The following is a 48,336-nucleotide window of genomic DNA, read 5'->3' on the forward strand; positions in this document are numbered from 1 at the left end:
CAGCTCCCGATCGGTGCGAACCGCTGCATCGCAGTGCCCGCTCCGCCACGGCCGTCGGCAATGCGGTACGTGCCGGCAGCATGCCACGCCATTCGGATCATCTGTGGGCCGTAGTTGCCGTAGTCCGCCGGCCACCAGTCGACCGATGTGGTGAGCAGACGCTTGATGTCCGCCTTGAGCGCCTCGAGGTCGATCGTGGCGAAGGCAGCCGCATAGTCAAAGTCCGCGCCGAGCGGGTCTGCGTCGACGCCGTTCCGATGGAGGAGTTCGACCCGCAGCCGCTGCGGGTACCAACTGTCAAGGCTCGGCGACTGACCGAAGGCACCGCCGAGGTGGTCACCACCGGCCGGCAGCGCGCCAGCCATGTGGAAGCTGCATGTGTTGGTCTGGTCGTCCGTGCTCATTGATGCTCCTTGCGTGCTCGAGTTAGGTGGAAAGCGACGTTGTCGGGATCAATATCTGAAGATTCGGAGTGTGGTTCGTCTGGCCACTTCGCGATCGTAAATTATGGATCCGTGTTGATTACTGTGAGGCCATGTCCTCGGACCAAACAGCTGTCGAACCGGTGTGGCCGATGAGTACTGCTTGAACGGTTGTTCCCCCTGCGATGATAACTGCGAGAACCAGCAGTGTGACGGGGATCCATTTCCGGGCGCGCTTGACCTCTGGTGTCGTCGCGGCATCGGTGGTCACGGAGGCTCGGGTGCGTCGTTCTCGCAGGTTGAACCAGAGGAGCGCAGCTGCGACAACGACGAGGCCGATGACCCAGGGCAGAAACCCGTCGGCGAGTTCGGAGTGCGCCTCGATGAGGTCGTTCGACCCGACACGGGCTTCCAGCTTCTCACCCGATTCCTTCGAAATCGGCACCAGAACGAGCGCCACCAGAGAGGTGGCGAGCGTGAGGTAGCCGGACCACCTGCGAGACCGCGGCCAGGCGGCCGTCAGGATGACAAGCACAGCAGCCAGAGGCACGATGACCTCGGTTGCATGAACGATGAACGGGTGAAGTGGGAGACCGAAAAACGTGTCGAACACTGTGCTCCTTGTACTGAAGAGGAATTTGGGCGGGTGCGTAGTGTTCTTTTAACGCGAATGCCGCACCGAGTTTCCGGTGTCAACGTTATGCCGGGTTTAGGGTCACCGCCACGGAGGATAGCCTGTGCTTGCCTACACCCAGGCACCCAGGCAGGCACAGGCGTGGCGAGGTGAATGGGTTCCTGATTGCCGCGCCGACTCCGCGGAATGCACCCGCAGCGTACTCGGGGAGATTCCGGCTATCCCGGTAGACGTCCCGCCTAGGGTCTCTGGCGTGCCGAGACCTGACCTTGGCTGACAGGGTCCACCACGCAGGGTTAGTGCTTGAGAATCAAGTCGACGATCGCCTGTGCATCGGTATCAGGTGAGACGGCGATCCTAGTCTCTCGGCCTTCGATCGGGGCGAGGACAACAGGCGCAGCAATAACTTCACCGCTGGCCCTGATGATGAGTCGCGCCGTTTTTCCGGCCTGAACGGCTTGCTGGGTCACAGACTTCATCACCGTCGATCCGTCATCTGTGAAAGTGACATGCACAGTGCTTTGTCCGTTGCTAGCAACGACTGCTGCGTCTTGAACAGCCACTTCTTCGAGGGCCGAAGGCAGCTTTACGCTCTCGCCGTTGACCAGAACGCACTATGAGCTCGAACCGGCGACGCACGTCTCCGACACTGCCACCTCGACCGACGGCCCACCGGTGGATTTCCCATCGGTAGAACCCCCGCCGGAGCACGCAGCCAGCATGAATACGGCAAGAACGACTACCGGCAAACCGGCTACACGAATGTTCCCAATTACCCCCACGACGATCAACCTCTGCGTCAACCAGCTGGACCCCGGTCTACTCCCTGGATTAGTTTCGGTCAAACAATGAACAAAATCCGGGTAACAGAAAGGTGGCTCTGCCCGGCTGATCAAGACACCGAACACCGACACGTAGCTGCACCGCCCCAAGCCCTGCCGGCGGGACTGTGCTGAATTTGGTGTTTCTGGCCTAACGCGCCGGGTGTGAGCCTAGCGGGAAGGGTGCCGTGATGACGACACTTGATGTTGTGAAGAGAAATAAGCCGGAGCCCTCTGCGGAGGAGACTGCTGCGAAGGAGCTGGTCCGGATGGCGGCCGAGCAGGGCTTGTCCCTGACGGGCCCGGATGGGCTGTTGAAACAGTTCACGAAAACGGTCCTGGAGACCGCGTTGAACGAGGAAATGACCGAACACCTCGGTCATGAGAAGCACCGCGCCGCTCCTCACAGGGATGCCTCGAACGTGCGCAACGGGTCCCGGCCGAAAACGGTGTTGACCGAAGCGACCGGGCATGTACAGATCGAGGTTCCCAGGGACCGGGACGGCACGTTCGAACCACAGATCGTGAAGAAGCATCAACGCCGCCTGGGCGGGGTTGATGAGATGGTCCTGTCGTTATATGCCCACGGTTTGACGACGGGTGAGATCAGTGCGCACTTCGCCCAGATCTATGGGGCGCAGGTGTCCAAGGAAACCATCTCCAGGATCACTGAGAAGGTGTCCGAGGAGATGGCGTCGTGGTCCAGCCGGCCCTTGGACGCGGTATACGCGGCGATCTTCATCGACGCGATCGTCGTGAAGATCCGTGACGGCCAGGTCGCGAACCGTCCGATTTATGCGGCGATCGGGGTGACGTTAGAGGGAGAGAAAGACGTCCTGGGCCTGTGGGCTGGGACCGGTGGCGAGGGGGCGAAGTTCTGGATGAGTGTCCTCACCGACATCAAGAACCGTGGCGTCACCGATACGTTCTTCCTCGTCTGCGACGGGCTGAAGGGCCTGCCAGAGGTCGTGGGCAACGTGTGGCCATTGGCGACGGTTCAGTCCTGCATCATTCACCTGATCAGGAATACGTTCAAGCTCGCGTCGAAGAAGGACTGGGATGCGCTGAAGAAAGATGTCCGCCCGATCTATACCGCCTCGAGCCCAGCCGCAGCTCGTGCCGCGTTAGAGGAACTGACCGAGAAATGGGGCAAGAAATATGGTGCGATTATCCGGTTATGGGAGTCCGCGTGGGAAGAATTCGCACCATTCCTCGATTACGACGTCGAGGTCAGAACCGTGATCTGTTCAACGAACGCGATCGAATCGCTGAACGCCCGCTACCGCAGGGCCGTCCGGGCTCGAGGTCATTTCCCGACCGAGGCCGCGGCGCTGAAATGCCTGTATCTCGTGACCCGGTTGCTTGACCCGACCGGGGTTGGCAGGACACGCTGGACAGTGCGATGGAAACCCGCACTCAACGCGTTCGCGATCACCTTCGCCGACCGCTGGCCAGCAGCAGAAAACTACTAACCAAAAATGCTGGAAACACCGAAAACGTTACAGACCCGTTCGGCGAACGCTGGAGCGGCGAGGTTCTCTTTGCCGTGCATCGTTGCGAACACGATTGTGTTCCCGGTATAAGGGGAGGGTGTTTTTGTCATTGGAAGTATTCGGGTCTGCTCACATAGGTCTCGGCGACGAACATCACCCCGCTCGAGGCGTTGAGCAGTTCGCGCACGGCGTCGATGAGGTCACCCGCTTTGCCGTCGGGCATCACGGTGATGAGCATCGTCAGCGTGTCGTACTCGTTGAAGAGCAGCGACCCAGAGTGTTGTCCGTGGTGGCCGATTCCGGACACGCCGGTGACTGAGGTGTATCCGGTGGCTCCGGCGGAGCTGATGAGTTCGCGTATCGCCGGGGCATCCCGGGCGGGCACGATGATTTCGAGTCGGGTCATGCGGGTGAGGTTGTTCATGCCGGGGTCTCCTGGTTCTGGCGGGCGGTGGGGGTGATCGTGGGCGACCAGCCGTAACTGGTATAGCGGTGCCATGGGTGGTGGATGTTGTCGCGAGCGGTGAGGGTGATCCATTCGTTGTCGAGGAGGTTGCGCAACACCTGGTTGGCGGAGATTATGTGGCCGATCCGATCGAGGGCGGCTTCGATCACCACGGTGAGACGCATCGGTTCGTGGAGCAGTTCATTGCCGAAACCGACCGACTGCCACGGGAGTCCGCGTCGGAGGTCGCCGCGGTGTCCGGCCAGTACCCCGAGGGTGCCGACCGCGTTGTGGATCGTCTTTGTCCCGGCCCCTAGGGTGCCTGGGTTGAGTGTTGAGAAGTAGTACTGGTGGTTGATCCATTGGGCGACGATGAGTGGCGCGGTCATGATCGTCTCCAGTGCCGAGCCGTCGGGGTCGAGTTCGGGTCGATAGGAATGCAGGAACACGCGACGGCCGAGATCGACGCCGCGGGTCAGCTCCCGCGGACCAATGATCATTGCGGCGTTTCCCGCGAGGCCGAGCTCCGGGTACACCTCGGCCCAGTCGTCAGCCCGCTGCCGCATCTGTACCACCGCACGTCGCGAACGTGCCCCCGGTAGGGTGCGGGCACGTTCGGTGACGAGGCGGGTGCCGGCCTCGGCCTGCAACTCCTCGAATTCATTAACCTGCTTGAGGTGCGATTGGGGGATGCTGTGGCGATCGAGAACAGTGACTGTGTCGCGCACCGTATCGTGCTCTGCTGCGACAAACACGGTGTCGTCGGGGATCCGAAGGCCATTCCCGGCTAGAGCCCCCCGCACTTCTGGGTCGTTGAACAGTTCCGCCGCTGCACGAGCGTTGACTTCACCCGGGTTGCCTCCGCAGGCGCCGCAGTCCAATGCTGACTGGTACAGGTTGTTGGTGGAGTGCGAGCCGTGGCCGGTGAGCACGACGAGTGGGGCTGGCCGGGTCAGTCCCATGACTCGCATCGCTGTCGCGGCCATGGACACACGTTCGTCGAGCGTGAAGCTCTCGTCTGTTGTCAGCCGGGCGGGCAGGTCGCCGGGTCGCGATGAGAGGGCGCGCTCGAGGCGGGCGTGTGTGGAGGGTGCGAGCGTGCGCAGTGCGGTCAACACGCCGGAGAACCAGCCTGCTGTCTCGGCGAACGCGAACGGGCTGAGGGTAGCGGCGTCCGCGGTGTGCAGCGCGTGGTCGAACGCTCCGCGCTGGCGCGCGGAGGCGACGGTGCGCTCGGCGGCGTGGGTGTCGAGGGGATGCTCGGTGACGCGGTGCCGGGGCGTGAGCAGTGCTGGCATGGCGTTGATTGCGCCTTGCGCGGCGTAGCGTGAGAACCGGATCGGTATGCCGAAGAACCCAGCGAATCCCAGTGTCTCAACTCCTCGATAGCGTTCCAGGTGCCGTCTCAAGCCTTCTGATCGCGGGTCGATGCACAGTACTACTTGCACGTCGGGGCGCTCGGTCGGCTCATCGATGGAGCGCAGCTTCCCCACCAGTTCGGTGCGATAGACGTCCTCATACGCGGCCTGCCAGGTGAGTAGGTGCTCAGCCGGCGGATGCTCGGCGAGCACCCGTGCGACGGCCGCGACAACCTTCGGCCCCGCGGCTCCCCGGGTAACGGAGACCGCGATGCGGCCCGCCCGCTCCCACGTCGTGTCAACGGGTGCCGGTGCTGCAGACACCGGGGTCACCAGAATTCCCTCGAGCGTAGCTGTGAGAGTGAGTCGCACGGCGAGGTAGTTCGTGAGATCGATGTCGCCCACCTTCTCGGCCCGCCATTTGATGTGGGCAACCCACCCCGGCAGTGGGGCTAGCTGGGCGCGGAGGTAGTCGTTCAGCTCGCTCGGTGCGACACCTGAGACCGCTTGCTGGAGCGCGGCATCTGCATCCTCGGGCGCAGCCGCGATCCGGCGACGCGACGGCCGGGGCAGGGCGAGGTCGACCGTGGCGAGCCGACGCCATGCGGCGTAGAAGCCTTTCTCGCGATGGGGCATGGCCCAGAGTGCGTCGGGGTTCAGGTAGGCGGCGATCCACGTGGACAGGGAGCGGTCGAGTGCGGTGTCATCGGCGGGTGTGGTCTTGGCCGCGCTATCGGGCCACTTGATCATGTCGAGGGCTGCGATGGTGGATGCCGGCAGCGCCGTCCCACTAACCGATACCGTCTGCGCGAGCGCGGGAACCCTGGCGACAAGGGCCCGCTCAAGCGCTTCGACGGGGATTCGGCCGCGATGAAAATCGGTGACGTAGTCGGCGGTCGATCGGGTGATCGCCACATCGGGATCGACACCTGACCCGAACGGACGGTTCTCGGCCCCTGCGAGGGGGTTTACGGCGATGAACGAGTCGAGCGGCCACGATGGAACGATGTCATGGGCGGCAGCGGCGACGTGGGCGCGGAGAATGAGACTCATCGAGGGAGACCTTTCGCGAGGGATGGCGTGACTGTCGTGGCGGTGAGTGCCAGGGCGTAGACCCGATCGCGCAACCGCGATGTTGTCCGGGTGCGGGTGAGCAGATCGAGGGTGAGGAGCGCAGCGAATGGCATCGCGACGAGCCAGGCCGGTGCCGGTGCTGATGCGGGAACGGGGTCGAGCGCCGCGGAGAAAGCGCTGAGGAACGCGATGTAGGCGAGGATCAGCACGAGTATCCCGGTGACGCTGATCAGTAGCGTGCTGACGGTGAACCGGCCGAGCAGAGTCGAGGCCAGGGTAATGACTCCGGTGGCTGCGACGAACGCCAGCAGGGCTAGGTTCGCTGGCGCGATCGGGCCGGTGAGTAGCAGCTCGGCGACGATGAGGCCGGAGACCGGAACCACGATCGCGATGAGCGGGACGAGCAACCGCCGCACACCCGTTAACGGTTCCGCTGCCGGCCGGTCACGCTCGGTAACGAACCGGCTCACGCCCATGCCCGCACCGAGGAACAGGGACGACTTGAACAGTGAGTGCGCGATGAGGTGGAAGATCGCGGCGGCGTAGGCACCAAGTCCGCAGGCCATGATCATGAAACCCATCTGCGCCATCGTCGAGTAGACAAGCCGGCCCTTCACATCGGGTCGCACGAGTCGGACCGCGGATGCCCATACCAGGGTCGCACCGCCGAGGAGCACAATCGTGGTCATGAGCCATGCGTGCACCGAGATCACGGGGGAGAAGCGCATAAGCAGGATGGCCCCGGCGTTCACGACGCCTGCGTGCATGAGCGCGGACACTGGGGTCGGCGCGGCGAGAGTAAAGGGCAGCCAGCCGTGGAAGGGGAGCTGGCTGGAGCGGGCAAGCGACGCGATCACGAGCAGGGCCGCCACGGCCAGACTCAGCGGCTCCCCTAGGGAGGCTGCGATCGGCCCGAGCTCCCGCAGTGGCCGATCGCCGCCGCCCGCGACGATGAGGACCCCGACACCCACGAGCAGGCCCGCATCCGCGAGAGCGAATCGAACGGCCGTGCGCCGGATCCCCTCGCGCGCCTGAGGAAGATCGGGGTAGGTCGCCAGCGCTGCGATGAGGGCCGCCCCGGCGGACACCCATGCGAGGGCGAAAACGAGAACGGATGCCGCACACACGAGCAGCACAGTCGCCGCCGTCAGGGCAGTCGCCACCACAACGAACCAGCCCTGGCGTCGATCACCTCGGAGGTAGCGCACCGCGAACGACTGGATCAGGGCGCTCAGGCCGAGGACGAGCGCTGAAAGCAGCACTGAGAGCGGGTCGAGCTGCACGCTTGACCGACCAAGCTCAAGGGTCACCGAGCCAGTGGCCAGTGTCAGCACGGCGGAGGCGACGGCGATCGCGAAGTTCGCACCCGTCATCCCGGCGGCGATGCGGGCCGCGATGTGAGACGAGGACCGACGCCAGCACAGGGCTACAGCGATTGCGGTGGTCGAACACGCCACGATGATCATCAATGCCAGCACGACTTCACCCATCATACGTCCTCCATACCAAGAAATATATTACATGAAATGTATAGCACATGATGGAAGTCGCGTAAAAGATCAGGGGCATCCGGGATCATGGGTGCACAATTAGAAAATGGCGCACTGGACCTTTCTCACGAATCATGCTCACGTTCTGTTGTGCGTCGCCGAGAACCCGAACGTGCGGTTGCGGGACGTTGCCACCCTCGTGGGCGTGACCGAACGTGCAGCCCAGCGCATCATTGCCGAACTCGAAGAAGCCGGCTATCTGGAGCGCGAACGTGACGGCCGGCGCAATGTCTACCGACTCAAGCCCGACATGCCCTTACGGCATCCCCTTGATCGCGACCACCAGATCGGTGAGCTGCTGGCTACGTTTACCAACGACCGCCGGTAAGCCGACCGGAACCACCCGGTCGGATCTCAGATCTACTAGCCAGCGTCTGACCGCCGGCAACAGTTCATGGGCGAGAGGGCGCCGTCATCCACGTACCGGCGTGATTGTCGGCGATCGACATTCGCGTCGATGTCTTACGAAGAGCGAGGCAAGATCCACTCGCCTGTCGCGCTGCTCACAAACATAAGGCAATGGGTGGCGTGGGCTCGTCTGGGAAGTCGTCCACGGCGAGCCATCCCAGTGGATAGCTCTGCTTACCAGCATGCCCGCACCTGGCCCTGTCCCCGAGGACAAATCCCGTTGTCCATCCGGGTTGAGTCCCGTTTTGCGACTCCGGCGCACCATCAGTGGTGCTGACACCGTTCAAGACATCAACAACGCATCCCGTCGACCCACCGTGGAAATCTGCACTAGATGCAAGAACCCTGCGTCTGCACGGAATTACCGCGACAACCATCAGTCCGGGCCTTCGGACGAACTCCAGAAAAGGTCATTTGGTTTGGGATTCCCGTGTTCTGGCCGGCATCCGAGAGTTCTTGCATCTAATGCAACTCCCGCTCGTTTTGCGCCGATAATGAATATTTCGTCAAGTAACCCTAGGATCCAACTCGGCGTAACCGGGTCAACTGTTCTCTATGGCGCGCATAGCGTTTCGACCCAGAGCGAGAAGCCTGAAGGCGTGGGCCAGCGGCGCCCCCGAGCTTTGCTGCCGCTGTCGGCGGCTGGCTCAACGTGACCCGAAAGCAGAACGCTCTGGTTCGTATCTTTCAGTTGTATACAGACTGTGGTCGAATAACATCGAGTTTGAATCAACTTCACAAAAAACTGCCACTGACCAGCCATTTGGGGTGGGCCCCGTCGGGCTCGAACCGACGACCCACGGATTAAAAGTCCGATGCTCTACCAACTGAGCTAGAGGCCCTTGTGAACTAACCTACCGGTTTATTCGCCGAGGCCGAAATTGCGGCTCACGGCTGACGCACCTTTTTATGTCGTACCTTTGTGGAGGAAAAACCACGAGAACAGGAGCAGCCCGGGTGAGCGACGATTTTCACAAGCCGACACTGTTCGCCAGCTCGACGTTCGAGGCGTTCAAGGGCGGCGAAGACCCGGCGCACATCAGCCGGTTGGCGCACGACACCGCTGCAGCGCTGCTGAGCCGGGTACGCGAAGACCGAGATCCCGAGGTCATCGACCGGCTCATCGCGTACACCGACGTCAACGGTATCGATGCCATCGCCGAGCTCTGGTCACGGGCATCCGCTCGCAGTCTGCCGGGTGCCCTCTGGCGCATCTACCTGCTGCGCGCGCTGACGCGGCAAGACCCTGAGCAGTCGAGTTTCGTCTTTCAGCGGGGGGCCGACATGTCGTCGACCATCGACCCGGTGGTTGCGGGCGCGTCGACGCCCACCGGGCCCGAAGAGATCACCGAGCTGGCCGACCAGATTCTGCGCGGGCTGTTCGAGGGTGACTTCGCCGTTGCGCTCGATCGGGCGGCCGCGTTCTGTCGCCTGATGTCGGCGGGATGCGCGAGCCTGGCCGATGACGCCGAGGTGGTTTCGCCGGCGAGAGCGAGCGAACTGACCACCCGTGCGCTGCGGTTCCACTCCATTGCAGCCGAACTGACGGCGTGCGCAACCCTCTGGCGACGTCAGAGCCTCGATTGAACGACCGGGCCGATCGTTTGATAAACTGTGATGGTCGGGCCGTGGTAACCCCGGGCTCCAAATTTAGCCGCTCCGAGCGGCCTCGCGCCGAGAGGCGTTTCCACGGCCCGACATCTCTTATGGCACGAGCTGCGTACACGGAGCCCGTCGCGTACGCACCGCATGGGCGTGTGGCCGCATGAGACCGTTCCGGTTTGCAGCCGTGCTCTGGACCGTGGTGGCCCTCGGCCTGAACGCGTACATCCATTTCACGCTCGCCCCCTCCGTCGAGACGTTTCCGGGTTCTGCGCTGCCCAGCAGTGGCATAAACCTCGGCACCCTCTACTACGTCGAGGCCGGCGTCAATGCGCTCGCCGCGGTTCTGGTGCTCATCCGCCCGCGTGTCTGGAGTTCGCTCTTCGCCGTGCTGGTCGCCCTGACTGGCCTGGCGACCCTCGTCGTCTCGGTGTGGATGCCCATCCACCTGCCGCTCGGCCTCCCAGGAGTGCCCATGGGCTCGTGGACGACGGAGAAAGCCATCTCGGCCGGCGCCCAGGCTTTTGTCGTGGTCAGCGGCATGATTGTCGCCGCTACGACCCGCCGGCGATAGCCGAAAACGCCGTTCACGGCGCCTCGGGCAATCCGTTTGAGCCGGTGCGCCGAATATCCGTTGTCACCCAAGACACTGATGACCAACCGAGGGAGGGCAAGACCTGCGATGCTTAAGCTTGTGACCCATCAAAGCGAACGTGATGACCCTCTGCAGGAGTCGAGTCTTGACTCTCTGCTGCAGCGCATCGCCACCTCAGATCAGCGGGCATTCTCCGAGTTGTACGACAGGGTCGCCCCTCGAGTGCTCGGTCTGATCAAACGCCTGCTCGTCGACCACGCGCAATCTGAAGAGGTGGCGCAAGAGGTCTTCCTCGAGATTTGGAAGACCGCAGCGAAGTTCGACACCAACAAAGGCGCCGCGATGTCGTGGATCCTCACGATGTCTCACCGCCGAGCCGTCGACCGGGTGCGTGCCTCGCAGTCGGGCCACGACCGCGACATCAAGATCGGCATCCGCGACCTGCCGCAAGAGTATGACCACGTCGCCGAGAGCGTCGAGATTCGCATCGAACACGAGAGGGTGAAGAAGGCGATGGGCCAACTGACCGAGCTTCAACGCCAGGCCGTCTCGCTCGCGTACTACGGCGGGTACAGCCACAGCGAGGTGGCAGAAATGCTTCACGTGCCCATTGGCACGGTGAAAACACGATTACGCGATGGAATGATTCGCCTGAGAGATGAAATGGGGGTTACCTCATGACGAAAGATGTTGACTACCTCTCGTCTGGTGCCTACGCCCTGAATGCGCTGACCCCCGACGAGGCTCGTGCGTTCGAACAGGCGATGCGTGAGTCGCCCGACCTCGCAACCGAGAGCGACGATCTGCTCGAGACGGCCGTGCTTCTGGCACTGGCGGCTACGCCGGTCGAACCGAGCGCAGGCTTGAAGTCGTCGATCATGGCGAAGCTGGCAGAGACGGCTCAGGATGCCCCGCTCACCGCGAGCCTGCATTCAGTGTCGAACGCGGCCGCCGTGCCCCTGGCCGAAGGCCTTCGAGCTGCCCAGCCCGAATCCGCCCCGGCGTCGCCCGACGCTGCCCAGCCCGAACCCCTCACCGCCGCTACAGCAAAGGCCCACTCGCGGTGGTTCAGCCGCCCGGTCGGAGCCCTCGTGGCAGCCGCAGCCGCTGTCGCCCTGTTCGTCGGTGGTGGCGTGGTCGGGTCTGCGTTCATGCAGAACACCTCGTCGACGTCGCAGCAGGCAGCAGCCAGCTCGCTGGCCGAGATCTACGCGGCCTCTGATGTCGAGAGCACGCACAGCACCGTGAATGGCGGTGGTGAGGCCACCGTTCTCTGGTCGAGCAAGCTCGGCAAGTCGGCGGTCGTCGCAACCGGGCTGCCGTCGCTGCCGTCGAACAAGACGTACGAGGCCTGGTACATCAACGGGTCGAACGTGAGCCCGGCTGGTACCTTCACGCCGGGTGGCGACACCACCACCTGGCACGTTCTGACGGGCACCATGACCGCGGGCGACACCGTGGGTGTCACCGTCGAGCCGGCCGGTGGCTCGCAGAAGCCCACGACGAATCCCATCCTGGCGGTTCCGAGCGTCATCTGATCCACCTGCAATACAGCAACCTGAAACACAGCAGCACCTGAAACACAGCCACAGCAGAGAAATGCCCCGCCGGTCATCCGGCGGGGCATTTCTCGTGGTGCAGAGCGAGTACGGCGAGCAGCTACCCGAAGCGACCCGACACGTAGTCTTCGGTCTCTTTCATCGAGGGGCTGCCGAAGATGGTGGTGGTGTCGTTGTACTCGATGAGCTTGCCGGGCTTGCCCGTGCCCGCGATGTTGAAGAACGCCGTCTTGTCTGAGACGCGACTGGCCTGCTGCATGTTGTGCGTCACAATGACGATCGTGTACTGCTCTTTGAGCTCGGTGATGAGGTCTTCGATGGCGAGCGTCGAGATGGGGTCGAGCGCCGAGCACGGCTCATCCATCAGCAGCACGTCGGGCTCGACGGTGATGGCGCGTGCGATGCACAGACGCTGCTGCTGGCCGCCGGAGAGGCCGCCGCCGGGCAGGCTCAGCCGGTCTTTGACCTCGTTCCAGAGGTTGGCGCCGCGCAGGCCCTTCTCAACGAGCTCGTCACCGTCGCCCTTGCTGAGACGCTTGTTGTTGAGCTTCAGGCCGGCCAGAACGTTGTCGCGAATCGACATGGTCGGAAACGGGTTTGCGCGCTGGAAGACCATACCCACCTGGCGACGAACCATCACGGGGTCGACCCCGGAGTCGTAGAGGTTGTTGCCGTCGATGAGCACCTCGCCTTTGACGTGTGCGCCAGGAATCACCTCGTGCATGCGGTTCAGCGTGCGAAGGAAGGTCGACTTGCCGCAGCCCGACGGCCCGATGAACGCCGTGACCGTGCGCGGTTCGATGGTGATCGTGACGCCTTCGACGGCAAGAAAGTCGGTGTAGTAGACGTTGAGGTCGTTGACTTCGATTCGCTTTGACACGGGGTTCCTAACAAGTGTTCGGGTGAGAGCAGAAGAACGGCGGACGAGTGGGGGAGGGGCGTTAGCGCGAGCCCTTGGGGGCGAAGATGCGCGCAATCAGACGGGCGATCAGGTTCAGAATCACCACGAGAATGACGAGCAGCAGCGCGGCACCCCACGCCGAGCTGTTCGATGCGGCGATGTCTTTGCCGGGGAAGGCAAAGCCGGTATAGGCCAGCACGGGCAGTGTCTGCATGGGGCCGTCGAACGGATTGGCGTTGAAGTTGTCGGTGAAGCTCGCGGCCAGGAAGATGGGCGCGGTCTCACCGATGACGCGGGCCACCGCGAGCATGATGCCCGTGATGAGGCCGGCGATGGCGGTGGGCAGCACGATCTTCACGATTGTTGCGAACTTCGACACACCGAGGGCGTACGACGCCTCCCGCAAGTCGCCGGGCACGAGGCGCAGCATCTCCTCGCAGGCACGTACGACGGTGGGAATCATCAGAACAGACAGGGCCACCGAAGCAGAGAACCCGCTGAAGGCTTTCGGGCCCACGATGATCGAGAACAGCGAGAACGCGAACAGGCCGGCGACGATCGACGGGATGCCTGTCATCACATCGACCAGAAACGTCACCGTTCGGGCGAGCCACTGTTTCGGCAGCGCGTATTCCACCAGGTAGATCGAGGTGAACAGCCCGATGGGTATCGAGATGAGAGCCGCAATGCCGGTGATGATCAGCGTGCCGACGATGGCCTGCAGCGCGCCGGGCGTCTGCGTCACCTCGAGGGTGTTGGGGTCGAAGGTCGAGGCACCGGTCTGGGTGATGAAACTCCAGCTCAGTTCGCTGGCACCCTTGGCGACAACCGTGGCGAGCGTTGAGATGAGGGGGATGAGCGCCAGCAGAAAGGCAACGGTGACCAGGCCGCGAACGATACGGTCAGTGGCCTTTCGACGGTTCTCTACGACGACCGAGAGAAGCCCGAGGGCGATGAGGTAGACCACGGCGGTGAGCACGAGCCAGCCCACCACGTTGAAGCCGATGAGCAGAAGCAGCAGCGCGCTGACAACTGCGGCACCGATGATCACGTACAGTTCGGCGAAGCGCGGCAGCTGGCCGGTGGTCAGCGAGTTGCCGACCGGCCCGGTGGGCTTCACGCGCGGGCTGAGGGCGGTCAATATCTCGCTCCTTCGATGTCTTCTTCAGGGGTGGGGCCTTCGTCGTCGGCAATGCCGGCGCTGCTGCGACCCGATACCACGTCGAGTGCGGTGGCCGAAGCGAAGTCACCGGCGGGAACGCGGCTGAGTGGCCCGGGGCTCTTGGGCGAGACCTTCGACTTCGTGCGCTTGCCTTTGCGGCCGCCGACAATGACACGGGCGATCGAGTTCACGGCGAGCGAGATGACGAACAGCATCAGGCCCGTACCGATGAGCGCGTCGCGCTGCAGCGTGGTGGCGATAGGAAAGTTGAGGGCGATGTTCGCCGCGATGGTCTGCGAGTTCTTACCCTCGGTGATGAGGTTCACCGACACGAGGATGGCCGGCGAGATGATGAGCGCAATGGCCATCGTCTCACCCAGCGCCCGGCCGAGGCCGAGCAGTGTGGCGCTCACGATTCCCGACTTGGCGTACGGGAACACAGCCATGCGAATCATTTCCCAGCGCGTCGCGCCGAGGGCGAGGGCCGCCTCTTCGTGCAGGCGCGGGGTCTGCAGGAAGATCTCGCGGGAGATCGAGGTGATGATGGGCAGAATCATCACGGCCAGCACGAGGGCGCCAGCGAGAATCGTGGAGCCTGTGGTTGACACGGGGCCGCCGAACAGCGGGATCCAGCCCAGGTTCGCGGCCAGCCAGTCTGACAGTGGGAGCAGGAACGGGCGGATGACGATGATGCCCCAGAGACCGAACACGATCGAGGGTACGGCGGCCAGCAGGTCTACGAGGTAGCCCAGAATGCTGGCGAGGCGACGCGGCGCGTAGTGCGAGATGAACAGGGCGATGCCGATGCCGATCGGTGCACCGAACAGCAGCGCGATGGCAGCCGACCAGAGTGTGCCCCAGATGAGCGGGCCGACATAGGCCCAGAAGTTGGGAAAGCCCGCGGTGGGGCCGGTGTTGAGCTGACTCTCGGTCGACCAGTCGGCCGTGATGGCGGGAATGGCCGAGATGATCAGAAAGAGCGCAACGCCCGCGAGGATGATCATGATGAGCATCGCAGAGCCCGTGCTCAACGATTTGAAGATGAAATCGCCTGGGCGAGCCCGGGTCGATCGCCGGGGGAGGGTCGCGTCTTCGCGCGATCCCTTCCCGGCGCCGGTCGTGCCCGGCGTCTGGCCTGACCCGCCCGCCGAACTCGGGGTTGCAGATCGAACTGTTGTTTTGTCGCTCACAGCGTTCTTTCTCGAGAGTTCAGCAGGCAGATCAAACAGAAACCGGATGTTTCAAACTACTACTTGACGGAGGCGAGGGCCGTCTGAACCTTGGTCAGCATCTCATCCGGGATGGGAGCCGAGCCGGCGTTCTTCGCGGCGACCTGCTGGCCGACCGACGAGGCTACGAAGCCGATGAACGACTTGGTGAGCGTGGCCTGGGCGGCGGTCTTGAACGTGGTGCAGACGATCTGGTACGAGATCAGCGGGATCGGGTACACCGTGGTGCCGGTCAGCTTCGAGTAGTCGAACTTCTGCGACAGATCGCCGGTAGCGGTGGGTACCGTGGTGGCGGCTGCGGCGAACGCTGCGGTTGCGCCCTCCTGCGAGAAGGCGACCTTGTTGACAGTTGCCGCAGTGGCGGTGCCGATCGCGCTGTGGTCGGCGTAACCGATGGTGCCGGAGCCCGCGGTGACGGCCTGAACGACGCCAGAGCCACCCTTCTGCGACGAGACGTTGCCCTTGATGGGCCACGCGTTGCTGGCCGGGTTGGTCCAGATGGTCGGCGACGCAGCGCTGAGGAAGTTCGTGAAGTTCTGCGTGGTGCCAGAACCGTCTGAACGAGCGACCGTGGTGATGGCCGTTGCAGGCAGCGTCACGCCGGGGTTGTCGGCGACGATGGCCGGGTCGTTCCACGTGGTGATGGCGAGCGAGAAGATCTTGGCGATCGTGTCGGTCGACAGGTTCAGCGTGGTGACGCCCGGGAGGTTGTAGATGAGTGCGACGCCGTCGAGGTAGACGGGCAGGTTGAGCGCGCCGCCGGTGCCGCAGATGGCCTGCGAGCTGGTCTGCTGGTCGGCCTTGAGAGGCGCGTCGGAGCCAGCGAAGTCGTAGCTGCCGGCGAGCCAGTTGGTGACGCCACCGCCCGAGCCCTGCGACTTGTCGTAGTTCACGGTGACGCCCGCGACCTGAGCCTTGTACGCCGTGATCCAGGCGTTCTCGGCGTTGGCCTGGGCGCTGGATCCGCCCGCAGTGATGGTACCGGTGAGTGATGCGTCGAGCGGAGCCGAGGTGACGGCTGCGCTCGCGGCGCCGGTTGAAGCTGAGGTGCTCGAGCCGCTGGTGCTGCTACTGCTGCAGGCGGAGAGCGCGATGGCTACCGTTACGAAAACGGCTCCGGTCGCAGCCACATTTTTGAACTTCACTGTGTTCCCTTCAATTCGAGGCCGGTGCAGGCCCTCACTGAAGATATGCACGGCGCCTGACCACGCTCCCCCTGAGAGGTGAACAGAAGGTTAACGACGGTCGACGAATCGGGGTTTCAGCCGAACCCGATGTCAGACGGATTGCGGAACGTGCGTCTCGATCGCAATGATGCCGGAGCCGGGCCGATCGTGCGAGAGGTGCAGCACCGAGAAGCCCGCCACCGGCAGATCTCCAGCGCGGCTGAGCGAGGGCTGCCGAGAACCGCCCGCGGCGAGACCGATCTCCCGAACGATCTCGGGCAGCACAGGCCCGTGTGAGCACAGGATGCTCGACCGCAGCTTGCGCACCCGCTTCGCCACCACGTGCCGCACGTCGCTCGTGCCGTCTTCGAAGGCGTCTTGGCTGATGCGATCGGTTGCCCGTACGCGAATGGATGTGGCTTCGGCGAACGGTGCCACGGTCTCGAGGCAGCGGCGGGCGGTGCTCGACACGATGACCTCGGCGCCGAATGCGCGGAGCGAGGGCACGATCACGTTCGCGTCGTTGCGCCCGCGGTGGGTGAGCGTTCGCAGGGCATCCGGGCCGTCGAATTCAGTGCCGGGGATGGTTTTGGCGTGCCGCAGCGCGATCAGGGCGAAGGTGCGGGAGACGCCCTGGTCGACGAGCAGCTGGAAGCGTTCGAGCACTTCGACGTCGCGTTCGTACGTGAGTGACTTCTTGGCTCGGCGTAGCGACATCCATTCGCACCCTGCCACCTCTTCACCCGGTTCGAAGGTCGACGACGACAGCGCTGCGGTGGTGACCTCGGCGGCCCAGTAGTACACGACCTTGTCGCGATTGTTGGGCATGGTGTAGCTCGTCAACCCAAGAGGTACCCCGAGGTCGATTGCGAGGCCGGTCTCTTCGAGCGTCTCGCGCACGGCCGTCTCCGGCAGCGTCTCGCCCGGCTCGACCTTGCCCTTGGGCAGAGAGATGTCGGCCCGTTGCTCCCGGTGAATGACGAGAACGCGCACCTTGTCGCCGTCGAGGCGCCAGCACACCGCGCCGGCGGCGTAGACGGTCACCGTGCAATGCCCGTTCGTTTGCGGCGCGAGGTGAGATACATGAGGCGGTCTTGCAGATCGATGAGCGTTTCGCCGGCATCGTTGGTGGTGTGCCTGGCCCACTCGCCTTCGCCGTCGAGCCACCAGGCGGTGACGGTGTCAGACATGGCCAACTCGAACATCGACGCGATCTCTTTGAGGTGATCGGGAGCTGTGAGGCGAACCAGCGCCTCGACCCGGCGGTCGAGGTTGCGGTGCATCATGTCTGAGCTGCCGATGAACACCTGCGGGTCGCCGTTGTTCACGAACGAGAAGATACGCGAGTGTTCGAGGTAGCGACCGAGAATCGAACGCACCCGAATAGTTTCGCTGAGCCCGGGCACACCCGGTTTGATGGCGCAGATGCCGCGCACCCACACATCGATGGGCACGCCGGCCTGGCTCGCGCGGTAGAGACCGTCGATGATGGCCTCGTCGACGATGGAGTTCAGCTTGATGCTGATGCCAGAGGGCAAGCCGACTGACGCGTTCGTGGCCTCCTGCGCTATGCGTTTGAGCAGCCCTTTTCGAAGATGCAGCGGCGCCACCAGCAGTCGCTTGAACTTCTTCTCGATGGCGTACCCCGAGAGCTCGTTGAACAGCCTGGTGAGGTCTTTGCCCACCTGGTCGTCTGCAGTGAACAACCCGAAGTCTTCGTAGACTCGCGAGGTCTTCGGGTTGTAGTTGCCGGTGCCGATGTGGCTGTAATGCCTGAGGTGGCCTTTTTCGCGGCGCACCACGAGGGCCAGCTTGCAGTGCGTCTTCAGGCCCACGAGGCCGTACACCACGTGCACGCCGGCCTTCTCGAGCTTGCGTGCCCACGAGATGTTCGCCTGCTCGTCGAAGCGCGCTTTGATCTCGACGAGAGCGAGCACTTGCTTGCCCGCCTCGGCCGCGTCGATCAGGGCCTCGACGATGGGGCTGTCACCGCTGGTGCGGTAGAGCGTCTGCTTGATGGCCAGCACGTCGGGGTCGGCCGCGGCCTGCTCGAGAAACGCCTGCACGCTGGTGGCGAACGACTCGTAGGGGTGGTGCACCAGGATGTCTTGTCGCGCGATGGCCTTGAAGATGTCGGGGCGCGCGTTCGGCTCGGGCGGCAGCAGGTGCACGTTCGTGGTGGGCACGTGCTTGGGGTACTTCAGGTCTGGCCGGTCGATCTTGCCGAGCTCGAACAGGCCGCCGAGGTCGAGCGGGCCGGGCAGACGGTAGACCTCCTGCTCGGTGACGTCGAGCTCCCGAACGATGAGGCCGAGGGTCACGTCATCCATGTCTTCGGTGATCTCGAGCCGGATGGGCGGGCCGAAGCGGCGCTTCAGAAGCTCTTTCTCGAGCGCCTGAATCAGGTTCTCGGTGTCGTCTTCTTCGATTTCGACGTCTTCGTTGCGGGTGACCCTGAACACGTGGTGCTCGAGCACCTCCATGCCGGGAAACAGGTGGCCGAGGTGATTGGCCATCAGGTCTTCGAGACTGATGAAGCGCACGTCTCTGGTGCGTTCACGCGGGTCGACCCGCACGAAGCGGGGCAGCACCTGCGGCACCTTGAGGCGGGCGAATTCCTGGCGGTCTGATTTCGGGTTGCGCACGCGTACCGAGAGATTCAGCGACAGCCCGGAGATATAAGGGAATGGATGCGCGGGGTCGACGGCCAGAGGCATCAAGACCGGGAAGATCTCTTCGCTGAACACCTCGGTGAGGCGGTCTTTCTCGTTCTGTTCGAGCGACTGCCATTCGACGATGTGGATGCCCGCGCCATCGAGCGCCGGCTTCACCAGGTTCTGGTACGCCGCCGCGTGTCTGGCCTGCAGTTCGTGCACGGCGAGCGAGATGTCGTCGAGCACCTCCTGCGGCCCGCGCCCCACGTTGGTGGGCACGGCCAGCCCGGTCACGATACGGCGCTTCAGACCGGCGACCCGCACCATGAAGAACTCGTCGAGGTTGCTGGCGAAGATGGCCAGGAAGTTCGCCCGCTCGATGACCGGCAGCGAGGCGTCTTCGGCGAGCTCGAGCACGCGGCGGTTGAAGGCCAGCCAGCTCAGCTCGCGGTCGAGGTAGCGGCCTTCGGGCAACGCCGGGTCGTTGGGGTCTTCTACCATCTCGAAATCGTCGTCGAGATAGTCGGAGCCCACGCCCGCGTCGAGGGTGATGTTGTCGCCGTCCATCCCATCATCATGTCACCCCCGGGTGATCTCCGAGAGTAAACGGGAGGTGAACGAGGGGGAGGCGGCTAACGCCTGCGGTACTGCACGTCGATCGTGTGGTCGGTGAACCCCAGCGAGCGGTAGAGAGGTACGGCCGGGGTGTTGTCTTCTTCTACATAGAGGGCTGCGGTGCGGCAGCCGCGGCCGAGTAGATGGGAGAGCCCACGCAGCATCAGTTCACGCCCGAGACCCTGCCCCGAGTGGCTGGCATCCACGCCGATGACGTAGATCTCGCCGACGGTGTCGCCGGGTTCGACCTTCAGCCAGTTGTACCCGATCATCTCGCCGTCGGGCGAGCGCGCGACGAGAAAGTCGTTCGCATCGAACCAGTCGTCTGCCATGCGGGCGTGCAGGTCGTCGACGGTGAGTCTGCCCTGTTCCGGATGCCCGTGGAACACCCGCGCGTTCAACTCGACCCACGCTTCATCGTCCTGCCCCGGCACGAACGCTTCGACGCGGGTCACGCCGGTCGTCGGCGGCATTTCGGCAGTCAACGGCATGCGCAACTGCAGCAGGGTACGTACCGGTTCGAAGTCGTGCCGTGCGGCGAGGGCGCGGGCGCCCGGGTGGTCGCCGTGGGCCCAGGCCAGGGTGGGCGCGGGATGAGCTGCGACGAACGGTTCGAGCAGTCGAACCAGCAGCGGTCCGGTGCGGCTGGTGAGCATGTGCGCCGTGAGTGCTTCACCGTGGCCGCGCCGCCGGGCATCCGGAGCGATGACCAGCTCGAGAGTGTCGTCGGTGACAGCCGCGGCACCGACCAGGCTGTCGCTGTCGAGGCGGTCGCCCTCGAAAGCCAGAACCACGAAGTTCGTTCCGGCGCGGGCGTCGGCGAGGGTCTGGTCGTTGAACGGCGGCTGGCCGTCTGACAGGGCGGCGCGCGAGAGCAGAGCGGTCAGCGCGGCAACGTGCGCCGCGCCTTCCGGGTCAAACTCCGCGAGCCCCAGCGAGGCGGTCATTCTCGTCTTCGAAGAAGTTGAACCGGTAGCCGACGTTTCGCACGGTGCCGATGAGCGACTCGAGGTCACCGAGTTTCGCTCGCAGGCGCCTCACGTGCACGTCGACCGTGCGGGTGCCACCGAAGTAGTCGTAGCCCCACACTTCGCTGAGCAGTTGCTCGCGGGTGAAGACGCGTGAGGGGTTGAGGGCGAAGAAGCGCAGCAGTTCGAACTCTTTGAACGTGAGGTCGAGCGGGCGGCCGTGCACCCGGGCCGAATAGCTCGCTTCGTCGATGACCACGCCAGAGGCCTGGATCTTCGACGACGACTGCTCTTGAACCTGACGGCCGATGGCGAGACGGATGCGTGTGTCGACTTCGGCGGGCCCGGCGCTCTCGAGCACCACATCGGCCGCGCCCCACTCGGCGCTGACGGCGGTGAGCCCGCCCTCGGTGAGGATGAGCACAATGGGCACGCCGATACCCGTGGTCTTCAGAATCTTGCAGAGCGAACGAGCGCTGGCGAGGTCGCGCCGCGCGTCGATGAAGATGAGATCGCAGTTGGGGGTGTTCACCAGCTGTGATGCCTCTGCGGGAATCTGACGGGTGCGGTGACTCAACAGAGAGAGCGCAGGAAGTACCTCTTTGTCGACCGCAGAGGTCAGGATCAACAACTGCGCCACAGAGATCCTCCAGAAGTTACCTTCCACAATCCTAGCGGTTTGACCTCGGTACTCGCCGCATCGGGCAGAATGGGCAGGTGAACATGCTGCTGCTGAAGACGGTCGTGCCCATCTGGCTGCTCACTGCGGTGGGAGCTGTTCTCATCGCCGTTGCGTCGGCGCCCAGCGAGTACCTGCTCTACCTGCCGGTGGCGCTCGGTTCGGCCACCGTCGTCACGCTCATCGCGCAGCTGGCGTTGACACGGCCGGAGGGCTTCGTCGATCGGGTCGCAGCGAGCATCGCCGGCTCCTTCGTCATACTCGCTGTGACGACGCTCGTGCTTGTGCCCTTCACATTCGCCTAGAATTGACGCATGTCATACGTGCCTCTTGAACTCTTCTACCTCGGGCTCCTCGGTCTTGCGGGGGTCGGCATCGCCTTCACGTCGATTGTGGTCATCCTGAGGCTGTTCCGCGGCCAGCGCTAACCGCTGCTGCAACCGACATCTCCTCGTGGTGATTGAAATCCCCTCTGGGCTGCCGCCCGAGATCGTTCCACTTTCCTGGCTCCTCGGCGTGTGGGAGGGAACCGGTGTCATCGACTACACCGTCGGCGACGAGAAGAAGACGTATGAGTTCGGCCAGCGTGTGAGTTTCAGCCACGACGGTCTGCCCTACCTGAACTACAGCTCGTACAGCTGGCTGCTCGACGAGAAGACCACGCCGCTGGTCACCGAGATGGGCTACTGGCGGCTCAGCCGCCCCGCAGTCGACGGCGACCCAGGCCCTGGCATGCTGCCCGGTGCCGACCCGCGGCCGTACGCCAGCACCGAGGCTGTCGAGGGTCTTCGCAATGCCGGCGACGGCTTCGACATCGAGGTCTCGCTGCTGCACCCGGGCGGCGTCGACGAGCTCTACATCGGCCAGGTGAAGGCCGCCCGCATCGACCTCGCCACCGACGCCGTGATGCGCTCGCACTCGGCGAAGGAATATTCTGCGGCCACTCGCATTTATGGCTTAGTGGCGGGGCACCTGCTCTGGGCGTGGGACATCGCGGCGCTCGGCCAAGACCTGCGCACCCATGCGTCGGCACGGCTCGCCAAAACAGACTGAGAAGGTTCTCGTGACCGCATCCCCATTCCTCGCCCTGCCCGGCGCTGTCAACGGCAGCGGTGACACCCTCGGGGTCGCGGCGCACTACGGCAACCCGCTGCGTGAACAGCGTCTTCTCGTCGGCGGAGCGGTGGTCGATCTCTCGCACCGCGGGGTCATCTCGGTGACCGGCCCCGACCGGCTGAGCTGGCTCGACTCCGTCACCAGCCAGAGCCTGAAGCAGCTGGCCGCGGGCTCGTCGGCCGAGACTCTTCTGCTCGACCCGAGTGGGCGCGTCGAACACGCCATCCGCGTCTTCGACGACGGCGTCACCGCGTGGCTGCTCGTCGACGGCGGCGAGGTCGAGGCGCTGACCGCGTGGTTGTTGCGGATGCGCTTCATGCTGCGGGTCGAGATCGCCGACCGGTCGGTCGAGTTGGCCACGGTGGGCTGGATGCCGGGCTCCGACGAGCAGGGTGCGCCGGGCGCCGGGGTCGAGGCCGGAATCGAAGAGTTCGCCGCCGCGGAGAACGGCGTTGCCGTGACGTGGGCCGACCCGTGGGCCGAAGTCGTCGCCGGGGGGCACCAGTACGCAGAGATCGACGAGCATCCGGGAGCCGAATGGCGCTGGCGAGAGACTCTGGTACCGCGAGACTCACTCGGCGCGCTCGCCGATGCAGTTCGCCGCGGCGAACTGCAGGTCGCCGGCGCGCTGGCCGCCGAAGCGCTGCGCATCGCTGCCTGGCGGCCGCGGCTCAGCACAGAGGCCGATGAGAAGCTGATTCCGCACGAGGTCGACTGGATCCGCTCGGCGGTGCACCTGAACAAGGGCTGTTACCGCGGGCAAGAGACTGTGGCGAAGGTGCACAATCTCGGGCATCCGCCGCGCCGGCTGGTCATGCTGCACCTCGACGGGTCTGACGCTGTGCTGCCCGCGCCCGGCGACGAGGTGCTGGTGCCTGCGTCGGCGACGGTGCTCGCGACGACACCGGATGCCCCCGACACCGTGGTGGGTCTCATCACGTCGAGCGCACTGCACTTCGAGCTCGGCCCCATCGCCCTCGCGCTGGTCAAGCGCACTACCCCCGTCGAGGCCGTTCTCGCGGTGTCGAGCGAGTCGATCAGGGTGGCGGCGAACCAGGAGATCATCGTTCCGCCCGAGGCCGGTGCTGCCGTGGGGCGCATTCCGCGGCTGCCCCGGCTCGGAGCCCAGCGCCGCTGAGCACGCCGCAGGCGAGGGGCCTCGACGTGTGCTGTCCATGCCCGTCTGAGAGCACTTTGCGTCTTCTCGATGGGGCCGGGTGAGACGGCGGAGGGGGGAAAATAGGGTGGTGACGAAACGCTCGACCTCCTCCGTGCGGGCGTGGGCGCGGTCGGGGTCTCTGCGCTCGGCCGCATCGGCGTGGCCCATCGTGCAGCTTGTAGCGGCTGTGGTGGTGGCGTATTCCGTGTCGCGGTTCGTGCTCGGGCACCCGTCGCCGGTGACCGCGGCGACCGTCACCCTGTCGAGCCTTGGTTTCGTGCGAGATGCCCGGCCCCTCAGGGTGCTCGAGACGGCAATCGGGGTCACGCTCGGAATAACGCTCAGTGAAGTGATTCTGCTCGCCTTCGGCCAGGGCGTTGCGCAGCTGGCGCTCGCCGTCGTCGTCACGTTGGTCGCCGCCCGATTCTTCTCGCCCGCGCCCGGCTTCGCCATCGTTGCGGCCTCGCAGTCGGCGCTGGTGGCGATTCTGCCGGTGGTGGCCAGTGGGCCGTTCACGCGCACGGCCGACGGGCTCGTCGGTGGCGCCACCGCGTTGCTGCTCACCGCGCTGATTCCGCGAGACGCGCGTCGCGAGGCCAGGGCCGAGGCGAAACGCGTTGTTGCAACGTTCTCGCGCATCGTCGCGTCGCTCGTCGTCGAACTGCGCCGGGGCGACGACAACGAGGTGGGCCGGGTGCTCGACGAGGCCCGCACCACCCAGCCCTTGATCGACCAGTGGCGAACCTCGCTCGATTCGGCGATCGGCATCGCAACGCTGTCGCCTTTTCTGCGCCGCCGTCTCCCAGAGCTGCGCCGCCAGCGGGATCTGTTGGCCGGCCTCGACCTCGCCGTTCGCGACCTGCGGGTGGTCACTCGGCGCCTCACCGTGATCATGCGCGATGGCCGGCCGCGCCCCGAATTCGCCGATCTGCTCGATCGACTCGTCGGCGCTGTGAACCTGCTCGAGCAGAGCATCGATGACCCCCTCGTTCGCCCGCTGGTACGGCAGAACCTCATTCTCATCGCCGTGAAGCTCAGCCCCGATGAGCTCTTCCCGGGCAGCTCGGTCATCGAAGGGTCGGTGGTGATGGAGTTGCGCCCGCTCGTCATGGACCTGCTGACAGCCACCGGTCTCACGGCCGACGAGGCGCGCGCGGCGCTGCCCGTGCTCGGGGCGTAGGGCGCCGACGTTAGTGCCAGTCGAACCCGAGCGGTGCCACGTGCGACCAGGGCAGCGTGAGTTCGCCCAGGCGCCAGCGTGCGGCGGGGCCGAGCACCGGCCATCCGCAACCCGCCAGGGCCCGCACGGCACCAACCCAGCGCTGCCGCGGGCCGTACACCGAGAGCGGTGCGCTGTGCTGCCACACTCGGTCGAGCTCAGTGAGAAGGGCGTGCACCGGTTCACCCGCAACGTTGCGGTGAATCAGTATCTTCGGCAGCCTCTCCGCCACGATCGAGGGGCGCTCGAGGTCGGCGAGGCGCAGCGAGATGGTGAGCGTCTGCGGCCCGTCGGCCGTCACCGCGACCCAGCTCGACACCCGGCCGATCTCGTCGCAAGTGCCCTCGATGAGCGTGCCGCCGGGTTGAAGACGGCCGGTCATGAGCTTCCAGGCCGCGAGAACCTCGGTCTCGTCGTATTGCCGCAGAACGTTGAAGGCCCGGATGACCGTGGCTGCGTCGTGCTCGGCGAGCGGTGTCTCGAACCCGCCCCGCGCGAACGTCACCCGGGCATCTGCGCCGAACGAGGTTGCGCCCGCGCGAACCTCGGCCAGCTGACGCCGGGCCGTCTCGACACGCTCGGGTGAGATCTCGAGGCCGACGACCGCCACGTCGGGCCGAACCCGGGCCAGTCGCTGGTGCAGTTCGAACGCCGTGACGCCGCTCGCCCCGAACCCCAGATCGACGACCACGGGGTCGACGGCGGTGCGCAGAGCCGCGAGCGTGGCGATGTGGCGGTCGACGCGGCGCAGCCTGTTCGTGTTGGTGGTTCCGCGCGTGATCTGGCCGATGGGCATGGTTCTAGACTAATTCCATGACTGAGCCCTACACCTTGATTCTGCTGCGCCACGGCAACAGCGACTGGAACCAGAAGAACCTGTTCACCGGCTGGGTCGATGTGGGCCTGAGCGAGCAGGGCGTGGGCGAGGCGAAGCGCGCTGGCGAGCTGTTGGCCGAGTCGGGTCTCGCGCCCGACGTGCTGTACACCTCGCGCCTGGTTCGCGCCATCGAGACCGCGAACTATGCGCTCACCGTCGCCGATCGGCTGTGGATCGATGTGAAGCGCTCGTGGCGGCTCAACGAGCGTCACTACGGCGCACTGCAGGGCAAAGACAAGGCGCAGACGCTGGCGGAGTACGGCCCCGAGCAGTTTCAGACCTGGCGCCGCTCGTACGACGTGCCGCCGCCCCCCATCGCCGACGATGACCAGTATTCGCAGCTGGGCGACCCGCGCTACGCCGACCTCGGTGATGCGGTACCGCGCACCGAGTGCCTCAAAGACGTGGTCGATCGCATGCTGCCGTACTGGTTCAGCGACATCACGGTCGACCTGGCCGCGGGCAAGACCGTTCTGGTCACGGCCCACGGTAACTCGCTGCGCGCGCTGGTCAAGCACCTCGACGGCATCTCAGACGACGACATCGCCGAGCTGAACATTCCCACGGGCATCCCGCTCGTGTACACGCTCGACGAAAACTTCGTGCCCACGAAGCCCGCCGCGTACCTCGACCCCGAGGCTGCGGCCGCGGGGGCTGCTGCGGTGGCGGCGCAGGGTAAGAAGTAGTAACTGATGAAAAAGCCCCGCGTCTCTGTGTCAGAGGCGCGGGGCTTTCAGATTGTGGGGCGAAGGCGAGAGTTGCTCCTGCTCTCACACGACGGATCACAGCTCCGTCGCCGCAGGGGCGCGCGATCGCGATGCGATCGCTTCAGCGAACCCCTGCGCCCGTCCACTCACCCGTGGCGAGGTACTTGACCTTCTTGGCGATGCTGACCGCGTGGTCGGCGAAGCGCTCGTGGTAGCGCGAAGCGAGAGTCACGTCGACGGTGTTGACGGATGTTCCCGCCCACGTCTCGCTGAGCACCGTCTCGAACACGCTGACGTGCAACTCGTCGATACGGTCGTCGACGTCGCGGATCTCGTCGGCCAAGCTGAGGTCTTCGGTCTCGATGAGGCGGCTCAGCTTCTCGGCCACGATCACATCGAGGCTGCCCATCTCTTCGAATACGCCGAGCAGGCGATCTTGCGCCACCTTCTCGGGGTACCGGTAACGGGCGAGCTGCGCGATGTGCTCGGCGATGTCACCCATGCGTTCGAGCGACGCGCTCATACGCAGGGCGCTCACGACGATGCGCAGGTCGCGGGCGACCGGCTGCTGCAGCGCCATGATGCTGATGGCGAGTTCGTCGAGGTCTGAGGCGAGAGCGTCGATCTTCGGGTCTTCGGCGATGACCTTCTCGGCCAGGGCGACGTTCGACTCGTTGAACGCTGTGGTCGCGTTCGTGATGGCGATGACGACAAGACGGCTGATCTCGACCAACCGCTCTTGCACCTCACGCAGTTCCTGCTGGAATACCTCGCGCATGTGTGTGAAACCCTCTCTGGTGCTTTTGCCCAACCCTGCCTCGTTGAGGTTAACAGCAGGTGCAGAACACGTTAACTTCCCGCGACCGGCTGGGCTCGGCCGGGCAGCGGCGAGCCCAAGTGTCGGGGGAGTCATTAGTGTAGTCGCTATGGATTCAGGCTCGTTGGTGCTGCTGTCTGTGGCACTCGGCCTCGCAGTGGGCTCCGGTTTCGTGTTCGTTCTGTTTGCCGCTTCGCGGCGGGGCGATCATGCGGCCACCATCATCGACCCTTCGGTTCCCGACGGGGTCGACCAGGTGATCGACGCCATCGATTCGGCCGGGGTCGTGCTCGATGCGTCGAACAACGTGGTGAAGGTATCGCCGGCCGCGCTGGCGTTCGGGCTGGTGTGGAACCACGGCCTCGTGCATCCCGAACTCGTCGACATGGTCGATTCGGTACGCCGCACCGGCGAACCGGTGGCGCGCGACCTCAGCCTTGCCAGGGGCCCATTCGGCGAGGCCACCATTCACCTCTCGGTGCGGGTGGCCCGGCTCGGCACGCGGTATCTGCTGCTGCTGGCCGACGACCGAACCGAGGCCCACCGGCTCGAAGAGGTTCGGCGCGACTTCATCGCGAACATCAGCCACGAGCTGAAGACACCGATCGGTGCCATCAGTCTGCTCGCCGAAGCGCTCGAGCCGGCCGCCGACGACCCAGAACAGGTGCGAAAGTTTGCCAGGCGCATGGAGACCGAAGCCGTGCGACTGGGCCGCATCACCCGCGAGATCATCGAGCTCTCGCGTCTACAGGCCGCCGATGTTCTGACCGGCGCAGAGCGGGTCGCCGTCGACCACATCGTCGCCGCGGCCATCGACCAGAACCATGTGCAGGTGAGTGCCCGGCGGGTCACCATCGTCTCAGGCGGCGACCCGGGCGCCGAGGTCTACGGCGACGAGGGGCTGCTGATTCTCGCCCTGCACAACCTCATCGCCAACGCCGTTCAGTATTCGGCAGAGGGAACCCGCATCGGCGTGGGCGTGCACCTGACCGAGGGTATCGTCGAGATTGCGGTGACCGACCAGGGTGTCGGCATCGCCGAAGAAGACCTCGGCCGCGTCTTCGAGCGCTTCTTTCGCGTCGACCAGGCGCGCTCGCGCAACACCGGCGGTACGGGCCTCGGCCTCAGCATTGTCAAACACGTGATCGAGAACCACGGCGGAGACCTCCGCGTCTGGTCGCAGCCGTCACACGGCTCGACCTTCACCATTCGGCTGCCCGAAGCGTCTCACGCTGCGACAGCCTCGTTAGGAGAACAACGGTGACCCAGATTCTGCTCGTCGAAGACGAGGCGGCGCTCAGCGAGCCGCTCGCATACCTGCTGCGCCGCGAGGGCTACACCGTGACGCTCGCCGAAGACGGCCCCAGCGCTGTCGCGGAGTTCGATCGTGGCGGGGTCGACCTCATTCTGCTCGACCTGATGATTCCGGGCCTGTCTGGCACCGAGGTGTGCCGAGAGATTCGCACACGCTCGCAGGTGCCCATCATCATGGTCACCGCCAAAGACTCCGAAGTCGACATCGTGGTGGGGCTCGAACTGGGCGCCGACGACTACGTCACCAAGCCGTACTCGTCGCGCGAGCTGTTGGCCCGCATGCGTGCCGTGCTCCGCCGGCAGACCGAGGCGAACGACATTGCTGAGCCCGTGCTCGAGGCAGGTTCGGTGCGAATGGATGTCGAGCGGCACACCGTCGAGGTGAACGGCCTCGACACTCCCATGCCACTGAAGGAGTTCGAGCTGCTCGAACTGCTGCTGCGCAACGCCGGTCGTGTTCTGACGCGCGGCCAGCTGATCGACCGTGTATGGGGGTCTGACTACTTCGGCGACACCAAGACGCTCGACGTGCACATCAAGCGCATCCGGTCGAAGATCGAGAAGGCGCCGTCAGAGCCGGTGCTGCTCGTGACGGTGCGAGGGCTCGGCTACCGCTTCGAGGCGTAGGCCGCTGGGCGGTGCCGACCCGGCGCTGCCCAGCGGGACGGTGCTGCTGCGGCGCGGGACTGCCGTGCTACTGCGCGGGCCGGCTGCTGTTGCTGTTGCGCGAGCGTTTGCTACTGCGCGGGCGTCGCTGCGGGGGCGGGAGTCGCGGTCTGCGGTGCGACCGTCGCTGATGCTGACGGCGTGGGAAGCGCGGTCGCTGTCGGCGCCACGGTAGGAGCGAGCCCGGTGAACTGGGGCCAGTCGCTCGTGAGTACGGGCACCAGCAGCTTCACGCCGGTCTGGGTGCCGTACTGGAAGAAAACGGGGAAGAGCGCTCCTGCTTTCACGTCGAGACCGGTGAAGACCACCTTGACGTCGGTCGTGCCACCCACGGTCGACGTGCTGCTGCCTTCGACATACTGCGTCTCGGTGCTCAGAACGCCTGAGGAGTCGGTGTACTGCATGTTCACCGTGATGGGTGACGAGCTCGTGTTGACGAACGACGCGATGAGACTGCCGGTCTTGTTGTCGTCGCTGATCAGAGTGGCGTTGCGAATTGCGAGGTCGGGGCTGACGTTGCCCTCGACGCCGTCGGCGGCCTCTTTGATGCTGATGGTCGACTGCGGAGTGATGAAGGCGCACCCCGAGGCGCTGACCCCGATCAGTGCGGCCACAAGAATGGATGCCGCGTACCGTGCTCTCACAAAACCCTCCAGAATGACCGTTACAGGTGCGAGTTTAGCCTACTGGCAGCGCTCGCCCGGGCACGCGCAGCGGGGCTTGCCAAAGGGTGCTGTGGTAAACTGAGCATGTTGAAAGGGTGTCTCTGCATGCTTTTTGAGGTTGGCGAAACCGTCGTTTATCCGCACCACGGCGCGGCCCAGATCACCGAGGTGAAGACTCGCGTCATCAAGGGCGTCGAGAAGGTGTACCTCAAGCTACGGGTCACCCAGGGCGACCTCGTCATCGAGGTTCCCGCAGACAATGTCGACATGGTCGGCGTTCGCGACGTCATCGGCGAAGAGGGTGTGCACCAGGTGTTCGACGTGCTGCGTGCCCCCTTCACCGAAGAGCCCACCAATTGGTCGAGGCGATTCAAGGCCAACACCGAGAAGCTCGCCTCCGGAGATGTCATGAAGGTGAGCGAGGTCGTTCGCGACCTGTGGCGCAGAGACAACGACCGCGGTCTGTCGGCGGGGGAGAAGAGCATGCTCGCCAAGGCACGCCAGATTCTCGTCTCCGAACTCGCGCTCGCCGAGAAGACCGACGAAACCGAAGCCTCGTTGGTACTCGACGAGGTTCTGGCCTCGTAAGGTGTTCTGGCCTCGTAACGTGAACCCCACCGTTGCGGTCATCGTCGTGGCCGCCGGCAGTGGCACGCGCCTCGGGCTCGGTCAGCCGAAAGCATTCGTCTCTCTCGGCGGGCGCAGCATTCTCTCCCGCTCGCTCGATGCTCTGTTCGCGCTCGACGACGAGGCACAGGTCATCGTCGTCGTTCCCGAAGACCGCCTCGACGAGGCCCTGTCGACGGCTCAGGATGTCGCCGGTGCGGCAGCCCCCTACGTCACCGTGGTCGCGGGCGGTGAGAGCCGCCAGCAGTCGGTGAACGCTGGCCTCGCCGTTCTCCTGCCCTCTGTTCAGACGGTGCTCGTTCACGACGCCGCCCGGGCCCTCACCCCGGTGGCGCAGTTCGAGGCCGTCATCGATGCCGTGCGTCAATCGGGGTACGGTGCGATTCCCGGCCTCCCCGTGAGCGACACGATCAAGCGCACCGATGGCTTCGGCCTGGCGGTGGCCACGGTCGACCGCTCGGAGCTGGCCGCAGTGCAGACGCCCCAGGGTTTTCCGCGCGCCCAGCTCGAGCAGGCCTACGCTGCTGCGTCTGACGACTTCACCGACGATGCGGCGCTCGTGGCGGAGGCCGGCTTCGCCGTTGCCGTCATCCACGGTGATGCCCTGGCGTTCAAGATCACCACCGCGTGGGATCTGCGCCGGGCCGAGCAGGTCATTGAGTCGGCGTTCGTTGCCGCTGCCGCGCGGCCTGTGCCGCCACGAACCGGGGTGGGCATCGATGCGCATGCCTTTGCGGACGAGGGGGAGGAGGCCACGCATCCGCTCTGGCTCGCCGGCCTCGAATGGCCCGGAGAGCGGCCCCTCGCTGGGCACAGTGACGGCGACGCCGTGGCGCACGCCATCTGCGACGCTCTGCTGTCGGCCTCGGGGCTGGGAGACCTCGGCAGCGTTTTCGGCACGGCTGACCCGAGGTTCGAAGGGGCCCACGGTGATGTTTTTCTCGCGCACACGGTAGGCCTCGTCGAGGCCGCCGGCTGGCGCGTCGGCAATGTCTCGGTTCAAATTGTGGGCAACCGCCCGCGGTTCGGCGCCCGCCGACCGGAGGCGGAGGCGCTTCTGACGGGGTTGCTGGCGGCACCGGTCACCGTGTCGGCGACCACCACAGACGGCCTCGGTTTCACCGGCAGAACAGAGGGCGTCGTCGTAATTGCAACAGCGCTCATCTATCCCTTCTAAACTAGGGCAGTGACTCTACGCCTCTATGACTCCAAGCTCCGCAACCTGGTGCCGTTCGTGCCCCTCGTTCCCGGCCGCATTGGCGTCTACGTGTGCGGCCCCACAGTGCAGTCGTCGCCCCATATCGGGCACCTGCGTTCGGCCCTTGCGTACGACCAGCTGAGGCGCTGGTTCAGCTATACCGGGTATGACGTGACGTTCGTGCGTAACGTGACCGACATCGACGACAAGATCCTCTTGAACGCGGCGAGTTCGGGTGAGAACTGGTGGTCCCTGGCCTACCGTACCGAGCTCGAGTTCACGGCGGCGTACAACGCCATCGGCGTCATGGCGCCCACGTACGAACCGCGTGCCACCGCGAGCATCCCCGAGATGATCGAGATCATCGGGCGTCTCATTGACAACGGCTACGCCTACGCCGCGCCAGACGGTACCGGTGACGTGTACTTCGACACCCCCTCCTGGCCGCAGTACGGCGCCCTCACGCACCAGAAGCTCGCCGACATGGCGCCCGCCACCGACTCCGAACCGCGCGCGAAGCGTGACGTTCGTGATTTCGCGCTGTGGAAGGGGCACAAAGAAGGCGAACCCGCGTCGGCGTCATGGTCGAGCCCGTGGGGCCGCGGTCGCCCCGGCTGGCACATCGAGTGCTCTGCCATGTCGACCAAATACCTCGGCGCCCAGTTCGACATCCACGGCGGAGGCCTCGACCTGCGCTTTCCGCACCACGAGAACGAGCTTGCGCAGTCGCACGCGGCTGGCGACCCGTTTGCCAACTACTGGCTGCACAACGGGCTGGTGTCTGTCGCGGGCCAGAAGATGAGCAAATCGCTCGGCAACTCGGTGTTTGCTGCCGAATTGCTCAGCCAGGCGCGGCCACTCGTCATCAGGTACTACCTGGGTGCGGCGCACTACCGATCGACACTCGAGTTTCACGACGGGGCACTGGCCGAGGCCGAAGCCGCCCTCTCCCGCATTGAAGGCTTTCTCGAGCGTGCGGTTCGCCGGCTCGAAGGCACCCGCTTCGCCTCGTCGACCGTCGAACTCGTGCCCGACGATTTTCGGGAGGCGATGGATGACGACCTCAGCGTTCCGCAGGCACTCGGCGTTCTGCACGAGGCCGTTCGCACGGGCAATGCCGCCCTCGACTCCGAAGACTTCGCCGAGGCAGCACGCCTGCTCGGCCAGGTCATCGCCATGACCAGCGTGCTGGGTATCAACCCGCTCGACCCGCAGTGGGCCAGCGCCGACCAGAGCTCGACGGGCCAGGCGCTGTCGAGCCTTGTCGACCGACTGCTCGAAGACCGTGAAACCGCACGAAAAGCCCGAGATTTTGCCACCGCCGACCGCATCCGCGACGAACTCGGCCAGGCAGGAATCACGATAGAAGACACCTCAACGGGTGCACATTGGAGTTTTGATGGCTAGTAGCGCAAAGAAGCCGGGGCGCCCCGGCGCCGTTCGGCGTACGAGCAGGGGCCCCCAGGTCGGCTCTGGCGGCCAGGGCCGCCAGGCACTCGAGGGCAAGAAGCCCACGCCCAAGGCCGAAGACCGCCCGTACCATCCCGCAGGCAAGGCGAAGGCGGCCAAAGAGCGTTACGCTGCCGCTGGCGGCAAGGGCAAGCCCGTCGCGGCCCAGCCGCGCATCGCCGGTCGCGGCCCAGCGCCCCGGGGCGGCCCCGCTGCTCGCACGGGTGCGCCGCAAGAGCCCGCGCGCCAGCAGCGCCGCGCCCAGCGTGGCAACGAGGAGAGCGAGGTCGTCACCGGCCGTAACTCGGTCGTCGAGGCGCTGCGCGCGCGCATTCCCGCTACCGCGCTCTATATCGCTGCGCGAATCGAGTACGACGAGCGCGTGAAAGAGCTGCTGCAGCTCGCCACGGGCCGGGGCATTCCGATTCTCGAGGTGATGCGCCCCGAACTCGACCGTCTGGCCGGTTTCGACGCTGTGCACCAGGGCGTGCTGCTGAAGGTGCCGCCGTACGAGTACGCCCACCCTACAGACCTGTTCGACGAGGTGACCGGGCGCGGCGAAGTGCCGCTGCTGGTGGCGCTCGACGGCATCACTGACCCGAGAAACCTGGGGGCGATCATCCGGTCGACCGCAGCATTCGGTGGCCAGGGCGTCATTGTTCCGCAGCGGCGTTCGGTGGGCCTCACGGCCTCGGCATGGAAGACGTCGGCCGGTGCTGCCGCACGCACGCCCGTCGCCATGGCACCCAACCTCACCTCGACGCTGAAGGCGTTGAAGGCCAAGGGTGCGTTCGTCATCGGGCTCGACGGCGGGGGAGACACCCAGCTGGCCGACCTCGACTTCGCCAGGGGCCCCATCGTCATAGTGGTGGGCAGCGAGGGCAAAGGCTTGTCGCGCCTGGTCACCGAGACCTGCGACGCCATCGTGTCGATTCCGATCAGTGCGGCGACCGAGTCGCTGAACGCCGGTATCGCGGCGAGCGTGACGCTCTACGAGATCTCGCGCATCCGCACCCTCGGCGGCAAGTAACGCACCAGCGGTCAGACCGTGAGGCGCCAATCGGGCACAGGCTCGGTGGGCGCCTCTTCGGTTGACTCGTCGTCGTCGTCAGAGACCGCGCCCGACTGCACCGCGATGGGCAGCGTGATCACGCCGGTGGGCGGGCCCATGACGGTGGCTTCGTCGCGGCGGTGGCGCAGAATGTCGTTGATGTAGGCATTCAGCGCTTCGCTCAACGGAATGTCGCGATTCTCCTGCTGGCTCATGAACCAGCGATGCTCGAGCAGTTGATGAAAGACTTCGGCCGGCTCGAGCTTGCCTTTGAGGTCGCGCGGAATCGAGCGCATGACCGGCTCGAAGACCTTCGCGAGCCATTCGTGGGCGAGCATCTCTTCGTCGTAGTCTTTGCGGCCGAACTTCGCCGTGTACGAATCGAGGTCGTTGAGCAGTCGACGGGCCTGGTTCTCGCCCGTGTCGAGCCCGGTGAGGCGCAGCAGGCGGCGCTGGTGGTGCCCGGCGTCGACCACTTTCGGCTGGATGCGCACGGTGGTGCCCGAGTCGTCTGTCTTGATGGCGAGCTCTTCGATGTCGAAACCGAGGTCGTTCAGGCGGTCGACACGCTCGTTGATGCGCCAGCGCTCAGACGAGGAGAACGATTCGGAGCCGGTCAGCTCCTTCCAGAGTGAGCGGTAGGCGGCCACGATGCCGTCGCTGATGCGAATGGGGTCGAGCTCGTCGGCCACGCGACCACCGGCCTCGAGATCCATGAGCTCGCCGGCGATGTTCACGCGGGCGATCTCGAGGTCGTTCTCGCGCTGCCCGTTAGAGAGGCCGCCGGTATAGAGCTGGCCCGTCTCCGCGTCGACAAGGTAGGCCGCGAAAGCGCCCGCATCACGGCGGAAGAGGGTGTTCGAGAGCGAGACATCGCCCCAGAAGAACCCGATGATGTGCAGGCGTACGAGCAGCACGGCCAGGGCATCCACCAGCCTGGTCGCCGTGTCGGGCCGTAGCGTCTGCGAGAACAGGGCGCGATAGGGCAGAGAGAACTTCAGGTGCCGGGTGACCAGCACCGAGTTGAGGGGAGTGTCGTTCACGTCGGAGCGGTTCGTGATGACGGCCAGCGGGTCGACGCACGGAATGTCGAGGCCCTGCAGGGTGCGCAGCATGGCGTACTCGCGCTTGGCCATCTCATCGGTGGTTTCTTTGATGGCGATCACGTGGGCGCTGAGGTGCGCGAAACGAACGAGGTGGCGCGAGATGCCCTTGGGCAGCAGGGCGATGTTCTCCACCGGCCACTCGTCGAGCGGCAGCTGCCAGGGAAGGTCGAGCAGCGCCGGGTCGACCGTTGCCGAAGTGATGTTCAGTGAGCCGCTCATGGATGCCCCTCATAAAGTGAATCGGGCCTGCCAGCCTGTGCGTTCCAGGCGGGCAGGCCCGACGATGATACTCCGGCAGCGCAGAACGCCGTCAGGTGGTGGATCAGGCCGTGACGACCGGCTTGTTGCCGATGCGCTCGCCGCTCTCGTTGTTGAACAGGTGCAAGTGGCCGGGCTTCGCGGTCAGGTAGACCTTCTCGCCGGCGTTCGGGTGAACGCGGCCGTCGACGCGGGTGACGAGGTCGGTGCGCTTGCCGCTGATGTCGGCGTGGCCGTACAGGTAGCCGTCGGCGCCGAGCTCTTCGATCAGGTCGATGTCGACCGGCAGGCCTTCACCGAACGCGCTCGACACGACGATGTCTTCGGGGCGAACGCCAATGGTGACCGTCTTCGCATTGACAGAGGAGAGCAGTTCGCGCTCGACCGGGATGACCGAGGTGCCGAACTGCACACCGCCGTCGACAACCTCGGCCACGAACAGATTCATGGCCGGGCTGCCGATGAAGCCGGCGACGAAGATGTTGGCGGGCTTCTCGTACAGGTCGCGCGGGGTACCGACCTGCTGAAGAAGACCGTCTTTCAGCACGGCGATACGGTCACCCATGGTGAGCGCCTCGGTCTGGTCGTGTGTGACGTAGACCGTGGTGACGCCCAGGCGGCGAACGAGCGACGCGATCTGGGTGCGGGTCTGAACGCGGAGCTTGGCGTCGAGGTTCGACAGCGGCTCATCCATCAGGAAGACCTGGGGCTGGCGCACGATGGCACGACCCATTGCGACGCGCTGACGCTGGCCACCCGAGAGGGCCTTGGGCTTGCGGCCGAGGTAAGGCTCGAGGTCGAGCAGCTTGGCGGCTTCGAGAACGCGGCTGGCGCGCTCGTCTTTGTTGATGCCGGCGATCTTGAGCGCGAAGCCCATGTTCTCGGCAACCGTCATGTGCGGGTACAGCGCGTAGTTCTGAAAGACCATTGCGATGTCGCGGTCTTTCGGGGGAACGTCGGTGACGTTGCGCTCACCGATGAAGATGTTTCCCGAGTTGACCTCTTCGAGGCCGGCGAGCATGCGCAACGAGGTCGACTTGCCGCAACCGGAGGGCCCGACGAGAACGAGGAACTCGCCGTCGGCGGTCTCGAGGTTGAGCTGGTCTACCGCTGGCCGGGTCGAGCCCGGGTACAGACGGCTTGCGTGATCAAAAGTGACAGACGCCATTATTCTCTACTACTCCTTCACCGGCAGGTACGTGCCGGACGATCCGTTGTGATGGATTCGGGTCAGCACCATTGGTGGCCCGTCTCCCAGTATGGCGCATTCTCAGCCGGGTTCACTACTATCGTTGGATGCCCGACCGCACCCGAGCGGTTCAGGGCCATTACCTTGTCATCTCACTCACCTCACTGAGCACCGGAGCATTCACGTATGACCAACGGCCGACCCGAAGACAGCCGCCAGAGCAAGAACCAGCGACGAGAAGCCGCTCGCGAGAAGGCCAAGCAGCTGCGTGAGCAGCAGCACAAGAAAGAGGTTCGCAACCGCGTCGTTCTCTTCTCCGGCCTCGGCGTCGTACTCATTGCCATCGTGGTGAGCGTCGTGCTCATCGTCGCCAGCTCAGCGAAGCCCGCCGGCCCCGGCCCCCTCAACATGGCCAGCGACGGCCTCAAGATCACCACGGGCAACGTGGCAGAGACCACTCCGGCCCTGGCCGCCGACCAGCAGCCCACGCCCAGCGCTGCGAACCCCACCGGCGTTCTCGACATCCGCGTGTACATCGACTACATGTGCCCCTACTGCGGCCAGTTCGAGACCACGAACGTCGCGCAGATCGGCAAGTGGGTCGCCAGCGGTGCCGCAACGTATGAGGTGCATCCGCTCTCCCTGCTCGACCGCTCGTCGCTCGGCACGAAGTACTCCACCCGCGCTGCCAACGCGGCGGCCTGTGTCGCGAACTACTCGCCCAACAACTTCTTCGACTTCAGCGCGGCTCTCTTCCAGAACCAGCCGGCTGAGAACACGTCAGGCCTGCCCGACTCTCAGTTGCAGTCCATAGCGGCCTCGGCGGGGGTGGGCTCGACCGACCAGATCAACTCCTGCATCCAGAACCAAGACTTCAAGGGCTGGGTAGCGACCTCCACCACCCGGGCGACAACCGAGCCGCTGCCCGGCTCCACCGTCGCCAAGGTCACCGGTACCCCCACCGTGCTCGTCGACGGCCAGCAGTACCAGGGTTCGCTGACCGACGCCAACGCCTTCGCGAACTTCGTTCTGCAGGTCTCCGGCCAGTCGTCATCAACGGCCACCCCCACCCCGACGCCCAGCTCGTAGGGGCCTCACCCGAACATCATGTCGGCCCCGGATGCCGCACGCACGTGTGACGTGTGGCATCCGGTTACAATGAGATGTTCGATCTGCCGACGTGGCGCAATTGGTAGCGCACCGCTCTTGTAAAGCGGGGGTTGCGGGTTCAAGTCCCGCCGTCGGCCCTTATGTCGTTGTTCTCAGCGTCAGGCCAGATCGACGAGAGTCTGAGACGGCGCAGATCGACATGACCGCCTCCTCATCGGCTGAGCGCCATCGCGACGAGCGAGACAGCGCCCACGCCGAGAATGGCCAGCCAACACCCCCAGTTAGAGGGTGGTGGGGGTTCAAGAGGCCGTCGCGGCCCCGTATTCGCCCTCGACAATGCGGTCGAGCCACTCTGTGAGCAGCGACTGCTCACCAGGGGTGAGGGTGCTCGCCTGGCCGGCGTGCGCGCGCAGAGCGACGGCGTGGGAGATCATGTCGCCCGCCGGAGCCTCGGGGGAGGCCGACTGCTGCGTCACGATCTGCTCGAGCACGGCGTCGAACATCGTGTCGGCGAGGCTGCGATCGCGTTCCGTGAGCGGTTTGGCAAGCGTTACGAGCACCGCTCCCGTTCCTGCGGCGTGGATGAGTTCGACCGCTCGCTCTTCGGAGACCCGCAGCTGCCCCTGCAGGGCCACGCGGTGCACTCGGTCGGCGAGCAGTTGCGTGCCCGCCTTCGCGGCGGCCGACTGCTGCCCCCGGGCCGGGTCGCTGAGGAGTACGAACAGGGCCGGATTGGCGATGCCGAACTCGATGGTCATGTTCCAGCCCGAGCGCAGGTCGGCGACGGGGTCGACGTTCTCGGACACGGCTGAGGCCACGGCCTGGGTTTTTGTCGATGCGAAATCGGTCATGACCTGCTCGGCCACGGCATCGAGCAGGCCGTCTTTGTCGCCGAAGAGACGGTAAATGGTCGGTGCCTGCACTCCGGCTCGTTCGGCGACCCCGCGCGTGGTCACGGCTGCCTGGCCCTGGTCGCGCAGCAGAAGTGCGGCCACCTCGATGATGCGTTCGCGAGTGCTGCTGCGGGTGTCGATCTGGTCGGTCATGAATCAACGATAACGTGTTCTCGTTAGCGCTGTGTTATCGTTGGTACTACTGATGTAGTTCCATCGGAAACACTGGAGGTCTGACTGATGATTGTGATTACCGGCGCAACCGGCGCTCTGAACGGCGAAACACTCACCCACCTGCTCGAGCAGGTACCCGCCGCGGAGATCGTGGTTGTGGCGCGCGACACCGCGAAGGCACAGCCCTTCGCCAATCGCGGAGTCATCGTGCGCTACGGCGACTACGCAGAGCCCGCCTCGTTGCCGGCCGCCTTCGCCGGAGCCGATCAGTTGCTGCTGGTGTCGTCGAGCGACCCCACAGCCGATGCGGTCGCGCTTCACCGCACCGCGATCGATGCCGCGGTGACCGCGGGTGTGGGCCGGGTGCTCTACACAAGCCACCAGGGCGCATCCGCAGAGACGCCGTTCGGGCCCGGCCGCGACCATGCCGCGACCGAGCAGATTCTCACCGCATCGGGGCTGAAGTGGACATCGCTTCGCAACGGCTTCTACATGCACAGCCTGCAGTGGCTGCTGGGTCCCTGGCAGGAGACCGGTGTCATCTCGGTGCCGGCCGACGGCCCGGTGTCGTGGACCTCGCGCGCTGACGCCGCGGAGGCCGCCGCCGCGATCCTGCTGTCTGACGGCCGGTTCGACGGCCCGGTGACGCTCACCGCGAGCCAGGCGCCGACCTTCGAAGAGATCGCCGGCATCGCGTCAGACGTGGTTCAGCAGACGGTGAGGTTCGAACTCCTCGACTCAGAGCAGTGGCTGAGCAACCAGCTCGAGGCAGGTAAGCCAGAGTTCATGACCCGGTTCCTCCTCGGCATGTACGAGGCTTCTGCCGGCGGTTTCTTCGCCGGCACCGACCCTCTCATGGCGTCGCTCATCGGGCGCGAGCCGCAGTCAGTTCGCGAGTACCTCGGCTGATTCGGTGGCGAGCCGCACCAGGCTCCGGATGCCCGCGAGAAGCTCGTCGGGCTGCGAGAGCTGAGGCGCGTGATCGCTCGCCAGGGTGATTCGGGCGGCGCCGGGCGTGCGCTGCTGCATGTGGCGCTGCATCGCGAGTGGAATCGACCGGTCGAACTCCGCCTCGAGGTAGAGCCGGGGCACCGAACCGAATCCGTCGGGCGTCCACGTGACGACCGGCGAGAGTACGGCATCCGGCCACGGGCCCAACTGGCGTGATGCGCCGATGGCGTCGGCGGTGGGGGCCTGGTTGAAGAAGACCGCGACCCCCGCCTCGGGTGGAACGCTGGTGCTGCCCGAGGCGAGCTCGAGGTAGGGCATGATGCCGTTCGCGTCGGGCGACGTGTTCTCGATTTCGGCGCACAGCTCGCCGAAGCTCATGCCAGAGGGCAGCATGATGCCGGCCACGTAGACGATGCCGGAGATCTGCCGTGGCAACGCCTCAGCCACGGCTGTTGCAATCACACCGCCTCCCGAGTGCGCCACGAGATACACTCCGCGAGAGCCTGCTATGACGTCGGTGACGGCCGTGACGTGGCTCTCGAGGCTCGCCAGCGAGGCGTGGCCCGGGTGGGAGCCGACACCGGGCAGGTCGATGGCGACAACCCGGAAGCCGGCGGCTTCGAGACACGCCGCCGTCGACTGCCAGACCCAGCTTCCGGCCCACGCCCCGTGGATGAGAATCACCAAGGGCGGCGCCGCCGGCGTCACTGGGCGGCGGCGTTCAGGCGCGCGGCCTCGCGCAGGCCACCCACGTTCTTTTTGCCCGCCCGTGAGCCGCTCAGCTTCGCGACGATGTGCTCTTTCACTGTGACGGGCTCGTAGTGCGGTTCTTCGCCCTCGGGTACGAAGTGGGGCAGCGGCCCGACGATCGCGTCGGCGTTGCCGTCGTGGAAGAAGGCCGCAGACCGGCGCCGTTTGATGGTGCCGTTGACGATCGGTGGCTTCACGCGGTGCAGGGTGGATGCCCACTGGTCGTTCGTGAGGCGGGCAGCCACGTCGCCGAGGTTGATGAGAAACGCGTCGTCGGCGGGGCTCACGTCGTGCCACTGGCCGTCGCTGTCGAGAACCTGCAGACCGTCGACCTGGTCGGCCCAGAGCACGGTGACGATTCCGAAGTCGGTGTGCTCACCCATGCCGGTGAGTTCGGCACCGAGTTCGATCTCGCCCTCGGGCAGCGCGTAGTTGTTCATGCGCATGACGTCGATGGAGTGGTCGGTGAGCGCCTCGAGGTAGCCGGGTTCGACCTTCAGAGCGTCTTCGAAGATGCGGATGAGCGTCTGGGCCACCCGTGAGGCCTCGTCGTAGTACGTCGAGACGCGTGTCTCGTACCCTGCGACCTCGGGCCAGACGTTTTCGGCATAATCGTCGGTCGAGAGCCCTGCGCCCGGGTAGTCGGCTGCTGAAGCGCCCACGTTGAACGCTTCGAAGAAGTCGTTCATACGGGTGACCGAGTCGACGCCGATGCTGTAGCTCAGCGACTCGCTTTTGGGCGGGCTGTAGCCGCGATTCTTCGAGGGCGGCAGCACGTACTGCTTCTTCTCGGCCAGCGTCAGGGCGAAGAAGTCGTCCATTGCGCCTGCGAGGCCGGCGATGACGGCCGGGTCTACTCCATGGCCCACGATCTGGATGAAGCCCACCTCGCGACAGGCGGCGTCGAGGGCAGCGGCGACCTGCGCGCGCTCGGCGGTACTGCCAGCGGTCACGTAGGGCCCGATGTCGACGGTGGGAACGGAGAATTCTGCAGACACGACGCTGTCCAATCACTCGATGAGAAACACTCTGTGAGCATTATTGTATATATCAATATTTACTAGCTCATATCAATAAGGTTTCCATCGCGTTACGAGCTATGCCGCAGGGTCAGTCGCGTCGCGAACCCGCAGAGCTTCTCGCGCGGCCGCGTAGTTGCGCTGGCCGCTCCGGCTGCCCCTCAGCTTCGAGACGAGGTTCTCGCGAACTGTGATGGGTTCGTAGATCGGATGCTCGCCCGCATCGATGAACGCAGGCAGGGTCTCGACGACGGCGTCGATGTTGCCGTCGTGAAAGAAGGCTGCCGACCGGCGACGGTGCGAGCCCTGACCTGCAGAAGGTCTCACCACGACCCGGTGTAGCGTCGCGGGCCACACGTCGTTGGTCAAGCGTGCGGTGAGATCGCCCAGCAGCACGAGCAGGGCTCCCTCTCTGGCCACGACGTCGCGCCAGGTGTTCGAACGGTCGAGAACCTGCAGCCCGGGCATCCGGTCGGCCCACAGAATGGTCACCAAGCCGAAGTCGGTGTGTGCGCCCATGCCGGCGGGGGAGGGCTCGACAGGGTCGCCATCAGGTGGCGCGGGGTAGGCGTTGAGTCGCAGCGTGTCGACGGGGGCGGTGTTGAAGGCGTCGAAGAACTCGGGTTGAAGGCCGAGCGCGTCGGTGAAGACGCGCGTGAGCGCCGATGAGACCCGCTGGGCTTCTGCGTAATAGGCCGAGACCTGCGCACGAAACTGCGGGAGTGACGCGGGCCAGATGTTCTCGGCGTAGTGCTCGGTGGGCAGGTTCGATTGGGCGAACTCTGAGGCGGCAGCGCCACTGTTGAAGCTCTCGAAGTTGTCGTTCGAACGGGAGGCCGAGTCGACGCCGATACTCTTGCTGAGGGCTTCGCTGAGTGGCGGGCTGTACCCGCGGTTGAGCTCGGGGTCGACGCGGAGGGCCAGCTTCTCGCCGGTCGGCAGGGCGAAGAAGCCTCTCATCGCTTCGGCCAGCCCGGCCACCGTGGCAGGGGCGATGCCGTGGCCCACGATCTCTGCGATGCCGACCGAGCGGGCGGCTGCGTCGAAGGCCTCTGCCGTGCTGCGCTGCCTGCGAGCGAGCCCGGCTCCAGCTGATGCTCCGGATGCCCGGGCTTCGCCGGCCGCGTCTGCATCGGGTGAACGCGGCGCGGGTACCGCGTCGGTGTACGGCGAGATGTCGATCGTCGGAATCTCGAACGCGGGGTGCGAAGAAGCGGCCATGGAGCCAACGCTATTGTAAAGACCGTGGCAGATTCCACGGCGGACGCCGCCGACGACCAGCGGCAGCTCTCCGCGGCGCTCGGCCGGGTCATCAGGGCCATGCGGCGGGATGCCGGCAAGACGCTGCAGCAGCTCGCCGACGCATCCGGTCTCTCGCAGCCCTACCTCAGCCAGACCGAGACGGGTCGCTCGATGCCGAGCCTCATGACGCTGCACCGCATCGCTGCCGCGCTCGGCACCAGTGGTTCTGCCCTGTTGGCGCTCACCGAGCCGCCCATCGCACCCGTGGTGCGGCTCGAAGAAGACAGTTACGACCTCAACACCAAGGTGCAGGTCTGGTTTCGGGGGCCCACCGAGCGGCACGTCGAGCAGCACGAGATCGTGGTGCAACCGCTCAGTGTGGCCGGGCGGCACCAGGCGCACGCCGGGGGAGAGTTCATCCATGTGCTGGAGGGCCGCATCCGCGTCGTCGTCGGGTCAGAAGACGCCTACGTCTTGGGGGTCGGCGATTCGCTCTACTACGCGGCGACGCTCGACCACGAATGGTTCAACGACACCCCGGCCGTGGCGCGTTTCGTGCAGTTCGCCAACTCGCCGGCGCCGGCCTGACTCAGCGCGATCACCACCGTCTTCACGACTCTCATGCGACCGGATGCTCGATTCGTCGACTCCGTTGTGAGTGCTGTTGTCTCCGCTTTTGTCGCAGCGCTGTTCTTCAGGTCATCTGCCCGTCTCGTGCGAAACCCGCCGCCGACCGTCGTCGAGCCGCCGCGGCTGCAGAGCTTCAGGCCGTTCCGCTCGTAGTCGCCGGTCGAGCACCTGCGGCCGCCGGATAGTCTGTGGGCATGAGATGGGGGCGCGCTTACTTCGCAGTGCAGGCGCTGGCCGGGGCCGTCTGGTGGGTCGCAGTGTTCGCGTCGCCGACGGTTCGTCAGCTCACCCTTGGCGAACTCGACCCTGTGGTGGTTGCGCTGGTCGACGTGCCGTTGTTCGTCGGCGCCTCGGCGGCAGCGGCCTTCGGGGTTCGGCCTGCAGCGTACGTGAGCACCGGATGGACGGGGTTCGTGACCCTCGCTCTCGCGGTGTACGCCACGGTAACCACCGAAGCGGGCTGGGGCGTGCTGGTGATGGGCGCAGCGACCGCCGGTTCGGTGGTGGCCCTCAGCCTGATGGTGTTCGGGCGGGTACCGACGGCCTGGATCGCGCGCGGTCCGTTCTCGTTTCGACCGGCGAGCATCCGGCCGACCGCATCATCGACGCACGTCGTATCAGCGCACGTCGTATCAGCGCACGTCGTATCGGCGCACGTCGTATCGACGTTCGGCCAGATTGTGGTCTTCTGGGGCCTTTTTCTGACGGTGATTCCCGCTGCCATCACGATCGTCGAGCAACGCTGGGGTGTTTCGCTGCCGTTCGCACCCGCCGTCGGCCCTCTGGGAGTTGTGCTGCTGGTGCTCGCGAGTGCTCTGGGATTGTCGTCGGCCGCGGCTCAGGCCCCTCAGCGACCCGGTGTGAGCGCCACGAACTCATCGAGGGCGTCGAAGGTGCTCTGCGGTTGCTCGAGGTGCGGCAGGTGGCCGGCGTTCTCGATGATCACGAAGGTCGAGTTCGGCACCGCCGAAGCCACGGCGCGGCCGTAGTCGACGGTGACCATTCTGTCGGCGTCGCCCCAGATCACGAGCGTGGGCAGGGAGACTGCGGCGAGGCGGGCGAGCAGCTGGGGGTCGTTCGTGTGCGAGCCTCCGGCATACAGGGCCAGCGCCGTCATGTTGCCTCTGATTGTGGCGAGGCGTTCGGGGGTGAGGGTGGCCGGGTCGGTGAAGCCGCGATCGGGGTCGGCCCAGGCGAATTCGGCCAGTTGGCGTGGGGTGAGCGCCGAGACGTCGCGGAGGGGGTGACCGGGTACATCTGCGCCGACGGTGTCGATCAGCACGAGCTGCCCGATCACCCGGTCGGCCTTGTCGCGGGCTGCGTCGAGAATGGCGATCTCTGCAGCGATCCATCCGCCGATCGACGAACCGACAATGAGCGCGTCACGCACTCCGCGGCTGGTGAGGTCGTCGAGGTAGCGCGCGGCGAGGGCCTGAATCGTGTCGCCGTCGACGGGAGCGGTGTCGTTCCAGCCCGGATGGGTGGGCGCGATGACGTCGAAGGTGCCGGCGAGGTGTGAGGCGATGGGGCCGACCGTGGCGGGCCCCCCACCTCCGTGAAGAACGAGTGCGGTGTACGACATGGGCTTTTCCTATCTCAACATATTGATATAAGTACATTGATACAGTAACACCATGACCGTAGATCTCGAAAGACTGGGCCGCTCACTCAAGCGAGTGCAACACCGCGACCACCGGGCGCTCGACGCGGCACTGCGCGAAACCGGCATCTCACTGGTGCAGTGGGATGCCCTGCGAGCCATCGACCGCGCCCCGGGTTCGTCGGCCCACGCGCTCGCCGCCGCATCGTTTCAGAGCGACCAGGCTTTCGGTACTCTCGCCAGCCGCCTCGTCTCTGCGGGCTATATCGAACGTCGACCGGGCCCCGGGCGCCGCATCGAGCACCACCTCACGACAGACGGGCATGACGCGTTAGACGCAGGCCGCCGCGCGACGGACCGCGTCTGGCGCGCGCTGTTCGGCTCACTTGACTCAGAGCAACGGATGACCTTGCAATTGCTGCTCGACCGACTGCTTGCTTCGGAGCCGGGCGACGACGCCGGGTAACCGATCTGCAAGGTTCTGGCGGGCGCTGTTGCCAGGGGCGTGCCGGCGTGACACCGTCGGGGCATGTCCCCGACCCGTGGTGCCAGCGCTCGAGCCGTCATCGTTGCCGTGGTGGGGGCCGTCGCGATGCTCGCACTCAGCGCGTGCGCCTCGCCATTCGGCCAGGCCTGTACGGCCATCGGCTGGATCAACTCGCTCGACGTTCGGCTCGACGGAACCCCTGACGCGGTGGCGGGGGTGGCCTGGGTCGAACTGTGTGACGACAGCGGATGCTCGAAGACCGCCGAGCAGGTTCGGGCGATGCAGACAGCCACGCCGGGCGCGGCGCTTCCGTTGTACCAGGCGAGTGCATCCGGAGCCGCGAGCTGGAACGTGAGTGTGGGAATGTCGAGGCCGGCGCAGGTCACGGTCACCGCCTATGCGGCCGATGCCACCGTTCTGGGTGCGACGGCGGCGACGCCCGAGTGGGCCCGCGTCGGCGGCAGCGAGCAGTGCGGCGGCCCGGGTGCGGCTGCCCCGATCATGGTGCAGGTCGCGGCCGAGTAAGTAGGCAGCGACCGCACTGAGGAGGGTGCCGCAGACCCGGGAGGCGGCGCGGGTGCCGCGCGCGCGGAAGGCGCCGGCTACTCCTTTATTCGGGGAGCAGCCGGCGCCTTCCGAGAGACGTTCTACTTGTGGCGGGGCTTGCGGGCCGGGCGGTCGTCGCGGGGGTCGAAGTCGGGGCGCTCGCCACGCTCGGGCCGGGCTGCACCGCGGCTGGCGGGGCGGTTGTCGGGTCGGATCTCGATCAGCTTGCCGCTGATGCGGGTGTCGCGCAGACGCTCGAGCACGCCACCCGGCAAGTCGGCGGGCAGCTCGACGAGGGAGAAGTCGGGCCTGATCTGAATGTGGCCGAAGTCTTCGCGGCTGAGCCCACCCTCGTTGGCGAGGGCGCCGACGATCTGGCGGGGCTCGACCATGTGGCGCTTGCCCACCTCGATGCGGTACGAGGCCATGGGCTTCGAGCCGCGGGGGCCGCGCTCGGGGCGGTCGCCTCTGTCGCCCCGGTCGCCTCTCTCACCACGGTCGTCAGAACCGCTGCGCCCACGGCCGCTGCCTGGATCGCGGTCGTCGCGCGCTGCGCGGTCGGGCCGGGCGCTGTCGCGTTCGAAGCGTTGCGCGCGGCTGTCGTCTGCCGAAAGCAGCAGCGGGGTGTCGCCCTGCGCCACCACGGCCAGTGCCGCGGCCACATCGGCCTCGAGCACGTCGTGGTGCTCGACGTAGTGCCCCACGATGTCGCGGAACACCGCAATGCGGTCTTGCTGCTCGAGCGCCGCGGTGATGGCCTCGTCGAAGCGGGTGAGGCGTGTGACGTTCACGTCTTCAGCTGTGGGCAGCTTCATCTCGGTGAGCGGCTGGCGGGTGGCCTTCTCGATGGCGCCGAGCAGGCGGCGCTCGCGAGGGGTCACAAAGCTGATCGCTGCGCCGCTGCGGCCCGCGCGACCGGTGCGGCCGATGCGGTGCACGTACGACTCGGTGTCGATCGGGATGTCGTAGTTCACGACGTGGCTGATGCGGTCGACGTCGAGCCCGCGGGCGGCGACGTCGGTGGCGACGAGAATGTCGAGCTTTCCGCTCTTCAGCTGGTTGACCGTGCGTTCGCGTTGGGCCTGGGCGACATCGCCCGAGATGGCGGCCGCCGAGTATCCGCGGGCGCGCAACTTCTCGGCCAGCACCTCGGTCTCGCTCTTGGTGCGAACGAAGACGATCATTCCCTCGAAGTTCTCGACTTCGAGGATGCGGGTCAGGGCATCCACTTTCTGCGGGTACGACACCATCAGGTAACGCTGGCTCGTGTTCGCCGAGGTGGTGGTCTTGTTCTTGACCGTGATCTCTTCGGCGTCGTTCAGGTACTGCTTCGCGATGCGCCGGATGGCCGGGGGCATGGTCGCAGAGAAGAGGGCGACCTGCTTGTCGTCTGGGGTGTCGGCGAGAATCGTCTCGACGTCTTCGGCGAAGCCCATCTTGAGCATCTCGTCGGCCTCGTCGAGCACGAGGTATTTGAGTTCGGAGAGGTCGAGCGTGCCCTTGGCGAGGTGGTCCATGATGCGGCCGGGAGTACCGACGACCACGTGCACGCCGCGACGGAGCGCCGAAAGCTGTACCCCGTAGGCCTGGCCGCCGTAGACCGGCAGCACGTGAACCCCGCGCAGGTGCGAGGCGTACTGCTCGAAGGCTTCGCAGACCTGGAGGGCGAGTTCGCGGGTGGGGGAGAGCACAAGAGCCTGCGGCTTCTTCTGCGACACGTCGAGGCGGGAGAGAATCGGCAGCGCGAAGGCGGCGGTCTTGCCTGTTCCGGTCTGGGCGAGACCGACCACGTCGCGGCCGGCAAGAAGGGGAGGAATGGTGGCGGCCTGAATGGCGGAAGGCGTCTCGTAGCCGATGTCGCGCACGGCCTTCAATACCGCGTCACTCAGCCCCAGGTCGGCGAACGCGGTCACGGTGTCGGCGGCGGCCGTGTCGGTTGTATCGGTACTCATACTCAAACGGTAGTCGCTCGCGGCCTCTCCCGCGTGCCTGCTCCCACCCCAGGCCCCCACCCTGCCGTCATCGAGAGGGCAAAATCTCTCCCAACCGGCCGATTTTCAGAGAGAATCTGCCCTCTCTGTGGAGGAGGGCGCGGGCTGTCTCTTATACACATCTTTGTGCGTGAAAAAAAAAAGGGGGGGGGGGGGGGGGGGGGGGGGGGGGGGGGGGGGGGGGGGGGGG

The 48,336-nt window shown here is 65.5% G+C and carries 46 protein-coding genes, 2 tRNA genes and 2 pseudogenes; 24 read left to right on the forward strand and 26 right to left on the reverse strand.

Annotated elements, in window-relative coordinates; genetic code table 11:
* The 3 genes and pseudogenes from QN358_RS10975 to QN358_RS10985 form a co-directional block, all read right to left on the reverse strand.
* Positions 1–404 (reverse strand): annotated as a pseudogene (locus tag QN358_RS10975) (catalase-peroxidase); the annotation flags it as partial.
* 118 nt (positions 405–522) lie between these two features.
* Entirely contained in the window at positions 523–1,035 is a 513-nt protein-coding gene (locus QN358_RS10980) for a DUF2231 domain-containing protein (RefSeq protein WP_323512380.1), read from the reverse strand.
* 317 nt (positions 1,036–1,352) lie between these two features.
* A complete protein-coding gene (locus tag QN358_RS10985; protein ID WP_323512381.1) occupies positions 1,353–1,619 on the reverse strand; it encodes a SecDF P1 head subdomain-containing protein in 267 nt (88 codons plus the stop codon).
* Positions 1,620–2,068: 449 nt separating this feature from the next.
* Here QN358_RS10985 and QN358_RS10990 point away from each other — a divergent pair, with 449 nt between their 5' ends.
* Positions 2,069–3,349, forward strand: a complete 1,281-nt coding sequence (locus QN358_RS10990) for an IS256 family transposase (RefSeq protein ID WP_323512382.1) — start codon at positions 2,069–2,071, stop codon at positions 3,347–3,349.
* A gap of 127 nt (positions 3,350–3,476) precedes the next feature.
* Here QN358_RS10990 and QN358_RS10995 read toward each other — a convergent pair whose 3' ends face one another.
* Genes QN358_RS10995 through QN358_RS11005 form a run of 3 tightly spaced genes read right to left on the reverse strand, consistent with a single transcriptional unit; the run spans position 3,477 to position 7,740 of the window.
* Complete coding sequence (locus QN358_RS10995) at positions 3,477–3,794, reverse strand: P-II family nitrogen regulator (RefSeq protein WP_323512383.1); 318 nt, start codon at positions 3,792–3,794, stop codon at positions 3,477–3,479.
* Complete coding sequence (locus QN358_RS11000) at positions 3,791–6,226, reverse strand: DUF2309 domain-containing protein (protein ID WP_323512384.1); 2,436 nt, start codon at positions 6,224–6,226, stop codon at positions 3,791–3,793. Before QN358_RS11000 ends, QN358_RS10995 begins: the two co-directional genes overlap by 4 nt.
* The gene (locus QN358_RS11005) at positions 6,223–7,740 is read right to left on the reverse strand and encodes a proton-conducting transporter membrane subunit (protein WP_323512385.1); all 1,518 of its coding nucleotides are present in this window, start codon (positions 7,738–7,740) and stop codon (positions 6,223–6,225) included. Before QN358_RS11005 ends, QN358_RS11000 begins: the two co-directional genes overlap by 4 nt.
* Positions 7,741–7,843: 103 nt before the next feature.
* Here QN358_RS11005 and QN358_RS11010 point away from each other — a divergent pair, with 103 nt between their 5' ends.
* A complete protein-coding gene (locus QN358_RS11010; RefSeq protein WP_323512386.1) occupies positions 7,844–8,125 on the forward strand; it encodes a winged helix-turn-helix domain-containing protein in 282 nt (93 codons plus the stop codon).
* A gap of 849 nt (positions 8,126–8,974) precedes the next feature.
* On the opposite strand, the gene QN358_RS11015 is transcribed toward QN358_RS11010, so the two are convergent.
* A tRNA-Lys gene (locus QN358_RS11015) sits at positions 8,975–9,047 on the reverse strand.
* A gap of 115 nt (positions 9,048–9,162) precedes the next feature.
* Between QN358_RS11015 and QN358_RS11020 the strand changes: the two genes are divergently transcribed.
* From QN358_RS11020 to QN358_RS11035, 4 genes are all read left to right on the forward strand, one after another.
* Positions 9,163–9,792 carry a DNA-directed RNA polymerase subunit beta gene (locus QN358_RS11020; RefSeq protein WP_136641787.1) on the forward strand — a complete coding sequence of 210 codons (630 nt, stop codon included), beginning with the start codon at positions 9,163–9,165 and terminating at the stop codon, positions 9,790–9,792.
* A 178-nt stretch (positions 9,793–9,970) separates the two neighbouring features.
* A complete protein-coding gene (locus tag QN358_RS11025) occupies positions 9,971–10,381 on the forward strand; it encodes a hypothetical protein (protein ID WP_136641786.1) in 411 nt (136 codons plus the stop codon).
* A gap of 108 nt (positions 10,382–10,489) precedes the next feature.
* The gene (locus QN358_RS11030; protein ID WP_136641785.1) at positions 10,490–11,083 is read left to right on the forward strand and encodes a sigma-70 family RNA polymerase sigma factor; all 594 of its coding nucleotides are present in this window, start codon (positions 10,490–10,492) and stop codon (positions 11,081–11,083) included.
* A complete protein-coding gene (locus tag QN358_RS11035) occupies positions 11,080–11,940 on the forward strand; it encodes an anti-sigma factor domain-containing protein (protein ID WP_323512387.1) in 861 nt (286 codons plus the stop codon). The genes QN358_RS11030 and QN358_RS11035 overlap by 4 nt, the downstream gene beginning before the upstream one ends.
* A 121-nt stretch (positions 11,941–12,061) precedes the next feature.
* On the opposite strand, the gene pstB is transcribed toward QN358_RS11035, so the two are convergent.
* The 8 genes from pstB to QN358_RS11075 form a co-directional block, all read right to left on the reverse strand.
* Positions 12,062–12,841, reverse strand: coding sequence for a phosphate ABC transporter ATP-binding protein PstB (gene pstB, locus QN358_RS11040; RefSeq protein WP_136641783.1), 780 nt, complete (start codon positions 12,839–12,841; stop codon positions 12,062–12,064).
* 61 nt (positions 12,842–12,902) lie between these two features.
* Positions 12,903–14,003 carry a phosphate ABC transporter permease PstA gene (gene pstA, locus QN358_RS11045; RefSeq protein WP_136641782.1) on the reverse strand — a complete coding sequence of 367 codons (1,101 nt, stop codon included), beginning with the start codon at positions 14,001–14,003 and terminating at the stop codon, positions 12,903–12,905.
* Positions 14,000–15,067, reverse strand: a complete 1,068-nt coding sequence (gene pstC, locus QN358_RS11050) for a phosphate ABC transporter permease subunit PstC (RefSeq protein WP_237280323.1) — start codon at positions 15,065–15,067, stop codon at positions 14,000–14,002. Before pstC ends, pstA begins: the two co-directional genes overlap by 4 nt.
* A 206-nt stretch (positions 15,068–15,273) precedes the next feature.
* Complete coding sequence (locus tag QN358_RS11055; RefSeq protein WP_323512388.1) at positions 15,274–16,398, reverse strand: phosphate ABC transporter substrate-binding protein PstS; 1,125 nt, start codon at positions 16,396–16,398, stop codon at positions 15,274–15,276.
* 132 nt (positions 16,399–16,530) lie between these two features.
* A complete protein-coding gene (locus QN358_RS11060) occupies positions 16,531–17,463 on the reverse strand; it encodes an NUDIX hydrolase (protein WP_323512389.1) in 933 nt (310 codons plus the stop codon).
* Positions 17,460–19,640, reverse strand: coding sequence for an RNA degradosome polyphosphate kinase (locus tag QN358_RS11065; RefSeq protein WP_323512390.1), 2,181 nt, complete (start codon positions 19,638–19,640; stop codon positions 17,460–17,462). Before QN358_RS11065 ends, QN358_RS11060 begins: the two co-directional genes overlap by 4 nt.
* Positions 19,641–19,705: 65 nt before the next feature.
* The gene (gene mshD, locus QN358_RS11070; RefSeq protein WP_323512391.1) at positions 19,706–20,635 is read right to left on the reverse strand and encodes a mycothiol synthase; all 930 of its coding nucleotides are present in this window, start codon (positions 20,633–20,635) and stop codon (positions 19,706–19,708) included.
* Positions 20,604–21,296: a response regulator transcription factor gene (locus QN358_RS11075; protein WP_136641777.1), complete on the reverse strand. Its 693-nt coding sequence runs from the start codon at positions 21,294–21,296 to the stop codon at positions 20,604–20,606. The genes mshD and QN358_RS11075 overlap by 32 nt, the downstream gene beginning before the upstream one ends.
* Before the next feature lie 77 nt (positions 21,297–21,373).
* On the opposite strand from QN358_RS11075, the gene QN358_RS11080 reads away from it, so the two are divergent.
* From QN358_RS11080 to QN358_RS11095, 4 genes are all read left to right on the forward strand, one after another.
* The gene (locus QN358_RS11080; RefSeq protein ID WP_323512392.1) at positions 21,374–21,640 is read left to right on the forward strand and encodes a hypothetical protein; all 267 of its coding nucleotides are present in this window, start codon (positions 21,374–21,376) and stop codon (positions 21,638–21,640) included.
* Between the two features lie 151 nt (positions 21,641–21,791).
* On the forward strand, positions 21,792–22,388 hold the full coding sequence (locus QN358_RS11085) for an FABP family protein (RefSeq protein ID WP_136641875.1): 597 nt from the start codon (positions 21,792–21,794) through the stop codon (positions 22,386–22,388).
* Positions 22,357–23,589, forward strand: a complete 1,233-nt coding sequence (locus QN358_RS11090) for a folate-binding protein (protein WP_323512393.1) — start codon at positions 22,357–22,359, stop codon at positions 23,587–23,589. Before QN358_RS11085 ends, QN358_RS11090 begins: the two co-directional genes overlap by 32 nt.
* 109 nt (positions 23,590–23,698) lie before the next feature.
* Positions 23,699–24,790 (forward strand): FUSC family protein, encoded by a 1,092-nt coding sequence (locus QN358_RS11095; RefSeq protein ID WP_136643465.1) that lies wholly within the window; start codon positions 23,699–23,701, stop codon positions 24,788–24,790.
* Positions 24,791–24,800: 10 nt separating this feature from the next.
* On the opposite strand, the gene QN358_RS11100 is transcribed toward QN358_RS11095, so the two are convergent.
* Positions 24,801–25,625 carry a class I SAM-dependent methyltransferase gene (locus QN358_RS11100; protein ID WP_136643466.1) on the reverse strand — a complete coding sequence of 275 codons (825 nt, stop codon included), beginning with the start codon at positions 25,623–25,625 and terminating at the stop codon, positions 24,801–24,803.
* 17 nt (positions 25,626–25,642) lie between these two features.
* Between QN358_RS11100 and QN358_RS11105 the strand changes: the two genes are divergently transcribed.
* Positions 25,643–26,392: a phosphoglyceromutase gene (locus QN358_RS11105; protein WP_136643467.1), complete on the forward strand. Its 750-nt coding sequence runs from the start codon at positions 25,643–25,645 to the stop codon at positions 26,390–26,392.
* Positions 26,393–26,534: 142 nt separating this feature from the next.
* On the opposite strand, the gene phoU is transcribed toward QN358_RS11105, so the two are convergent.
* Positions 26,535–27,191 (reverse strand): phosphate signaling complex protein PhoU, encoded by a 657-nt coding sequence (gene phoU, locus QN358_RS11110; protein WP_136643468.1) that lies wholly within the window; start codon positions 27,189–27,191, stop codon positions 26,535–26,537.
* 148 nt (positions 27,192–27,339) lie between these two features.
* Between phoU and QN358_RS11115 the strand changes: the two genes are divergently transcribed.
* Both QN358_RS11115 and QN358_RS11120 read left to right on the forward strand, forming a co-directional pair.
* Complete coding sequence (locus tag QN358_RS11115) at positions 27,340–28,494, forward strand: sensor histidine kinase (RefSeq protein WP_136643469.1); 1,155 nt, start codon at positions 27,340–27,342, stop codon at positions 28,492–28,494.
* Complete coding sequence (locus tag QN358_RS11120) at positions 28,491–29,171, forward strand: response regulator transcription factor (RefSeq protein ID WP_136643470.1); 681 nt, start codon at positions 28,491–28,493, stop codon at positions 29,169–29,171. The genes QN358_RS11115 and QN358_RS11120 overlap by 4 nt, the downstream gene beginning before the upstream one ends.
* A gap of 110 nt (positions 29,172–29,281) precedes the next feature.
* Here the strand turns inward: QN358_RS11120 and QN358_RS11125 are convergent, their stop codons facing one another.
* Positions 29,282–29,854 (reverse strand): hypothetical protein, encoded by a 573-nt coding sequence (locus QN358_RS11125; protein ID WP_136643471.1) that lies wholly within the window; start codon positions 29,852–29,854, stop codon positions 29,282–29,284.
* 126 nt (positions 29,855–29,980) lie between these two features.
* On the opposite strand from QN358_RS11125, the gene QN358_RS11130 reads away from it, so the two are divergent.
* The 4 genes from QN358_RS11130 to rlmB are packed head-to-tail and all read left to right on the forward strand — an operon-like array spanning position 29,981 to position 34,179.
* Positions 29,981–30,463 carry a CarD family transcriptional regulator gene (locus QN358_RS11130; RefSeq protein WP_136643472.1) on the forward strand — a complete coding sequence of 161 codons (483 nt, stop codon included), beginning with the start codon at positions 29,981–29,983 and terminating at the stop codon, positions 30,461–30,463.
* A 19-nt stretch (positions 30,464–30,482) separates the two neighbouring features.
* Positions 30,483–31,679 (forward strand): 2-C-methyl-D-erythritol 4-phosphate cytidylyltransferase, encoded by a 1,197-nt coding sequence (ispD, locus tag QN358_RS11135; RefSeq protein ID WP_136643473.1) that lies wholly within the window; start codon positions 30,483–30,485, stop codon positions 31,677–31,679.
* Positions 31,680–31,688: 9 nt separating this feature from the next.
* Positions 31,689–33,107, forward strand: a complete 1,419-nt coding sequence (gene cysS, locus QN358_RS11140; protein ID WP_136643474.1) for a cysteine--tRNA ligase — start codon at positions 31,689–31,691, stop codon at positions 33,105–33,107.
* Positions 33,100–34,179 (forward strand): 23S rRNA (guanosine(2251)-2'-O)-methyltransferase RlmB, encoded by a 1,080-nt coding sequence (rlmB, locus tag QN358_RS11145; protein ID WP_136643475.1) that lies wholly within the window; start codon positions 33,100–33,102, stop codon positions 34,177–34,179. Before cysS ends, rlmB begins: the two co-directional genes overlap by 8 nt.
* Positions 34,180–34,190: 11 nt before the next feature.
* Here rlmB and QN358_RS11150 read toward each other — a convergent pair whose 3' ends face one another.
* Together QN358_RS11150 and QN358_RS11155 are read right to left on the reverse strand one after the other, a co-directional pair.
* The gene (locus tag QN358_RS11150; RefSeq protein WP_136643476.1) at positions 34,191–35,525 is read right to left on the reverse strand and encodes a DUF4032 domain-containing protein; all 1,335 of its coding nucleotides are present in this window, start codon (positions 35,523–35,525) and stop codon (positions 34,191–34,193) included.
* A 103-nt stretch (positions 35,526–35,628) separates the two neighbouring features.
* Positions 35,629–36,732, reverse strand: a complete 1,104-nt coding sequence (locus QN358_RS11155) for an ABC transporter ATP-binding protein (protein ID WP_136643477.1) — start codon at positions 36,730–36,732, stop codon at positions 35,629–35,631.
* Positions 36,733–36,939: 207 nt separating this feature from the next.
* Between QN358_RS11155 and QN358_RS11160 the strand changes: the two genes are divergently transcribed.
* The gene (locus QN358_RS11160; RefSeq protein WP_136643478.1) at positions 36,940–37,842 is read left to right on the forward strand and encodes a DsbA family protein; all 903 of its coding nucleotides are present in this window, start codon (positions 36,940–36,942) and stop codon (positions 37,840–37,842) included.
* A gap of 85 nt (positions 37,843–37,927) precedes the next feature.
* Positions 37,928–38,000: transfer RNA gene (locus QN358_RS11165), tRNA-Thr, on the forward strand.
* Positions 38,001–38,162: 162 nt separating this feature from the next.
* On the opposite strand, the gene QN358_RS11170 is transcribed toward QN358_RS11165, so the two are convergent.
* Positions 38,163–38,909 carry a TetR/AcrR family transcriptional regulator gene (locus QN358_RS11170; RefSeq protein ID WP_323512394.1) on the reverse strand — a complete coding sequence of 249 codons (747 nt, stop codon included), beginning with the start codon at positions 38,907–38,909 and terminating at the stop codon, positions 38,163–38,165.
* Between the two features lie 87 nt (positions 38,910–38,996).
* On the opposite strand from QN358_RS11170, the gene QN358_RS11175 reads away from it, so the two are divergent.
* The gene (locus QN358_RS11175; protein WP_323512395.1) at positions 38,997–39,839 is read left to right on the forward strand and encodes an NAD(P)H-binding protein; all 843 of its coding nucleotides are present in this window, start codon (positions 38,997–38,999) and stop codon (positions 39,837–39,839) included.
* On the opposite strand, the gene QN358_RS11180 is transcribed toward QN358_RS11175, so the two are convergent.
* The 3 genes from QN358_RS11180 to QN358_RS11190 all read right to left on the reverse strand — a co-directional run bounded on the left by QN358_RS11180 (position 39,816) and on the right by QN358_RS11190 (position 42,871).
* Complete coding sequence (locus tag QN358_RS11180) at positions 39,816–40,565, reverse strand: alpha/beta fold hydrolase (RefSeq protein ID WP_323512403.1); 750 nt, start codon at positions 40,563–40,565, stop codon at positions 39,816–39,818. The two genes, QN358_RS11175 and QN358_RS11180, sit on opposite strands and share 24 nt — an antisense overlap.
* Before the next feature lie 20 nt (positions 40,566–40,585).
* Positions 40,586–41,629 carry an isopenicillin N synthase family dioxygenase gene (locus tag QN358_RS11185; RefSeq protein WP_323512396.1) on the reverse strand — a complete coding sequence of 348 codons (1,044 nt, stop codon included), beginning with the start codon at positions 41,627–41,629 and terminating at the stop codon, positions 40,586–40,588.
* A gap of 99 nt (positions 41,630–41,728) precedes the next feature.
* Positions 41,729–42,871, reverse strand: a complete 1,143-nt coding sequence (locus QN358_RS11190) for an isopenicillin N synthase family dioxygenase (RefSeq protein WP_323512397.1) — start codon at positions 42,869–42,871, stop codon at positions 41,729–41,731.
* A 24-nt stretch (positions 42,872–42,895) separates the two neighbouring features.
* Between QN358_RS11190 and QN358_RS11195 the strand changes: the two genes are divergently transcribed.
* Together QN358_RS11195 and QN358_RS11200 are read left to right on the forward strand one after the other, a co-directional pair.
* Entirely contained in the window at positions 42,896–43,480 is a 585-nt protein-coding gene (locus QN358_RS11195; RefSeq protein WP_323512399.1) for an XRE family transcriptional regulator, read from the forward strand.
* Positions 43,481–43,716: 236 nt separating this feature from the next.
* Positions 43,717–44,511 (forward strand): isoprenylcysteine carboxylmethyltransferase family protein, encoded by a 795-nt coding sequence (locus QN358_RS11200; RefSeq protein ID WP_323512400.1) that lies wholly within the window; start codon positions 43,717–43,719, stop codon positions 44,509–44,511.
* Here QN358_RS11200 and QN358_RS11205 read toward each other — a convergent pair.
* A pseudogene (locus QN358_RS11205) lies at positions 44,469–45,104 on the reverse strand (alpha/beta fold hydrolase); the annotation flags it as partial. The gene QN358_RS11200 and the pseudogene QN358_RS11205 sit on opposite strands and share 43 nt — an antisense overlap.
* A gap of 52 nt (positions 45,105–45,156) precedes the next feature.
* On the opposite strand from QN358_RS11205, the gene QN358_RS11210 reads away from it, so the two are divergent.
* Both QN358_RS11210 and QN358_RS11215 read left to right on the forward strand, forming a co-directional pair.
* Positions 45,157–45,588, forward strand: coding sequence for a MarR family winged helix-turn-helix transcriptional regulator (locus tag QN358_RS11210; protein ID WP_136643486.1), 432 nt, complete (start codon positions 45,157–45,159; stop codon positions 45,586–45,588).
* A 63-nt stretch (positions 45,589–45,651) separates the two neighbouring features.
* Positions 45,652–46,134: a hypothetical protein gene (locus tag QN358_RS11215; RefSeq protein WP_323512401.1), complete on the forward strand. Its 483-nt coding sequence runs from the start codon at positions 45,652–45,654 to the stop codon at positions 46,132–46,134.
* Between the two features lie 122 nt (positions 46,135–46,256).
* On the opposite strand, the gene QN358_RS11220 is transcribed toward QN358_RS11215, so the two are convergent.
* Entirely contained in the window at positions 46,257–48,107 is a 1,851-nt protein-coding gene (locus QN358_RS11220; protein ID WP_323512402.1) for a DEAD/DEAH box helicase, read from the reverse strand.
* Positions 48,108–48,336 lie beyond the last annotated feature (229 nt).

It is taken from the genome of Subtercola sp. RTI3 (assembly GCF_035018625.1).
Taxonomy (GTDB): domain Bacteria; phylum Actinomycetota; class Actinomycetes; order Actinomycetales; family Microbacteriaceae; genus Subtercola; species Subtercola vilae.

Coding starts and splice junctions, on each gene's coding strand:
- QN358_RS10990 (WP_323512382.1), top strand. CDS start 2,069: ATGACGACACTTGATGTTGTGAAGAGAAATAAGCCGGAGCCCTCTGCG.
- QN358_RS10995 (WP_323512383.1), bottom strand. CDS start 3,794: ATGAACAACCTCACCCGCATGACCCGACTCGAAATCATCGTGCCCGCC.
- QN358_RS11000 (WP_323512384.1), bottom strand. CDS start 6,226: ATGAGTCTCATTCTCCGCGCCCACGTCGCCGCTGCCGCCCATGACATC.
- QN358_RS11005 (WP_323512385.1), bottom strand. CDS start 7,740: ATGATGGGTGAAGTCGTGCTGGCATTGATGATCATCGTGGCGTGTTCG.
- QN358_RS11010 (WP_323512386.1), top strand. CDS start 7,844: ATGGCGCACTGGACCTTTCTCACGAATCATGCTCACGTTCTGTTGTGC.
- QN358_RS11025 (WP_136641786.1), top strand. CDS start 9,971: ATGAGACCGTTCCGGTTTGCAGCCGTGCTCTGGACCGTGGTGGCCCTC.
- QN358_RS11030 (WP_136641785.1), top strand. CDS start 10,490: ATGCTTAAGCTTGTGACCCATCAAAGCGAACGTGATGACCCTCTGCAG.
- QN358_RS11035 (WP_323512387.1), top strand. CDS start 11,080: ATGACGAAAGATGTTGACTACCTCTCGTCTGGTGCCTACGCCCTGAAT.
- QN358_RS11065 (WP_323512390.1), bottom strand. CDS start 19,640: ATGGACGGCGACAACATCACCCTCGACGCGGGCGTGGGCTCCGACTAT.
- mshD (WP_323512391.1), bottom strand. CDS start 20,635: ATGACCGCCTCGCTGGGGCTCGCGGAGTTTGACCCGGAAGGCGCGGCG.
- QN358_RS11090 (WP_323512393.1), top strand. CDS start 22,357: ATGCGTCGGCACGGCTCGCCAAAACAGACTGAGAAGGTTCTCGTGACC.
- QN358_RS11100 (WP_136643466.1), bottom strand. CDS start 25,625: ATGCCCATCGGCCAGATCACGCGCGGAACCACCAACACGAACAGGCTG.
- QN358_RS11105 (WP_136643467.1), top strand. CDS start 25,643: ATGACTGAGCCCTACACCTTGATTCTGCTGCGCCACGGCAACAGCGAC.
- phoU (WP_136643468.1), bottom strand. CDS start 27,191: ATGCGCGAGGTATTCCAGCAGGAACTGCGTGAGGTGCAAGAGCGGTTG.
- QN358_RS11115 (WP_136643469.1), top strand. CDS start 27,340: ATGGATTCAGGCTCGTTGGTGCTGCTGTCTGTGGCACTCGGCCTCGCA.
- QN358_RS11130 (WP_136643472.1), top strand. CDS start 29,981: ATGCTTTTTGAGGTTGGCGAAACCGTCGTTTATCCGCACCACGGCGCG.
- rlmB (WP_136643475.1), top strand. CDS start 33,100: ATGGCTAGTAGCGCAAAGAAGCCGGGGCGCCCCGGCGCCGTTCGGCGT.
- QN358_RS11150 (WP_136643476.1), bottom strand. CDS start 35,525: ATGAGCGGCTCACTGAACATCACTTCGGCAACGGTCGACCCGGCGCTG.
- QN358_RS11155 (WP_136643477.1), bottom strand. CDS start 36,732: ATGGCGTCTGTCACTTTTGATCACGCAAGCCGTCTGTACCCGGGCTCG.
- QN358_RS11160 (WP_136643478.1), top strand. CDS start 36,940: ATGACCAACGGCCGACCCGAAGACAGCCGCCAGAGCAAGAACCAGCGA.
- QN358_RS11170 (WP_323512394.1), bottom strand. CDS start 38,909: ATGACCGACCAGATCGACACCCGCAGCAGCACTCGCGAACGCATCATC.
- QN358_RS11175 (WP_323512395.1), top strand. CDS start 38,997: ATGATTGTGATTACCGGCGCAACCGGCGCTCTGAACGGCGAAACACTC.
- QN358_RS11190 (WP_323512397.1), bottom strand. CDS start 42,871: ATGGCCGCTTCTTCGCACCCCGCGTTCGAGATTCCGACGATCGACATC.
- QN358_RS11200 (WP_323512400.1), top strand. CDS start 43,717: ATGAGATGGGGGCGCGCTTACTTCGCAGTGCAGGCGCTGGCCGGGGCC.
- QN358_RS11210 (WP_136643486.1), top strand. CDS start 45,157: ATGACCGTAGATCTCGAAAGACTGGGCCGCTCACTCAAGCGAGTGCAA.
- QN358_RS11215 (WP_323512401.1), top strand. CDS start 45,652: ATGTCCCCGACCCGTGGTGCCAGCGCTCGAGCCGTCATCGTTGCCGTG.
- QN358_RS11220 (WP_323512402.1), bottom strand. CDS start 48,107: ATGAGTACCGATACAACCGACACGGCCGCCGCCGACACCGTGACCGCG.